The 57,671-nt window shown below is 51.2% G+C and carries 52 protein-coding genes and 1 pseudogene (2 of these 53 running past the window's edge); 13 read left to right on the top strand and 40 right to left on the bottom strand.

Annotated elements, in window-relative coordinates; translation table 11 throughout:
- Positions 1-1,169 carry the 3' portion of a di-heme-cytochrome C peroxidase gene (locus IE055_RS02075; protein ID WP_189398342.1) on the top strand. Its footprint begins 1,063 nt before the window's first position, so the window shows 1,169 of its 2,232 coding nt (coding positions 1,064-2,232); its start codon lies beyond the left edge, outside the window; its stop codon occupies positions 1,167-1,169.
- Positions 1,166-2,413 carry a catalase family protein gene (locus IE055_RS02070; protein ID WP_189398341.1) on the top strand — a complete coding sequence of 416 codons (1,248 nt, stop codon included), beginning with the start codon at positions 1,166-1,168 and terminating at the stop codon, positions 2,411-2,413. Before IE055_RS02075 ends, IE055_RS02070 begins: the two co-directional genes overlap by 4 nt.
- Before the next feature lie 8 nt (positions 2,414-2,421).
- Here the strand turns inward: IE055_RS02070 and IE055_RS02065 are convergent, their stop codons facing one another.
- From IE055_RS02065 to IE055_RS02045, 4 genes and pseudogenes are all read right to left on the bottom strand, one after another.
- Complete coding sequence (locus IE055_RS02065) at positions 2,422-2,748, bottom strand: DUF1330 domain-containing protein (protein WP_189398340.1); 327 nt, start codon at positions 2,746-2,748, stop codon at positions 2,422-2,424.
- A gap of 109 nt (positions 2,749-2,857) precedes the next feature.
- Positions 2,858-3,235, bottom strand: a pseudogene (locus tag IE055_RS02055) (VOC family protein).
- A gap of 60 nt (positions 3,236-3,295) precedes the next feature.
- A complete protein-coding gene (locus IE055_RS02050) occupies positions 3,296-3,505 on the bottom strand; it encodes an RNA-binding S4 domain-containing protein (protein WP_189398337.1) in 210 nt (69 codons plus the stop codon).
- 27 nt (positions 3,506-3,532) lie between these two features.
- A complete protein-coding gene (locus IE055_RS02045; RefSeq protein WP_189398911.1) occupies positions 3,533-4,294 on the bottom strand; it encodes an NYN domain-containing protein in 762 nt (253 codons plus the stop codon).
- A gap of 119 nt (positions 4,295-4,413) precedes the next feature.
- On the opposite strand from IE055_RS02045, the gene IE055_RS02040 reads away from it, so the two are divergent.
- Positions 4,414-6,693, top strand: coding sequence for a TIGR03032 family protein (locus IE055_RS02040; RefSeq protein ID WP_189398336.1), 2,280 nt, complete (start codon positions 4,414-4,416; stop codon positions 6,691-6,693).
- 80 nt (positions 6,694-6,773) lie between these two features.
- Here IE055_RS02040 and fadA read toward each other — a convergent pair whose 3' ends face one another.
- From fadA to IE055_RS02000, 8 genes are all read right to left on the bottom strand, one after another.
- The gene (fadA, locus tag IE055_RS02035) at positions 6,774-7,964 is read right to left on the bottom strand and encodes an acetyl-CoA C-acyltransferase FadA (protein ID WP_189398335.1); all 1,191 of its coding nucleotides are present in this window, start codon (positions 7,962-7,964) and stop codon (positions 6,774-6,776) included.
- Positions 7,965-7,991: 27 nt separating this feature from the next.
- Entirely contained in the window at positions 7,992-10,145 is a 2,154-nt protein-coding gene (gene fadB, locus IE055_RS02030) for a fatty acid oxidation complex subunit alpha FadB (protein ID WP_189398334.1), read from the bottom strand.
- A 270-nt stretch (positions 10,146-10,415) separates the two neighbouring features.
- On the bottom strand, positions 10,416-10,907 hold the full coding sequence (locus tag IE055_RS02025) for an RDD family protein (RefSeq protein WP_189398333.1): 492 nt from the start codon (positions 10,905-10,907) through the stop codon (positions 10,416-10,418).
- Between the two features lie 63 nt (positions 10,908-10,970).
- Entirely contained in the window at positions 10,971-11,423 is a 453-nt protein-coding gene (locus tag IE055_RS02020; protein WP_229794075.1) for a methylated-DNA--[protein]-cysteine S-methyltransferase, read from the bottom strand.
- Between the two features lie 28 nt (positions 11,424-11,451).
- Positions 11,452-12,855, bottom strand: coding sequence for a DNA-3-methyladenine glycosylase 2 family protein (locus IE055_RS02015; protein WP_189398332.1), 1,404 nt, complete (start codon positions 12,853-12,855; stop codon positions 11,452-11,454).
- 66 nt (positions 12,856-12,921) lie between these two features.
- Positions 12,922-13,668, bottom strand: coding sequence for a class II aldolase/adducin family protein (locus tag IE055_RS02010; RefSeq protein WP_189398331.1), 747 nt, complete (start codon positions 13,666-13,668; stop codon positions 12,922-12,924).
- Positions 13,669-13,768: 100 nt separating this feature from the next.
- The gene (locus IE055_RS02005; protein ID WP_189398330.1) at positions 13,769-14,071 is read right to left on the bottom strand and encodes a hypothetical protein; all 303 of its coding nucleotides are present in this window, start codon (positions 14,069-14,071) and stop codon (positions 13,769-13,771) included.
- Between the two features lie 58 nt (positions 14,072-14,129).
- On the bottom strand, positions 14,130-14,438 hold the full coding sequence (locus IE055_RS02000; protein ID WP_229794074.1) for a DUF2834 domain-containing protein: 309 nt from the start codon (positions 14,436-14,438) through the stop codon (positions 14,130-14,132).
- Between the two features lie 141 nt (positions 14,439-14,579).
- On the opposite strand from IE055_RS02000, the gene IE055_RS01995 reads away from it, so the two are divergent.
- A complete protein-coding gene (locus tag IE055_RS01995) occupies positions 14,580-15,380 on the top strand; it encodes a helix-turn-helix domain-containing protein (RefSeq protein WP_189398329.1) in 801 nt (266 codons plus the stop codon).
- Here IE055_RS01995 and IE055_RS01990 read toward each other — a convergent pair.
- The 14 genes from IE055_RS01990 to IE055_RS01925 form a co-directional block, all read right to left on the bottom strand.
- Positions 15,377-16,486 carry a glutathione S-transferase family protein gene (locus IE055_RS01990; protein WP_189398328.1) on the bottom strand — a complete coding sequence of 370 codons (1,110 nt, stop codon included), beginning with the start codon at positions 16,484-16,486 and terminating at the stop codon, positions 15,377-15,379. The two genes, IE055_RS01995 and IE055_RS01990, sit on opposite strands and share 4 nt — an antisense overlap.
- Before the next feature lie 2 nt (positions 16,487-16,488).
- Positions 16,489-17,667 carry an acetyl-CoA C-acyltransferase gene (locus IE055_RS01985; protein WP_189398327.1) on the bottom strand — a complete coding sequence of 393 codons (1,179 nt, stop codon included), beginning with the start codon at positions 17,665-17,667 and terminating at the stop codon, positions 16,489-16,491.
- A 19-nt stretch (positions 17,668-17,686) separates the two neighbouring features.
- Positions 17,687-18,592 carry a 3-hydroxyacyl-CoA dehydrogenase NAD-binding domain-containing protein gene (locus IE055_RS01980; protein ID WP_189398326.1) on the bottom strand — a complete coding sequence of 302 codons (906 nt, stop codon included), beginning with the start codon at positions 18,590-18,592 and terminating at the stop codon, positions 17,687-17,689.
- On the bottom strand, positions 18,589-19,725 hold the full coding sequence (locus IE055_RS01975; protein ID WP_189398325.1) for an acyl-CoA dehydrogenase family protein: 1,137 nt from the start codon (positions 19,723-19,725) through the stop codon (positions 18,589-18,591). The genes IE055_RS01980 and IE055_RS01975 overlap by 4 nt, the downstream gene beginning before the upstream one ends.
- Before the next feature lie 9 nt (positions 19,726-19,734).
- Positions 19,735-20,910, bottom strand: coding sequence for an acyl-CoA dehydrogenase family protein (locus IE055_RS01970; RefSeq protein WP_189398324.1), 1,176 nt, complete (start codon positions 20,908-20,910; stop codon positions 19,735-19,737).
- Positions 20,911-21,002: 92 nt separating this feature from the next.
- On the bottom strand, positions 21,003-21,833 hold the full coding sequence (argB, locus tag IE055_RS01965) for an acetylglutamate kinase (RefSeq protein WP_189398323.1): 831 nt from the start codon (positions 21,831-21,833) through the stop codon (positions 21,003-21,005).
- 14 nt (positions 21,834-21,847) lie between these two features.
- Positions 21,848-22,927: an N-acetyl-gamma-glutamyl-phosphate reductase gene (gene argC / locus IE055_RS01960; RefSeq protein WP_189398322.1), complete on the bottom strand. Its 1,080-nt coding sequence runs from the start codon at positions 22,925-22,927 to the stop codon at positions 21,848-21,850.
- Positions 22,928-22,931: 4 nt separating this feature from the next.
- Positions 22,932-23,948: a succinylglutamate desuccinylase gene (gene astE, locus IE055_RS01955; RefSeq protein WP_189398321.1), complete on the bottom strand. Its 1,017-nt coding sequence runs from the start codon at positions 23,946-23,948 to the stop codon at positions 22,932-22,934.
- A complete protein-coding gene (astB, locus tag IE055_RS01950) occupies positions 23,932-25,272 on the bottom strand; it encodes an N-succinylarginine dihydrolase (protein WP_189398320.1) in 1,341 nt (446 codons plus the stop codon). The genes astE and astB overlap by 17 nt, the downstream gene beginning before the upstream one ends.
- A gap of 31 nt (positions 25,273-25,303) precedes the next feature.
- The gene (gene astA / locus IE055_RS01945; RefSeq protein WP_189398319.1) at positions 25,304-26,335 is read right to left on the bottom strand and encodes an arginine N-succinyltransferase; all 1,032 of its coding nucleotides are present in this window, start codon (positions 26,333-26,335) and stop codon (positions 25,304-25,306) included.
- Positions 26,336-26,546: 211 nt separating this feature from the next.
- Entirely contained in the window at positions 26,547-27,257 is a 711-nt protein-coding gene (locus tag IE055_RS01940; RefSeq protein ID WP_189398318.1) for a LytR/AlgR family response regulator transcription factor, read from the bottom strand.
- Entirely contained in the window at positions 27,254-28,387 is a 1,134-nt protein-coding gene (locus IE055_RS01935; protein WP_189398317.1) for a sensor histidine kinase, read from the bottom strand. The genes IE055_RS01940 and IE055_RS01935 overlap by 4 nt, the downstream gene beginning before the upstream one ends.
- Positions 28,387-28,722 (bottom strand): hypothetical protein, encoded by a 336-nt coding sequence (locus IE055_RS01930; RefSeq protein ID WP_189398316.1) that lies wholly within the window; start codon positions 28,720-28,722, stop codon positions 28,387-28,389. Before IE055_RS01930 ends, IE055_RS01935 begins: the two co-directional genes overlap by 1 nt.
- Before the next feature lie 123 nt (positions 28,723-28,845).
- Positions 28,846-29,334: an Lrp/AsnC family transcriptional regulator gene (locus IE055_RS01925; protein ID WP_189398315.1), complete on the bottom strand. Its 489-nt coding sequence runs from the start codon at positions 29,332-29,334 to the stop codon at positions 28,846-28,848.
- A gap of 223 nt (positions 29,335-29,557) precedes the next feature.
- On the opposite strand from IE055_RS01925, the gene IE055_RS01920 reads away from it, so the two are divergent.
- Positions 29,558-30,937 (top strand): aminotransferase, encoded by a 1,380-nt coding sequence (locus IE055_RS01920; RefSeq protein ID WP_189398314.1) that lies wholly within the window; start codon positions 29,558-29,560, stop codon positions 30,935-30,937.
- 55 nt (positions 30,938-30,992) lie between these two features.
- On the opposite strand, the gene IE055_RS01915 is transcribed toward IE055_RS01920, so the two are convergent.
- From IE055_RS01915 to IE055_RS01900, 4 genes are all read right to left on the bottom strand, one after another.
- Positions 30,993-31,571, bottom strand: coding sequence for a nitroreductase family protein (locus tag IE055_RS01915; RefSeq protein WP_189398313.1), 579 nt, complete (start codon positions 31,569-31,571; stop codon positions 30,993-30,995).
- Between the two features lie 153 nt (positions 31,572-31,724).
- Positions 31,725-34,850, bottom strand: coding sequence for an efflux RND transporter permease subunit (locus tag IE055_RS01910; protein WP_189398312.1), 3,126 nt, complete (start codon positions 34,848-34,850; stop codon positions 31,725-31,727).
- A 27-nt stretch (positions 34,851-34,877) separates the two neighbouring features.
- Positions 34,878-36,176, bottom strand: coding sequence for an efflux RND transporter periplasmic adaptor subunit (locus tag IE055_RS01905; protein ID WP_189398311.1), 1,299 nt, complete (start codon positions 36,174-36,176; stop codon positions 34,878-34,880).
- A gap of 233 nt (positions 36,177-36,409) precedes the next feature.
- Complete coding sequence (locus tag IE055_RS01900; protein WP_189398310.1) at positions 36,410-36,943, bottom strand: YaeQ family protein; 534 nt, start codon at positions 36,941-36,943, stop codon at positions 36,410-36,412.
- A gap of 154 nt (positions 36,944-37,097) precedes the next feature.
- Here IE055_RS01900 and IE055_RS01895 point away from each other — a divergent pair, with 154 nt between their 5' ends.
- Positions 37,098-38,318 carry a M24 family metallopeptidase gene (locus tag IE055_RS01895; protein WP_189398309.1) on the top strand — a complete coding sequence of 407 codons (1,221 nt, stop codon included), beginning with the start codon at positions 37,098-37,100 and terminating at the stop codon, positions 38,316-38,318.
- Positions 38,311-38,775 carry a GNAT family N-acetyltransferase gene (locus tag IE055_RS01890; protein WP_189398308.1) on the top strand — a complete coding sequence of 155 codons (465 nt, stop codon included), beginning with the start codon at positions 38,311-38,313 and terminating at the stop codon, positions 38,773-38,775. The genes IE055_RS01895 and IE055_RS01890 overlap by 8 nt, the downstream gene beginning before the upstream one ends.
- Before the next feature lie 9 nt (positions 38,776-38,784).
- Here IE055_RS01890 and IE055_RS01885 read toward each other — a convergent pair whose 3' ends face one another.
- A complete protein-coding gene (locus IE055_RS01885; RefSeq protein WP_189398307.1) occupies positions 38,785-39,132 on the bottom strand; it encodes a helix-turn-helix domain-containing protein in 348 nt (115 codons plus the stop codon).
- 81 nt (positions 39,133-39,213) lie between these two features.
- On the opposite strand from IE055_RS01885, the gene IE055_RS18030 reads away from it, so the two are divergent.
- Positions 39,214-39,486, top strand: coding sequence for a YdaS family helix-turn-helix protein (locus IE055_RS18030; protein ID WP_189398306.1), 273 nt, complete (start codon positions 39,214-39,216; stop codon positions 39,484-39,486).
- A gap of 1,117 nt (positions 39,487-40,603) precedes the next feature.
- Here the strand turns inward: IE055_RS18030 and IE055_RS01875 are convergent.
- Both IE055_RS01875 and IE055_RS01870 read right to left on the bottom strand, forming a co-directional pair.
- On the bottom strand, positions 40,604-42,406 hold the full coding sequence (locus IE055_RS01875; protein WP_189398908.1) for an acyl-CoA dehydrogenase C-terminal domain-containing protein: 1,803 nt from the start codon (positions 42,404-42,406) through the stop codon (positions 40,604-40,606).
- Between the two features lie 49 nt (positions 42,407-42,455).
- Positions 42,456-43,229: a TetR/AcrR family transcriptional regulator gene (locus IE055_RS01870; RefSeq protein WP_189398305.1), complete on the bottom strand. Its 774-nt coding sequence runs from the start codon at positions 43,227-43,229 to the stop codon at positions 42,456-42,458.
- Between the two features lie 102 nt (positions 43,230-43,331).
- On the opposite strand from IE055_RS01870, the gene IE055_RS01865 reads away from it, so the two are divergent.
- Positions 43,332-44,636 (top strand): NTP/NDP exchange transporter, encoded by a 1,305-nt coding sequence (locus IE055_RS01865; RefSeq protein ID WP_189398304.1) that lies wholly within the window; start codon positions 43,332-43,334, stop codon positions 44,634-44,636.
- 12 nt (positions 44,637-44,648) lie between these two features.
- On the opposite strand, the gene IE055_RS01860 is transcribed toward IE055_RS01865, so the two are convergent.
- Positions 44,649-46,127, bottom strand: coding sequence for an NAD(P)H-hydrate dehydratase (locus IE055_RS01860; RefSeq protein WP_189398303.1), 1,479 nt, complete (start codon positions 46,125-46,127; stop codon positions 44,649-44,651).
- Between the two features lie 57 nt (positions 46,128-46,184).
- Here IE055_RS01860 and IE055_RS01855 point away from each other — a divergent pair, with 57 nt between their 5' ends.
- On the top strand, positions 46,185-47,066 hold the full coding sequence (locus IE055_RS01855; protein WP_189398302.1) for an alpha/beta hydrolase: 882 nt from the start codon (positions 46,185-46,187) through the stop codon (positions 47,064-47,066).
- Here IE055_RS01855 and IE055_RS01850 read toward each other — a convergent pair.
- The 4 genes from IE055_RS01850 to acnB all read right to left on the bottom strand — a co-directional run bounded on the left by IE055_RS01850 (position 47,063) and on the right by acnB (position 53,467).
- Positions 47,063-48,058 (bottom strand): cytochrome d ubiquinol oxidase subunit II, encoded by a 996-nt coding sequence (locus IE055_RS01850; RefSeq protein ID WP_189398301.1) that lies wholly within the window; start codon positions 48,056-48,058, stop codon positions 47,063-47,065. The two genes, IE055_RS01855 and IE055_RS01850, sit on opposite strands and share 4 nt — an antisense overlap.
- Positions 48,059-48,060: 2 nt before the next feature.
- On the bottom strand, positions 48,061-49,446 hold the full coding sequence (locus tag IE055_RS01845) for a cytochrome ubiquinol oxidase subunit I (protein ID WP_189398300.1): 1,386 nt from the start codon (positions 49,444-49,446) through the stop codon (positions 48,061-48,063).
- A gap of 140 nt (positions 49,447-49,586) precedes the next feature.
- A complete protein-coding gene (locus IE055_RS01840; protein WP_189398299.1) occupies positions 49,587-50,675 on the bottom strand; it encodes a hypothetical protein in 1,089 nt (362 codons plus the stop codon).
- Between the two features lie 203 nt (positions 50,676-50,878).
- Positions 50,879-53,467, bottom strand: a complete 2,589-nt coding sequence (gene acnB / locus IE055_RS01835; RefSeq protein ID WP_189398298.1) for a bifunctional aconitate hydratase 2/2-methylisocitrate dehydratase — start codon at positions 53,465-53,467, stop codon at positions 50,879-50,881.
- Positions 53,468-53,718: 251 nt separating this feature from the next.
- Between acnB and IE055_RS01830 the strand changes: the two genes are divergently transcribed.
- The 3 genes from IE055_RS01830 to IE055_RS01820 all read left to right on the top strand — a co-directional run bounded on the left by IE055_RS01830 (position 53,719) and on the right by IE055_RS01820 (position 56,237).
- Positions 53,719-54,957 carry an HlyC/CorC family transporter gene (locus IE055_RS01830; protein ID WP_268244520.1) on the top strand — a complete coding sequence of 413 codons (1,239 nt, stop codon included), beginning with the start codon at positions 53,719-53,721 and terminating at the stop codon, positions 54,955-54,957.
- Positions 54,958-55,116: 159 nt separating this feature from the next.
- On the top strand, positions 55,117-55,716 hold the full coding sequence (locus tag IE055_RS01825) for a hypothetical protein (protein WP_189398297.1): 600 nt from the start codon (positions 55,117-55,119) through the stop codon (positions 55,714-55,716).
- 29 nt (positions 55,717-55,745) lie between these two features.
- On the top strand, positions 55,746-56,237 hold the full coding sequence (locus IE055_RS01820) for a hypothetical protein (protein WP_229794072.1): 492 nt from the start codon (positions 55,746-55,748) through the stop codon (positions 56,235-56,237).
- Positions 56,238-56,261: 24 nt separating this feature from the next.
- Here the strand turns inward: IE055_RS01820 and tsaB are convergent, their stop codons facing one another.
- Positions 56,262-56,942, bottom strand: a complete 681-nt coding sequence (tsaB, locus tag IE055_RS01815; RefSeq protein ID WP_189398295.1) for a tRNA (adenosine(37)-N6)-threonylcarbamoyltransferase complex dimerization subunit type 1 TsaB — start codon at positions 56,940-56,942, stop codon at positions 56,262-56,264.
- Positions 56,935-57,671, bottom strand: the 3' end of a protein-coding gene (gene yoaA, locus IE055_RS01810; RefSeq protein WP_189398294.1) for a DNA repair helicase YoaA. It continues 1,216 nt past the right edge of the window; only the last 737 of its 1,953 coding nucleotides appear in the window; its start codon lies off the right edge, out of view; its stop codon occupies positions 56,935-56,937. Before yoaA ends, tsaB begins: the two co-directional genes overlap by 8 nt.

Raw genomic sequence — 57,671 nt, 5'->3', positions numbered from 1 at the left:
GCTTGTATGACAACTCGGTGATGATGTCCGAAATGCACTGCATCGAAACCACTTTACAACACCTTGAACCACCGCGCTGGCCAGAAGATGTGTTCGGTCCCATCAACCATGGTCTGGCCGGCGAAGGGCAAAAAATATTTGGCGAAGTCTGTGCCAAATGCCATGGCCCGTTTAACCGCGAAGCCGTCGACGGCAAGATTGATTACCAACAGACCGCGGCCAACCACCAATGCCAAACATGTCATGGTCCGCTAATGACGACGGCGGATGGTGATCTGCTTGATTTGATCAACCGTAGGACGCATCCCCCGGTACAACTTGGCGAAGGAAGCTGGCTAGGTAAGGCGAAACCCAGCTATGAATTGCAATCTGCACGTGGTGGCTATTGGGAGATGATACACATTCCATTGGATTACATCGGCACTGACCCTACCTCCGCAGAGAACATGATCAATAACACCTACGACCTGACACCAGTGGTCTCTGCAATCGCCCAGGCACGCGCCAATGGCGCCAATCTGCGCTTACCGGACCCAGACAAGATTCCGGACCCTAGTCAAACCGCCTTCGGGCCTGGTTTACAGTTTCTAGGCGGCGAAATCCGCTATAAACAGTATCGAGACTGGCAACTGATGGACGCCTCGGGTTATATCGCCGAACCCGAAACAGCTAAGCTAGTAGCAGATTTAGACGGATTTGGTGAGCACGATAACCCGGTTGCTTGGCGCGCCTATCGACCGCGACCGCTGGAAGGCGTCTGGGCCACGGCGCCGTTTCTACATAATGGCTCGGTGCCGAGCATCTATCAGCTGCTGCTGCCAGCAGACCAGCGAGACAGTCAGTTTTATCTAGGTCGCAAAGAGTTCAACCCGCAGACACTGGGACTGGATGTGCGTCCATTCAAAGGCGCCTTTAAATATGACACGCAGTTGGTTGGTAACAGCAACTTCGGACACGAATTCAATGATGGCTTGTGCGGTGACGGTGTTATCGGCTATGAGTTAAAGGACCGGCCAGGATACTGCCGCCAGTTCACCGAACACGAACGCCAAGCCCTGATCGAATACCTGAAAATTCACTCCGACGGCGAGCGGCCTGATCCGTCTTCGACCCCGCATTGTGCCAACGTAAGCTGGCCGCAATCCAATTTCAATGAGGTCCCGGAATGAAATTATTGACGCGACTCAAACCTTGGCTGATAGGCCTGTCGGCGATGGGCCGCAGAGCTGTAAAATGGCTTTTTTATGTGGCTGGAGTTTACGCATTGATGTTCCTTGGTGTATTCGCATGGCAAATGGCGGCTGGCGCGTTACGAGACCCCGACGCCGATTTGGTTGACAATAGCCCATCCGCAAAAGCCCAGCGTCAAACGAATAATGCTGCCATTATTGAGTCTGTTCGCCAGATGGTGGATCGCTACCGAACCCCGGAGTATCAACGGGACGCGCATTCAAAACCGCACGGTTGCGTGCGAGCCCGATTCGAAGTCTTCGAATCGCAAGCCACCTACAACCACGGATTGTTCAACCAACCCGGTCACTATGAAGCCTGGATCCGGTTCAGCAATGGCACAGTACCCGCGCTCCCTGACACCGAGTCTGACGCGCGCGGAATGGCCATCAAAGTAATGGGTGTGGAGGGCGAGCAGCTTCTGCCGCCCATGTTGGCTGGTAGTACGCAAGATTTTTTGATGATCAATTCACCAACGTTTTTTATTCGTTCGATCGAAGACTACCGTGAGCTTGAACGCCTGAGCGCACAAGGTCGGCCGTTCACTTACTTCTTTGGTGAATACTACTTGAATCCTTTCGACTGGCGGCTGCGTGAGTTGTATCTTGGTTTGAGTACCCGTCAGCCAGCCCCGAATACGCCTTTATCCACTCAGTATTACAGTATGTCGGCCTACAAACTGGGCCCACATGAGATCAAGTACAGCGCCAAAGCCTGCGAAGACTACACCGTTCCAATGGTAAATCGCGACGACCCTAATCTGCTCCGCAACAGTATGGCGTATCTGCTGCGGGAACGAGACACCTGTTTCCAGTTCATGGTACAGTTGCGCGACCCAGATGCGCGCATGCCAATCCAAGACACCACGGTGCGCTGGTCTGAAGCCACGTCTCCCTTTGTACCGATTGCACGAATCCATATCCCGAAACAAACTTTTGACACACCACAACAAAATGCTATGTGTGAAGCCATGTCCTTTAATCCATGGCATGGTATTAAACAGCATGAGCCATTAGGCCACATCAACCAACTGCGCCGTGACCTGTATCTTCACACCGCCGCGTATCGCCAAGTACGCAACGGCGTCAACATAGGTGAGCCGAACAGCTGGTGTGAGAGTCTGGCAGAATATTGCGATGCCGAATCAGCGCCAAATGAGCCGACCGGTGCACCAAACGAGTAGCTGGGGTTTTAACGGAACGGTACCGCCGGGCGCATACAGCGAATTAACAGTGACTTGTCTACGGACTCTTCACGTAAATACGCAATCTTGTGGTACTCCGGTGAATTGGCGAATTGTTTGAATGCCTCCCAATCTGGGTACTCCACGAAGTAAACCAAGTCGGCATCGAACTCGCCAATGACTGCGCGATCTGGCACAAAGCTTTTGAGCTTTCGGCCACCAACCTGCTTAATTAACGGGGCTACTTTGCGCATGTACTGACGATAGCGATCCGCGCCGCCCTGTGGTTTAAACCAGAGCGCATTTAACATATAAACCGTTTTTTGTTTCGTCATTTCCTGCGTTTATCGAGCGAAGCCCACATCCGTCGTTGGCAAGGGATACTTTTTGAAGTTAGCACAAAACACTGAATTATACAGTGTGACAAGGTTTGGCAAGTGTGGTTCAAGCTAGATTCAATTGCCAGGACACACCAAATTTGTCGGCAACCCATGCGAATTGTTGACTAAACCCGTAATCGCCCAAAGGCATCATAACCTAGCCACCGCCAGCAAAGTGTTGAAACAGATTTGATTGATGCGCACGATCTTCGCAATCCACCAACAACGAGCGCGCCGGCGTTAACTCGAACCCGTGCTCACCGGATACGTCAGCGGCCATCAACGACTTTGCGTTCAGACCGACACGCGCAATTCTCACTTTCCCAGCCTGCGCTTGGTCATCAAGATAGCACTGTATCTCGTCGGTTTGACTGTCGGTGAACGTCGCTCGATAAAATTGGATAGCCTGGTGCGCACGACCATACTGCTCGCCAACAAACATAAGAAACGATGTCGCCATTCAATCCTCCGGGTATAGTGCTATGTCGAACTCAATACCGTGTCAGAGTGACAGCGTTAGTTGATGCCCGCCAAATTCGATTTGATCACCACTCACAAGTTTTCGACGCTTACGCATTTCCAGCTCGCCATTGACCTGGACCATACCTTGCTCGATCACCAGCTTGGCTTCACCGCCGCTGGCCACCAACCCTTCAAACTTAAGGACTTTGTACAGCTCAACCGGCTGCTTGTTTAAAATTACAGTTCGCATTTCCACCACCAGATCAAGACATCGACATTATGACTTAGCTGCCGATGCGCGTCGACTGCGGGTTTTCTTAGTGCGTATATATACCGCCTTAGAGCGTCCATTCCCAATCGGTCGTTCTTCAATTTCAAACAGGTCAACGGCCTTAACCAGCTCACCGAGTTTGGCGTACCCATAGTTGCGCGGATCAAAGTTGGAAGCCTGATTATTGATGTGGCTACCTACCGGACCCAGCTGCGCCCAACCGCTCTCGTCAGACGCAGCCTCAACGGCTTTACGTAATGATGAAACCAGCTTAGTATCCTGTTTCAGCTCTTTGGTTGACATGCGGTTGCTCGAATCATCATCATCCGGCAGTGTGCGCAATACCTCGGTGTAGATAAACTTGTCACAGGCAGCAACAAACGGCGCCGGGGTTTTTTTCTCCCCAAAACCAAACACCGACAAGCCAGATTCGCGAATACGTGAGGCCAACTTGGTGAAATCACTGTCACTCGACACGATACAAAATCCCTCCAAAGCGTCGCTGTACAACAGATCCATCGCATCGATGATCATCGCGCTGTCGGTCGCGTTTTTACCTTTGGTATACGCAAATTGCTGCATTGGTTGGATGGAATGCTCCAGCAACACCTCTTTCCAGCCTTTAAGCCCCGGCGATGTCCAATCGCCATAAATTCGTTTAACACTTGCGATGCCGTAGTTCGCAATCTCAGAGAGCAATGCATCAACAATGCTCGGTTGCGCGTTGTCGGCATCAATAAGAACAGCAAGTTTTTTATTATTTTCCATACGCGCATTAGACAACAGGCGTGGTGAACACGCAATGCAGTCCTTCCATATTCCGGTATTGACTATCGTCAGTCGGTCGCCTTGGTTACAATCAGACAAACACACTACCTTTTGATCTCATGACAGACGCGCTCCACAGCCAACACACCAATACATTTCCGGAACTGTTACAGAAAGCGGGTTGCAGCGTGGTGGTGTCAACATACCAAGCTGGCAAACTTATTTTGCTGCGACCCGACGCGGCGTCGCTGAACACACACTTTGTATCGCTCCCCAAACCTATGGGCGTGGCTTACACACAGGGGCGACTCAGCGTCGGCTCCGGCGCGCAGGTGATTGATTATTTCAACATGAATAATGTTGGACCCAAGATACCACCAGCGAATACGCATGACAGTGCCTTTTTACCCCGCCGAACCCATACCACTGGCGACATCGACATCCATGAAATGGGGTTTGATGCGGACGGTGAGCTGTGGCTAGTGAATACCAAAATGTCGTGCCTTTGCACCTTAGACCTCCATCACAGCGTTGTGCCCCGCTGGCGTCCACCGTTTATCTCCGGCTACGATTTAACGGATCGATGCCACTTAAATGGTCTGGCGATGCGCGACGGCCAGCCACGTTATGTCACCGCACTAGGCACCTCCGATGACCCCGCTGGCTGGCGGCATGACAAAGCGTTCGGTGGCATGCTGATGGACATGCAGCGTGAGGAATTTATTTGTCGGGGATTATCGATGCCCCACTCTCCGCGTTGGTATCGAGATCAACTCTGGGTACTGGAATCCGGTGCCGGACAACTCATCACGATCAACCCGGACAATGGCACGAAGACCGTCATCGCCGAGGTGCCCGGGTTTTGTCGCGGCATCGATTTCATTGACCGCTATGCCTTAATCGGCCTTTCTCAAGTACGCGAAACGGCTGTATTTGCGGGTCTGCCATTGACCCAGCGCGAACAGGATCGCAAATGTGGCGTGTGGATCGTGGATATCGAGACCGGGCAGACGGTGGGCTTTTTGGTGTTCTCGGATGGCGTCCAGGAAATCTTCTCGGTTCAGGTTTTACCTTGGCGATACCCTGCTCTGCTCGACGCTACCGACCCGTTAGTGAGTTCGTCATTCTCGATACCCGATTCAGCGCTGGCAGAGTTCGTCGCCCCGGATCCTCGACTCCTGCGATTTGAAACGGCGCTTAGCCATCATCGACGTCACGAATTTACCCAAGCGATCACCGCTTACCAGGCGATTTTGCAAGACGAGCCAGAGGACGTCACTACGCGCTATCACCTCGGCGTGGCACTTTCAGACACAGAGCAGTGGGATGAAGCCATTCGCCACTTAGACCAAGTGACCGCACGCCAAGCAAACCACGCAGAAGCGCACAATAGTTTGGGGCACGCTTGGGCCGGAAAATTAAACTTCGAGCAAGCCCTGACACACTATGACGCCGCCATCCAAGCTGATCAAAGTTATGCCACCGCGCATTTTAATCGTGGCTGCGTGAAACTCCTACAAGGTGATTTCCGCAACGGCTGGAAGGACTACGAATGGCGCTGGAAAATGCCGAGTTTTAAGGCGTTCAACTGCCCACAACCGCAATGGCAAGGCGAAGACATTTGCGATCTCACCTTATTGGTCCACACCGAGCAAGGCAACGGCGACGCTTTGCAGTTCGCGCGTTTTTTGCCGCTGGCGCGTCAGCGCTGCAAAAAGCTAATTGTGGTGTGCACAGAGCCGCTGCGGTTGATGTTTTCAGCCATGTCTTGCGTCGATGAAGTCCGATTACCAGGGAATTTACCGCAAGACTTGTTTGACGTGTTCTGTCCAATCATGTCTCTTCCGGGCGCACTGGGCGTAGAGCTGGACAATCTTCCAACCGATTTACCCTATCTGCGTGTACCCGATCAGGTCGTCGTACCATCGCTGCCGGCCAGTCAACGCGCCAAAATCGGTCTAGTCTGGGCTGGTAGTCCCACTCAGCAAATCAATCACCATCGCTCATGCCCGCTGGAATCGATGCTGGCTTTAACGCGAAAAACGAATTTCAACTTTTACAGCTTACAATTGCCTGTGTCAGCAAACGACCGTGAGCAATTGGCCGCGGCAAACGTAACCAATCTAGAAATCGACCTGGTGAGTTATGCGCACACCGGCAAACTTGCCCTACAACTCGATATGGTCGTCAGCGTCTGTACATCCGTCCTACATCTTGCGGCGGGACTGGGTGTGCCCTGCGTGGCGTTATTGTCACCCTATGCTGACTGGCGTTGGATGGACGATAATGATCACAGCACATGGTACCCCAATACTAAAGTACTACGACAATCGAGCAGCGGAGATTGGGATGAATTGATGACACGCTGTGCGCAATATCTGGGTACCCAGTTCGACTGAGTCAGCTGCAATATCCCTTAAAACAATAAAGCCCCAGTCATGTGGATGACTAGGGCTTTGTGGTTCGTGCGCGGATGTGACTAGTTCAAACGCTCGACAACCGTGGTGATACCTTGTCCGAGACCAATACACATGGTGGATACACCCAGCGTCAAGTCGCGCTGTTCCATCACAGTCAATAATGATCCGGAGATACGCGTACCGGAACAACCAAATGGGTGACCCAATGCGATCGCGCCCCCATGGACGTTTACTTTTTCCTCCATCTCATCCAGCAGATCAAGGTCTTTCAAGACCGGCAAAGATTGCGCAGCGAACGCCTCGTTGAGTTCCACATAATCAATGTCATCCATTGTCAGACCCAACTGATCCAGGGCCTTTTCAGTTGAGGGAACTGGCCCATAACCCATAATGGATGGATCCACACCAGCCAGCGTCATTGCGGTGATGCGTGCTTTTGGCGCAATGCCCAGCGCATCAGCGCGTTCTGCAGACATAATGATCATGCCAGAAGCACCATCCGTAATTTGCGATGACGAACCGGCCGTCACAGTCCCACTTTTGGGGTTGAACACCGGGCGTAATGCCGCAAGGCCTTCTACCGTCGTGTCTTCACGAATTGTTTCATCCTGCGACACCATGAAAGGACGACCGATCGCGTCATGGCCCATAACTGGAATAATTTCTTTGTCGAACTTACCTTCAGCACGCGCCTTAGCTGCCAAATGATGAGAACGCGCAGAAAACTTATCCATATCTTCACGTTTAATACCGTGCATCATCGCGAGAAGTTCAGCAGTCATCCCCATGCTACCCGCCGCTTTCGCTGCGTACAGACCCAGTTCCGGGTTTGGATCAGCACCCTTGTTCATATCCAGGTGGCCCATATGCTCGACACCACCAACGATGTAGATGTCACCGAGACCAGCCATGATGTTGGCTGCCGCCGTGTGCATAGCTGACATCGAGGAGCCGCACAAACGGTTCACAGTTTGCGCTGGCACTGTGTGCGGTAAGCCAGCCATCAATCCGACGAAACGCGCCAGGTTGAAACCTTGCTCATCACGCTGCATCACGCAGCCCCAAATCAAATCATCAATTTCTTCTGGATCGATGGCTTCGTTACGAGCCAATAACCCTTTAATTACTTCCGCACTCAACTCGTCGGCACGCGTGTTACGGAAACAGCCGCCTTTTGAACGTCCCATCGCGGTGCGCGCAAAATCCACAATAACAGCATCTCTTGGCTGCGGTTTTGTATTAGTACTCATAATGGTTCTACCTAAAATTTGTTCCGGTTATAGCGTGTAGTATTTGCCGCCGTTAGCAGCCATCTCGCGTTGTGCATCGGTGGCTTCGTAAAGCTTGCCAAGATGCTTGTACTGGTCGCACATGGCTACGAATTTCTCAATACCCATGTCGTCGATCCAGCGGAAAAGGCCGCCGCGGAAAGGTGGGAAGCCAACGCCGTATACCAGCGCCATGTCGGCTTCTGGTGCCGAGCCAACGATGTCTTCCTCCAGGCATCGCGCTAACTCGGTTGCCATTGGAATCATCATGCGGGCAATAATTTCGTCTTTGTCGAATTCTTTTGAATCCGCCACCACGGGCTTGAGCAACTCATAGACTTGCGGATCCACCACTTTCTTCGGCTTACCACGCTTGTCATTCTCGTAAAGGTAGAAACCCTTACCGTTCTTCTGACCGTAACGATCGTTTTCGAACATCACATCACCGGCAGTTTTGAATTCCTTGGTCATGCGATCGGGGAAACCTTCCGCCATCACCTGTTCTGCATGATTACCGGTATCGATACCAACCACATCCATCAGGTAGGCTGGCCCCATTGGCCACCCAAAACGCTCCATGACTTTATCGACTTGTTGGAAATCAGCACCGTCTCGCAATAAACCCATAAAACCAGCGAAGTATGGGAACAAGACGCGATTAACCAGAAAACCTGGGCAGTCGTTTACTACGATGGCTTTCTTACCCATCGCGTTGGCGTATGCCACGGTGCGTGCAATCGCCGTATCGGATGTTTTCTCGCCGCGAATCACTTCCACCAACGGCATGGCGTGCACGGGGTTGAAAAAGTGCATACCGCAGAAGTTTTCTGGGCGCTCCAACGCTTCCGCCAAATAGCTAATTGAAATCGTCGAGGTGTTCGACGCAATCACCGTGTCGTCTGACACTTGCTTTTCAACGTCCGCCAACACAGCGTGTTTGACTTTCGGGTTTTCGACCACGGCTTCAACCACGACATCCACATCTTCAAAACCGTCGTAAGTCAGCATTGGGTCGATTGAGGCCAAAATTGAACCCATTTTCTCAACCGTCATGCGGCCACGGTTCACTTGTTTCGCCAGCAGCTTATTGGCTTCGGACAAGCCCAGGTCTAAACCAGCCTGGTTGATGTCTTTCATTTTGATTGGCGTGCCTTTGTATGCAGACTGATAGGCGATACCACCACCCATAATGCCGGCACCGAGAACCGCAGCACGTTCGACTTTTTTGTCTGCCTGTTTTTCCCAGCCTTTGGCTTTCTTACCAATTAGCTGATCACTCAGGAACAAGCCGACCAAGGCTTCGGCGACGCTGGTGCTGGCTACCTTCTCAAAGCCGGCACGCTCAATTGCGATCGCGTCATCACGGTACTTACGCGCAGCTTGCTGCATGCATTCGATCGCCACAACCGGGGCAGGATAATTTGGCCCAGCCATGCCGGCAACGAAGGCCTTTGATGTCTCGAATACCATCATGGCTTCTGTCTCGTTCAACTTCAACGGTTCAGTCTTCTGGTCGCGACGCGATTCGTAATCCAGTTTGCCATCTATGGCGTCTTGCAGAACGGCCAATGCCGCATCACGCAGGTGCTCTGGCTCAACCACGCCATCGACCACACCGGCTTTCAATGCCACGTCTGGGCGCTGCTCTTTCCCTGAGCAAATCCAATCAATCGCTGTGTCCGCGCCAGCAACACGTGGCAAACGCACTGTGCCGCCCCAGCCTGGAATAATGCCGAGCTTGGTTTCTGGCAAACCAATTTTGGCGACTGTGCTCATAATGCGAAAATCACATGCCAGCGCCAATTCCAAACCGCCACCCATGGCATAACCATTGATCGCGATACAGGTTGGGAAATCCAGGTCTTCCAACAAGTTGAAATTGTCGTGGTTTTTCGCCAAATGCGAGCCGACTTTACCTTCTCCCTTGCCAAACAGCGGCACAAACTCAGTGATATCAGCGCCGACCAAGAAAACGCCTTTGCTACTGGTCAACAACAGACCTTTCACATCGTCAGCGTCATCAAGAATACCGAGCGCTTCTTCGAGCTCGAGTACTGTTTGAGTATTAAATTTGTTGACTGATTCGCCCTGCAAATCAAAATTTAGTTCAGCGATGCCGCCATCGAGCATCGTGACCGTTATTGCGCTACCTTTAAACATCAAGTTGGCCTCTGGTTGGTATTTTTCTGTAATGGGGAGGATAGTCCCAAAATTCGCCCCGTATTATGCGACATATTGTCTCATTAAAGCTACCGTATCGGGTATTCATGTCTTGAATAGGTAGGCTTCATTCTCCCTATGTTTTTAAGGGTTAGACATTGTAAACCACCCTGATCATATAGGCATGAAACACGTTGTTGAGCAGCTGTAAAGCAAAAAAGGACAGCCACCTTCATGACTGCCCTTACTAATAAAACCGCGATATGTTTAAGCTCAGTCGTAAATCACGATGCTGCCGGCAAGATGATCATGCCAACCCTTCTTCTTGCGGTCGAATGCCACCCAGAAAAACCCTAAGAATAACACCAGCATACTCAGGTAATACCCCAGATAACGAACCAAAGCTACCGGCCAACTGAGATGCTGTAAGGTCTTTTCGTTCACAATGCGTAATCCAAGCAGACGCTTACCTGGAGTGCCACCGAATACCACCCAAAGTGTAATCGACAAGACGGCTGGCAGTACGTAGCTGATGATGACATCCCAAAAGCCATTGGACATATTGCCTTGTGCCAACAAGTCCCCGCCGTAAATCATAAACAACAACGGAAACACGATGATCATCATGGCAATCGTATCGATAATGGACGCCGCCACGCGAATCCAGAATCCAGCGTACCGCAGGTTGACACCTGCACCGCCGTCAGGTTGAAGGTCGGCCTTAGGCGTGATGGCATAGGGGTTTGAATCATTAGGTACAGTCATAGTCATTCCATGTTGATGATAGTCACAACAGTATAAGTGAACCACTCGACAGAGAGAAGCGCATCACTGCGCCTGCTCATGCTTGAGTAACCACGCTTTGCGGTCCACACCGGACGCGTAACCCGTTAGACTACCGTCAGCACCAATCACACGGTGACACGGCACAATAATTGCCACTGGGTTCTTACCATTAGCCAACCCAACTGCGCGTACCGCCTTCGGGTTCCCAATCTGCTCGGCGATGTCGCGATACGCGCAAGTGCGCCCATACTCTATCGTGGCCAGTGCGCGCCAAACCTGCTTTTGGAATGCGGTGCCAGCCACATCCAGAGGCACGCTAAAGTCACGAACGTCGCCGTCAAAATAGGCCCGAAGTTGTCTTTTTGCTCGGTCGGTTATGGTGTTCGGTCGCCCGTCCGGTACGCGTTCAGTGAACACCACTGAACTCAAGCCCTGTGCCGTTGCAGCGAGCAAAATTTGTCCAAGCGGTGTTTCAAGCGTGTCATGAAAATGCATTATTTGGTTCTCAGTTGGGTTAGATCAGTCAGTTGGTGAGGTGGTGCCATAATTGAAAGGTCAGGTAACTGCGCCAGGGCCGCGCGGCATCCAAATCAACACTCGAGTCAATAGATGCCAGCGCATTACGCAAACCCGCATCGCCCGCCAACCAAATATCGGGATTACGACAGGCACGCAGTTTGACATAGTTAATGGTCCACGGACCGATGCCCTTGATTGACTGCCAGGCATCAACGTCATCCGGATTGTCGGCATCGATGCAATACCGGGCCAGCGCATGCAATGTCGTTTTACGCGAACCGGGCATCCTCAAAAAAGCCAAATCGCTCTTGAGCACGGACTCCGGCGTGGGGAAGTAAAACTGACCAGAAAATCCATCAAACTCAGCCGGTGCACCCAAGTTATGCACCAGTGTAGTAACCAACTTATGCGCTGCTGACACGCACACTTGCTGCCCCAGTACCGCTCGAACACCAGCTTCGAAAACGCTCCAAATTCCAGGAATCCGCAAACCCGGTTGATAGCTCAGCGCATCGCTGAGTTGTGTTATCAAGTGTTGGTCGATGACACTAATCGGCGCATCGGCGTCCAGCATTGCTCGTACCTGCTGCACCACTTTATTCAATTGACGAGTGTCGTTGACGTGAATATCCACATCGAAACAATGCTTTTCAATCTGCGGACGCACCTTGAAATAACCTCGAGCTTCTCCGAGCTCAAAGCTCCGCCCATACTCCGATGCACTCACGACCTCCAATCCGTCAATCGCCCGCAAGCTCAGAAAATGCTGCAGAGCGGACCAATCATAAGGCGGTCGGTAATGCACCTTCAAGGTCACCGCAGCATGGCGCGGTGAATTTGGCTGACGAATTTTACTTGGCGGCAGGCCCAATTCTGCTTGCATGGCTTCATTGAAACGGCGCACGCTGTGAAAACCCGCCGCAAAGGCAATGTCGATGATGGGTAACGATGTTTCATGCAGCAGCTTTTTAGCAAAAAGGCATTGCTGATAGATCGCGTAACGTTTCGGTGACGTGCCCAATTTTTCGTTGAACAGTTGACGCAGGTAACGGTCGGACACGCCAAGTCGAGCAGCCAGATCGGCGACAGAACCGTCTTGCAGTGCACCGTCGTTGATTAAACCCAAAGCGCGATGAAAACTGGTATCGGTACCCAACCAGGCGAACGAATGCGGAGCACTGTCTGGTCTACAGCGCAGGCATGGACGAAATCCAGCTTCGGCCGCGGAGATGGCCGTCGCGTAGTAGTGAACATTGCGCTCCAGCGGTGGTGTCGCTGGGCAGATTGGTCGACAGTAAATTCCAGTAGTTTTTACTGCAATAAAAAATTCGCCGTCAAAGCGCGCATCACGCGCTCGGCGTGCAATGGCATAACGTGCCTGGGTAGCGGTGTCTTGGATTTGGCTCATGATCTCATTCTAGACCATGAACCAAACATTACTGGCGGTTTTCGGAACTAAACACTGTCACGCCGATTACAGGTCGCGATACGAATCGTCTTCACGGTCAACCAGTCGCTGCAACGCAGCAAACTCCAAGCCACCATCTGGCTCACCACCACTGGCTTGCATCTGCATTTTTAGTAACTGACCGGTCATCTCGCCAATCGATTCAGCCACTGGCACGATGCGACGTCCAGTCTGATCGACTGAGACCTGGATCTCACAAGAGCGCTGTAATAGAGTCATATTCAAGAACATTTCTTGAATCGTGCGACCACAGGTCAACAAGCCGTGGCTACGTAAAATCAAGAAGTTCTTATCCCCCAGACTGGCGATCAATTCTTCTTTTTCGCCATCCATCACGGTAATGCCATGAAAATCATGATACGCCACGCGTTTGTGCAACAGCACTGAGTAAAAATTGTCGATGCGCAAACCGTCTTGCTGGCAAGCAACCGTCATCCCTGCGGTGGAATGAATATGACCAATACAGTGTGCATCGTCACGGGCACCGTGAATCGCGCTGTGAATCAACATACCGGCTGGATTCACCGCGTAGTCCGTGTCTTCCACCACATTGCCATTAATATCCACTTTCACCAGATTCGATGCCGTGACCTCCTTGTAGTGTAGGCCATAGGGATTGATCAAAAAATGTCCCTCTTCGCCCGGTACCTTGACGGTGATGTGGTTATAGATCAACTCACTCCAGCCCATGTAATCAAATATTCGATAACACGCGGCGAGTTGGGTTCGGATGTCTTTCTCAGCTTGGTGCATGTCGTGTGTCTCCTCTCATTATTATAGAACTCAAGTATACTTAGAATTCGAACACAAACTAGTTACGCCTTAGTGCTGAAAAAACCACTCACAGTGACCATCAGCAAAACACTGGCCGACGGCCCATCAAGACCACATCAACCCAGAACACGCGTTGAAGCGCGTGACGCATCTCATCACCGCCGCTCAGAGCGAGCACGACAAACGAAGCCGTACAGAGCAGTGCAACCAGCAAGCCTGGAACGCGCAGGCCGGGTGTCAATGCGCAATAGAACATCACCGCTGCCAACACAGCAAACAATGTCGCACGCTGCTGTAGCAACAACAATATCGCCGAATCATCCGCTTGCACCGCATAGAGCTTGCGTCGCTGGCTCGCACCGAGCGCACCCAATACCCGCAAAGCGTGTACCAGGACGACAACAACAAGACGACTACCGCAAACTCGTTACTCCGCGACATCAAAATGCGCGCTCCTGACCACCATGAATCAACAAGTAAAATAATGGACCAAACGAACCCAGCGTGGCCGTTAGAATGAGGAATGGCCAAACCGTAACACCTTTGCGCTTGGCATCCGGAATCAGCCAAACCAATATCAAAACGCATGCAACCACCAGATCAGCGATAACCTGCCAACCAGCTGCGGACTGAAACTGATACCGCCAAATACCCGCATAACCGGCCTGCATCAGCGCATACAGACTCAGTGCAGAGAACGGGATGAGTAATAGCACTGCCAGTGCTCGACGCGACAACATACCAGACATAGTAAAACCCTCATTAACGTTGAAAGGTCATCAGCATGCCGCGACGGCAGAATGGTGACAATTACCTGGCAGGTTATTGCGATCAGCAGTCCCCAGTTGTTACCTTTACCGCTACACGGTCAATACCAATGAGGTATCACGATGGAGCCGGAAACCAGTAAATTTACCCAGTCGCTCAAAGCATGGCGTAAGAACCGGAAATTGTCGCAGCTGGAACTTGCCTTGGCAGCGGACGTGTCGCAACGCCATGTAAGCTGGTTGGAAACCGGTCGCAGCAAACCCAGTCGCGAGATGGTTCTGCGTCTTTCGGCGGCCATGGAAGTCCCCCTTCGTGAGCGTAATACCTTGCTCAATGCCGCCGGATTCGCGGATGTGTATCGCGAACAACAGTTGGACGACCCGGCCATGGCATCAATCAAAACGGTGTTAGCCGAAATTCTAAAACACCACGAGCCCTACCCTGCGTTCGTTCTCGACCGGTATTGGAATATCCAACAGCAGAATTACGCTGCCGACAGAATGTTTGACATGGTTGGTGGCGCCGAAGCACTTTGGCAAGCGGTTGGCGATACTGGGGAGCGCAACATCGCTTTGTTGACGGTGCATCCGCACGGGTTTAAACAATTTGTCCAAAACTGGGACGATGTGGCGATTCAATTCGCACAACGGTTACAGAAAGAAGCGTTAGACAGCTGCGACGAAAGAATTATGCGCCGGCTCGAGCAACTCAGTGCCTATCTGCCGCAAAGTGACGTGCCAACCTTGGAACCACTGCTGCCGATCATTCCCATTGAGCTGAATGTAAACGGATTACACCTGAGCCTGTGTTCCGTTATTTCCACCTTTGGTACCGCACAGGACATCACCGCAGATGAGCTTCGGGTCGAAACGTTTTACCCTGCCAATGAACACACGGCAGACTTTCTGGCCGGGAAGGTTTAAGATTCAGCGGCAAACTGCAGTCGGTTATTTACGCGCGTTACTCGATGCGTCAACCCGCGTTGCAGTGCATCGCCAAAACCAGCTTCCTGCAATAGAGCATCCACCTCGGTGGTATCACTCAAACCGTCATAGTAATCAACAGCGCGCTGAAACATCCATAATACATACGGCAGCACCACACGCTCCGCAGTCACGCCTTCCACATTGAATTCGTGTGAGCCAATCATCCGTTCGATGGCGCTTTTCTCCGGGTTCTGAGTGCGCCACTCGGCTAATAGACGGTCGGTATCAGCAATCACCGGAAGTTGTTCACGGCTCATCCGCTTTAGCACCGGCAGCAAGGTCTCGGGGACCTGGTCATCTGCTAGCCACTCGCCTGCTTCCATACTGGCCTCATCACTGATCATGCGTCGTACCCAATCACACAGTGCCGGCGCTTTTTTGCGCATCAGCTTGCCCGGTGCTGGGTCTCGATATAGATGCGCGTACAGCGGCCCAATCAACCCAAAGTCCGCCAAACTCGGCTTACTCCCGAATACAAAGTCATGCTGTTCAAAATGCGCTTGCAGATCACCTAACAGGCTTACGTAAGATTTTTCAATGGCATTGATATTGTGTTCATTGATTCCAAGTTTAGGTACTGCGCCTTTAAAGCGCGCTCCCGCTTTCTTACCTAAGTAGCGGCGGACAAAGCCGGGCGCATTCGGCATCACAATGCTGCCGAACTCGCCGTAAATAAATCGACTGTTGGTGGCGGGGTAATTCCACCGATAATGCATGGCTGGAATCACTAGCCACTCGTCAGCGTAAGTTTCCAGTAGCAACGCCACTAAGTGCTGCTTGGGACTTGACGGGTAAACGGAGTGCTCCGGGAATCGTGCTTCCAGTTGGTCAATAATCTCCGTGGTGTCCTGCCAGACATCATCTTCTGGGGATTGCACCACCGGCACGAACTGCACACCCGTGCGTGGTATGATAAATTTCTTGTACACACTGATGGTGGCAAGCACCTCATCAAATGGAATGCCTTTTTTACGTAAGTAAGAACGCGCCTTGCCCGAGTACAGAGAACATTCCACACCGTAAAGTTGATACCTGTCACGCATGGCTAAACAACCTCAAATAATCCAGCCGCGCCCATGCCACCACCAATACACATGGTTACGACCACGTATTTTACACCTCGACGCTTACCTTCGATCAAGGCATGACCGACCATACGAGAACCGCTCATGCCGTATGGGTGACCGATCGAGATCGCGCCACCGTTGACATTCAGTTTGTCATTATCAATGCCCAAGTGATCACGACAGTACAGCACCTGCACCGCGAACGCTTCATTCAATTCCCACAGACCAATATCGTCAATCGACAAACCATGTTGTTTTAGTAATTTAGGGATCGCATATACAGGCCCGATGCCCATTTCATCCGGTTCACAACCAGCCACCGCCATGCCGCGATAAACACCCAACGGTTCCAGACCACGTTGTTCTGCCAACTTCTCGTCCATCACCACCTGCGCCGCTGCGCCGTCCGACAACTGCGATGCGTTGCCAGCGGTAATCGTGCCACCATCGACTACGGTTTTTAAATTGGCCAGACCTTCCGCGGTGGTGGCGCGTAGGCCTTCATCGCGTGACACCGTCACTGCTTCTGGACTAGCCTCTTTGGTTTCTTTGTCGTAAACCAGTTTCGTGCAATCCACCGACACCAGCTCCGCGTCATAATGTCCGGCCTCGTAGGCAGCCGCGGTACGTTGCTGTGATTGCAAACCGTACTCGTCCATGGCATCGCGACTAATGCCGTACCGCTTAGCCACCACTTCGGCAGTTTGCAACATCGGCATGTAAATATGCGGATGCATGGCGAGCAGTTCTTTATCGGCGGCACGGTACATATTCATCTTGTCGTTCTGGGTCAAACTAATGCTTTCCACACCACCGCCCACAACCACCGACATGCCGTCTACCATGATCTGTTTGGCCGCGGTGGCTACCGCCATCAAGCCCGAAGAACACTGACGGTCAATCGTCATGCCTGCCACGCTGACCGGCAAACCGGCACGCAAAGCAATTTGGCGCGCAATATTTTGCCCAGACGCACCCTGCTGGAGTGCCGCACCCATGATGACGTCTTCCACTTCGGCGCCTTCAACGCCTGCACGCTTAACGGCTTCGCTGACCGCTGCCGCACCCAGTGTTGCAGTATTCAAATCATTAAAACCACCTCGATACGCCTTACCAATAGGTGTTCTGGCGGTGGAAACAATAACAGCACTTTTCATAATATTTCTCTCTATTCGGTTAATCGCCAGAGTGGGCAGCGAGGAAACCAGGCTGCGCGAATTCCGGCTTAGGATAACGGTAAAACCCCTGTCCAGATTTAAACCCCAAATGTCCTTTGTCGACATACGATTGCAACAGGGTCACAAAGTGGTCGCCGGTGAGTTCTGGCCGGTTGTGCGCAATATGCAGTGCCGTGTCCAAACCAATCTGGTCCAGCATACCAAATGGCCCGGCTGGGGTTTTAAAATTGCCCATGAATGAGCGGTCAATATCTTGAATCGAACCCGCACCGCTAGTCAGCAACTGTGTGGCTTGCTGCATAATAGTAAACAGCATGGCATTGAACAAATAGCCCGGCGTCTCTTGTTGCACATGAACCGGGATTTGATGGATACGTCGGCCAAACTCCATCAGTAACGCAACATAATCCGGATCCGTCTCGCTGTGCGGCATGACATCGACCACGGTTTGATTAAACACATCGTGAAAATGAAATGCGCAGAACTGAGCGGGTCGATCAACCGCGCTTAAAAATTGTGATGGCAGTAAAAACGAGGTGTTGGTGGCAAGCAGAACATCTGGTGATAGTAAAGGACACACATCCGTAAAGAACGCGTTTTTGATCGGCACATCTTCGGTAATCGATTCAATTACCAAATCAGTCTCCTTCACCGCCTCGGATAAGTCAGTTGTCATCTGCAAATGGGTGGCAACTCGCCCAGCCTGAGCATTGGATACCTGCTCGTCTCGCAGCAAGCCATGAACTAGTCTGGCATGCTGCTGCTTAGCGGTTTCGAGTTGAGACTCCTGTAGATCAAACAACGTCACATGGTAACCGTCCAGTGCACAGCGCAAGGCAATCCGCAGCCCCAGCGTACCACCGCCAGCCACCATGATCTGTCGTATGTCGTCAATCTGCTTCATACAGCGTAAGCCAGCTTGTTAAACTGGTTTTGGAAGAAAGCGCGGTCTCCGAACATTAAATTGATCATCATCAGACGTTTCACGTAGTGGCCCACGTCAAGCTCGTCGGTCAGTCCCATCCCACCATGCAATTGGATCGCCTCGTCGCCGATCAACTTACCGTTCTTAGCAATCATGGTTCTAAGTCCGGCCACCATCTTGGCTTTATCGTGCTCGGAAGACGCCTCATCGGTGAGTTCACACAGCGTGCCAACCAACAGCGATTTGGCCTGTTCAAAGGCCATAAACGTGTCCACCATACGGTGCTGCAAAGCCTGAAACGACGAAATTGGCACACCGAACTGTTTACGCGTTTTGGTGTAAGCCACCGTGGTTTGGTTCAATTTTTCCATGATGCCGACGGCTTCTGCCGACAAGGCCACGTGCGTACGCGTCAGCATGTCTTCGACTAAGCTCAAACCCTGACCCAATTCAGATACCAACTCTGCTCGCGCATCCGTAAACGTAATATCCGCCGCTTGCTGACCATCCATCAATGGGTAGCCTTGTCGCGTCACACCATCCGCTTGCGTATCAAGTAAAAACACACTCAAGCCATCACGCTCGGTTTGTTCACCACTGGTTCGCGCAAGGACCAACAGCTTGGATGACGACGGCGCAGCCAAGACACACACCTTGGTGCCATTCAACCGATATGCATCACCGTCAGCGGTGGCCGTGGTTGCCACGTTCACCACATCAAAGCGTGATTGTTGCTCATACAACGCCACGGCGCCCATCAAACTGCCACCGATCAGTTCACCAAGTATCTCGGCTTTATCCGTTGCGCTACTAGCCTCTAACAGGCCACCAAACATGACGACGTTTGGCACGACTGGCTCAACCACTAGGGCTCGCCCGAGTTCTTGCATGATGGCAGCCACATCAATAATGCTGCCCCCATAACCACCGAAGTCTTCGGCGAATGGGATCGACAACCAACCCAAGTCGGCAAAAGTCTGCCAATGTTTTGGTTCAAAACCTTCGGTTTTCTCGGTCGACGCTCGACGCTGATCAAAGCTGTAATTATCCTGTGCCCAACGGACGATACTGTCACGCAATAAAACCTGCTCTTCACTGTATTCAAGATTCATAACGCCTCCCTATAGACCCAGGACCGCTTTCGCGATCACATTACGTTGCACTTCATTCGAACCGCCATAAATGGTGGCAGCACGACCGTACATATATGAACGTCGTGCGTTCGAGCCTAATCGGTGTAACTCATTTTGAAAACTGTCTTGTTTCAAAGCACCAGCGTACGCGCCAATGGTTTGCATCCGCAGCTCCTGAATCGCTTGTTGAATTTCAGTGCCTTTAATTTTGAGCAGTGATGCTTCCGGCCCCGGTGTGTCACCGGCTGATAAAGACGCCAGCACACGCAGGTCCATATACTCCAGCGCCATTAATTCGATCTCGATATCCGACACCTGGGTCTGAAACACAGGGTCATCAATCAAACGCCCATTGGCATTAGTTTGTTTCTCCGCCAGCTCCACAATCTGGCTTAGCCCACGACGACTTTCTGCTACCGCTGCAATGGACGTGCGTTCATGCGCCAGCAACGCCTTGGCGTAGGTCCAACCTTGATGCTCGTTGCCCACGCGATTCGCGACCGGCACGCGAACGTTGTCGAATACCACTTCATTCAAACTGTGATAATTATCGATACTGTGAATCGGATTCACGGTGATCCCTTCGGACTTCATATCGATGAGCAGAAAGCTGATGCCCTGCTGACGTTTGTCGAAGGTACCAGTACGCACCAGACAAAAAATCCAGTCGGCGTGCTGTGCGTACGTCGTCCATATCTTGGCGCCATTGACAACGTAATGGTCGCCATCCAAGGTGGCACGTGTTTGTAGTGCAGCCAGATCGGAACCAGCACCAGGCTCGGAGTAGCCTTGGCACCACCAGTCATCACTGCGCAGAATGCGCGGCAGAAATGTTTCTTTTTGCTCATCAGAGCCAAATGTGAAAATAACCGGGGCCACCATTCTAAGACCGAACGGCACGACTTCCGGTGCCCCGGCGCGACTGCGTTCGGTCTCAAAGATAAACTTCTGTACTGGCGTCCAGCCAGTACCACCATATTCGACGGGCCAATCCGGTGCTACCCAGCCTTTTTCATAGAGCTTTTTTTGCCAGGCTTCCATGGTACCTTTAATGTCGGTACCGTCATCCAGTGCGGTTCGCAGATCATCGGTAAATGCCTGCTTAAAAAACGCGCGAACCTCTTGCTGAAACTCGAGGTCCGCTGCAGAAAACTGATTATCCATCCTTCTCCACCGTGCTTATAGTTGTAGTATGGGAGCATGAATTCTACACAGCTACGATGACAAATTGTGTAAACGGCGCGAATAAGGTGTATTCAGCCGGTGATTAAACGAGTCCCGGCGCGGTCTGAGCCGGTCGCCAACGCCAGAAATGCCCCTTGTGATGCGGCGTTGCCAATCGCGATTGTGCCCACACCATGATCCAGCAATGCAAACGATTCACGCAGTTTAGGAATCATTCCATCAGTGATAACACCCTGTTGTATCAGGGCTTCTGACTCCGCCGCGGTCATCGATTTAATGCGACTCGCGGGATCAGTGATATCAGCGAACACGCCGCCGACCCGCGTGCTAAGCAGCAACAAGTCGGCCTGCATTGCGCGCGCAATGGCCGCCACCGTGGTATCTGCATTGATATTAAAAACGCGACCGTCAACATCAACCCCAAGCGACGCGATCACCGGCACAAAACCACCGTTCAGCAAGCACTCGATGGCATGTACATTCACATCCGTAACGTCACCGACTTCACCCAGATCAATGATGCCACGGGCACCAAAATCCATTGGCGGGCGTTTTTGGGCCTGAATTAACTGCCCGGATGCCCCATGACAACCAAAGGCGGGCACGCCGCCTGCCAATAGACTGGCGACCAGGTCAACGTTCACCTCACCACATAAGGCCTGCTTCACCACCTGCAAGTCTTCAGCACTGGTAATCCGCCGCCCTTCAACTTTGTTCGGCGTCAGGCCGTATACCGTTTGCAGACGGTTTAATTGCGGACCGCCGCCATGCAGGATGACACACCGCCAGCCGGCCCGAATCAGATCGCCGACGTTTTGCGCAAGTGCCCGACGATCTTCAGGCGTGGCCAGCATGTCGCCGCCAACTTTAATTACTGCGGTTTGTTCTTGCTTCGCTGTCATACCTTGCGTCTCGCTTACGGCCACATACCTGGATTTTGCAATTGATAAGCGTTGTGATGGCCGGTCATCAAGTTAAAGTTTTGCATGGCCTGGCCCGCCCCGCCTTTGATGAGATTGTCCAACACCGCAATTGCACACACGGTGCGCTTGCCTGAAACCTCATCCGTTTTAATATCCAAACCAATTTCAATGCGCAGTGTGTTTTTCACAGAGACGACTTCCGGCGTCATTCCTTTTGGTAGCACGGAAATTAGCGGAAAGTCCTTAAAGTATTCCTGGTACTGGGCACGCAGTTCGTCTTCAGATACGTCATCCGGCGCATCCAGTTGGGCAATCGACATCATCCCGCGTGACAAGGGTGCCGATACCGGCACGAAATCCAGCGATACCTGATCACCGCCGGCCGCGCGCAAGGTTTGTAGAATCTCAGGTGTGTGTTGATGATTAAAAACCTTATACGCCTTGAGATTATTACTGCGAATGGTGTGGTGATTACCGACCTGCGGATGCACACCCGAGCCACTGGACCCAGTAAGTGCAACTAGGCGCACAGTGTGCCCGGAAAGCTGCCCTGCCGCCGCCATGGGTAACAAGGAGGCCGCAATACAGGTGGCAAAACAGCCAGGGTTGGCCACGTGCTTCGCGGTTCGAATCTGCTCGGCATACAGCTCAGGCATACCGTATACAAAGGTGCCCAAACGTTCCGGACACGGATGCTCCGGCGCATAAACGCGTGTGTAGTCGTCGAGTTGTTGCAAACGAAAATCACCGGACAAGTCGATGATTCGTACATCGGTGTCAAACAGTTCCATTGCCACCTTGGCGGTAATGATGTGCGGCATGGCCAGAAACACAATGTCCGCGCCGTCGACCGCTTCAATCGGTGGAATGTCCTCCAGCACCAAGTCACTAAGCCCATAAAAGCTTCGGTGTACTTGGCCGATATTCTGCCCGATATGGTCTTTACTCGACACGCGGAGCATCTCCACATCATCGCGAGACAGCAGGTTACGAAGCAGTTCGGCCGATAAAAAGCCGCTTCCGCCAATGATCGACACCTTGGTTTTGGTTTGCGTCTGGTTGGATTGGTTCATGCGTTTACGCCTCGGTTAATTCAGTTAAATCGGTCACCGGCGCCACGACAAGCATCGCGCGTTGGCCTGGTGGTACGTTGGTAATGGGGAAGACAAAACGCTCGCCATCACGTTGAGTGCGGTACTCATAATCGTCGTCCGAGGCCAGCAAAGCGCCAGCGTCATACTCAGTGAAGTTCTTGGCCTCATCCGGAATGTGGAGCTTGAAATTTTCACTGCGTTTAATCACTTCTTCGACTACTGCAAAGATCTTTATTGCTTGCCGTCGAGCAACGAAACGTTCTGTGCCATCAACCACACGACGTAACGACTCCGTCATCTGTGCAAAACGACGCATATCGTTATCACCAAACTTTCGAACCTTACCGAGCTCGATGGTGAACGCGTCGGCACCAAACTCATGACTACTAAAGTAAGAGTACGTGCCTGACGGCTGATTGGAGAGCAGGACCGCCTCGATACCCGCTTGCTCCAAAAAACCAAACTGTGATTCTGACCATGTCCGACTGTGCAGATACGGGTAGACGGCAAATTTCTCGATATAAGAACCGCGAATCGCCGTGTGCAAATCATAATGCAGTCGTGGCTCGTCACCGTCGAGAAAGAACGCCTCGGTCAGTGCTTCCAGCCGCGCCGCACGCGCAGCCTCTTTAGCCGTCGAGTGCCGGTGCTTGCCTGAAAACAAGCGGTTCAAATTTTCTTCGACAAACCGCTGCTCTGCGATGGCGGCTGGGGGATTACCGATGACAAACATCAACTCATTGTTGACCTTCAGCTGCCCGTTGAAAATGTCAGACACAAGCTGATCAACGATCTCCATCGGCGCAGTCTCATTACCGTGAACCCCGCAAGAGATAAGCGCTCGATGTGAGCCGGGTTGCGTTGGGCTGATGCGCAACACACCGGCGTCAAGCAACGTCAGTCGCGTGCCATCGGCAAGCGTTTCGGTCAGCGATGTCGGTGATTCCGGCGCCGCCAGCGTTCTAGCTAAGAAGCGCTGCGTACTAACGCTGGAATTCATAAAATGCTCCCAGGTCGAATATCTGCGTCAATTCATCCAAGGCGCTAAAGCTCTCTTGCGCCAACGATGGGTCTCGCAAATCATCAGGACGTAGCTCGTCTCGATAGTGGCGATTAACCCAATCACTCAAGGTGTCGAATAAGGCGTCGTTCAGTAAGAAACGCGGATTGACTGCGGCGAGCTCGGCTTCATTTAACGCCACTCGCAATCGCAGACAAGCCGGGCCGCCGCCGTTCTGCATACTCTGACGCACATCCACAAAGATCAGTTTCTGAATCGGTGTGTGCGATTCTTGCAGAGTCTGTAAATATGCATACACTGCGTCGTTTTCACGACTCTCTTGAGGCAGGATGAGTACCATGCCTTGCTGGTCCGGCAATTTGACCAACTGAGAATTAAACAAATACGATTTAACCGCTGACTCGAGCGAGACGGCATCGGTTGGCACTTCAATGAAGTGCAGCGGCGACTCACCGAACTGTCGTTGTAACGATTCCTGCATCACCTGCTTATCAACAAAGGCTTCCTCGTGCATAAAGAACGTATCCAGATTCGACACACTGACTACGTCGTTATGAAACGCTCCCGCATCAATGATCTGCGGATTCTGCTGGGCGTACACCACGCGGCCAGGGTCGAGATGATGTAGCTGGCTGATTGCCCGTGATGCCTCAAAGGTCTGACGACTTGGGAAGCGCGCTGGCGCCAGTGTATTCTCACGAAACGCGTAACGACCATAGACAAACAGTTGCACACCCGGTGCGCCATAATCAACCGCAAATCGATTGTGGTTGGCCGCACCTTCATCACCAAAATGACTACCGGCTGGCAACGCAGGATGGTGCACAAAGTGCTGCTCGTTATTGAAGATCGCCTGCAACAATTTACCGGTGCACTCGTGCTCGATCGAGCGATGAAACATGCTGCTCAGATTCGCTGGCGTAAAATGGACCCGCTGATCGGCAGAGTCCGCGCTGGGCGAAACGGTACACGCATTAGCGGTCCACATACTGGAGGCCGAATAACAACTGGCTAACAGTTCCGGAGCCAGATTCGAGGCCTGCTCTATGACCTTGGTGTCCGAACCTGTGAAACCAAGTCGACGCAAGGTGGGCAAATGCGGACGTTGCTGTGGCAACAATACGCCCTGTTGCAAGCCCAGGCTGCGCAGTTGTTGCATTTTTTGCAAGCCCTGCAGCGCCGCTTGTTTCGGGTACGCGATCTTTAAAGCGTTGCTCTTGGAGGCCACATTGCCGTGCGACAAACCGCCGTAATTATGCGTCGGGCCGATCAGGCCATCAAAGTTGACTTCGTAGCTATTCATGATATCTCGTGGTGATCGAAGCGTGCGCGCTTCAGGATGTGGATTCTGGGTTGCTCAACAAGTATCGGACCGAATCACCCAACTCCAGCTCGAGTGCTTTAATGGTGGCCCGTGGCAAGCGCACACCGCCTTTTTCCACTGAAATACGGGTGGCACACGCTTTGAAAGAGTGGATGTCGCTACTTGCGATCAGCGCTTGATCATCGCCGTCGAATTCAGAAATACCAATCAGCTCAGCGAGGTGACTGTTGCGAACCGATCGAATATCGTCGATTTTGGTGTCCACGCTGGGCGCCGCATCAAAAATATCCACATGCCCATTCCAGCGGAAGCCTTCTTTCTCCAGCATTCGCATAGCCGGCTTGCCAACGTCGTTCGGACGACCAATTACCGCTTGCGCCGAGCGTGGCAACATATTCACATAAATCGGCTGTTTAGGCATTAAGTCAGCAATGAACTGATTGCCATGTACCGCACCATAAAGATCCGCATCAGCGAAACTCATCTCAAAAAAGTGGCTGCCAACGGCATCCCAAAACGGCGAGTTACCGTGCTCATCAAAATAGCCACGCAAATCCGCCATGACACTCTCTGGAAATCGATCACGGAACTGCGCCATAAACAAATAACGCGTTTTGGCCAACAAGCGACCGTTACCATTCTTGCGGTAACCTTGATCTAAGTAGAGCGTCGCAACCTCAGAAAAACCCTCAAAATGATTGGACAGGTTCAACATTTCAAACGTCACTTTTTTATCCAGCTCCTTGCAGGAGTGTGTCACTTTATTGAGCTTATACGAATAAAACTCATCCTTACTGCCCAAGCAGGCAATAATGGCTGCGGTGCCGACGATCAAATCCTTCTCAGTATCATGCATTACCAGAAAATAGGTCTCATCGTCTGGTTGCGTGATATTTTTTTCAATACTAGCAGCCGAGTTAACCAGCTTACTGCGCAACACTGCGCGCTCAGGCGGCAAGGTAGTCATACCGGGAAACGCCTGTTCAGCCAGCGACATGACGCCGTCGAGATCAGATTCTTTTGCCGTGCGAACTATAATCATGAGGTACCCTCCAATGCCGTTCATTCTGGCATGTTGACCCCGAAATTAGGCATTGAAAGCGAAACCAAGAGAGTTAGATTCTGCGGTTCACGCCCCTCATGGCCGTACAAAATTCAGCTCGCCTTCTGGTCCAAACACAGGCGAGCACCTGCAACCACGATATTGCTAACCAACTGAACTATGCGCCGCGACCTGTGATTCTCACCTCAGTCTAAAAGCTCAGTCGACGTTTGAGATCTACCGCGTTGCGCCGCGACACCGCGACCACCATGCCATCACTCATGGTGAGTTCATAGCCATCACCAACACCTTCATGGATAGCTGAAATCTCGTTCAAGTTCACGATGTATTGGCGGTTTACCCGAAAAAAATAGCGTTGTGGTAATCGCGTTTCTATCGAGTTCAGCGCTTTTTTCACAAACGGTTTTTGATTCGCAAAAAATACCCGCGCGTAATTCTTGCAGCTTTCAAAGTAGCGAATTTCGGCAAGCGACACCAAATGACAATCATCGCCATCCTTGATGAACATTTTACTATTCATATCGAGTGTCTCAGCGACCGATTCATGCTCGCGCGTCCCAAATTTGAGTTTATCAATGGCTTCAGCCAACCGCTCTTCGGAAATCGGCTTTAGCAAGTAGTCAACCGGATTAAAATCGAAGGACCGATAGGCATACTCTGAATACGCCGTGGTAAAAATTACTTTTGGCTCATAAGGGATTTTTTCAAGTAGATCAAACCCACTTTCACCCGGCATATGAATATCCAGGAACAACACATCAGGATGATGCTGCTCAATCAGAGACAACGCGGTGGCCGGATGATCAGCCGCGCCGACGACACTTAGGTTCTCGTGGTTTGCCAGCATTTTGAGCAGCCCCTCGCGCGCTAACCGCGAATCTTCGACGACCAATGCTTTCATTGCGCCTGCTCCAATGGCACGACCACACGCGTGTGAAACTTATGATCATTGACGTCCGTATACAACCCTGCGGCTGGACCGTAGAGTAATTGTAGTCGCTGATCAATGTTGCGCAAGCCAATCCCACTTTCACCATTGGTATCGTTTGCTGCGCTTACCGAAGGCGAATCGGGCATACTGTTGCTCACGGAGACTTTCATCATGTCCGACTCCTTCACAATACTGACGTCAACATCTCCGCCAAACTGCATTCGCTCAATGCCATGTTTTACCGCATTTTCAAGCAACATTTGCAGCATCATGGGCGGCACCATCACCGACTGCAAACCATCGTCCACACGCATGGAGAGGCGGAGTCGGTCTTCAAACTGAATTTTCACTAAATCTAAATAACGTTGAGTGATATCAAGCTCCTGACTCAACATCACGGTTTCCTGTTTACTGCTCTCCAATGAGTACCGCAATACTGCAGACAAAGACATCAGCATGTTCTCAGCCTGTTTAGCATCTTCGGTAATCATAAAGCGAATATTGTTCAATGCATTAAACAAAAAATGGGGGTTTAACTGATTCGCTAAACTGCTGAGACGCGCTTCTTTAAGGCTGTTTTGTAGTTGTAAGTTGTCGATCCTCGTCTGATGCGCACGGCGCGAATTCGTAATCCCCAAATACACGGCAACCCAACATACGAAATACAAAGTTGATTGCACAAAGTTGCCAAACAGGAAGGCCCAAATAATATGCTCAGGTGACTGTGAGGGAGCCTGCAGCCGCTGAAGGCGAATAATTTCGTCGTAGTGAATCGGCAACATAATGACACACATAAAGGCAACCGCCATGACACTTACCGCAAGCACCAGCCCTACATTTTTTACAATAATAGTGCTGTTAGGAAGGTCTAAGCGTCGATACACAATGTTGCGTTGGCGCACATAAAGGCCACCGATGAAAAAAGCGCAAAGCCAGAGCGTATTGCCCAGCATGGACACCGAGAACCCTTCCTTAAAACCAAACACAAACCAGAGGACGAGTGCGAAACTAAATTGCAGTAAAACACCGCCGATATGACACACCCAAAAAGAACGACTCGCGGTAAAAAGGGGTACAGAGTGGGAGGCTTGGGTTTGCATTAGTCGTTCACCACTCGCGCCACAAGGTGACCACAAAAATCGAGTATCAGCTGCGGTGACTGCGTTACGGCGGTGGTGGCAGCAGCCATCCACAACTGTGTTTGCACATGCAATACATTCGCCAAACCGGAAACCATATTCGATGGAGAGTCGGTTTGATCCAAAGTCAGCTTAAACGTCGTGCTTAGAGTTGAATCGTCGTGCTGGATCGAGATAGTTAGGGGCATAGACACGACTGCGTCAGTCGCGTGTTGATTCTTGAATAAAATGTCACTCACCACCACACTCAGCAAACACGCAGTGATAAACACACTGATAATTTGGTTTTTCTGCATACTGTTGCACTCCTACTGTCGAGTCAGGTTTAAGACAATGTATCTACGCTAAACAGTATGCGCGAAAGACCCTCACCGCGGTGAATATGGTGCCGAACGGAGGAATCACAGGTTAATCGGCGGTTAAAGATCAACCAACGTATCTAACGGGTAGCCGGAGAAGTCTTTGGTCCGCTCAAGAATGATCAGTGTGTTCATTTTCCCAATACCAATATTACTCTTAAGTATTTCTTCACTGATACGGTTGTAGCTTTTGACATCGGTACACACGAACTTCAGTAAGTAGTCGTAAGCGCCACTGATTTTATAGCTGTCGGTGACTTCCCGAATATCCCGCACCGCGGCATCGAAACGCTCGAAGTCCTCAGGAAAATGGTTTTCCAAGGTCACTTCGGCAAAGGCCTCTACGTGCGCCGCCAGTTTTTCGAGGTCTATTTCCGTCACATAGCGTTTTAACAAGCCTTCCGATTCCAAGCGTTTCACTCGACTTAGGCAGGCGCTGGCCGAGAGGTGGACCTGCTCGGCTAACTGTTGATTGGTAATTCGCGCATTGGTTTGCAGAATCGTCAGAATCTTAAGATCAATTTTATTTATTTTGCTGAGTGCCGCCATAGTTCCCTCAATCTAGTCCCCTCAATCGTAGAGAGTTTGGTCAGTGCTGCTAACTAACGCCTGTAAGTGTAAATTTATCTCGGAGAAAACCGAGTTGTTCCGCAGTTTTTTTTGTTGCCAAGTGCTGGAAAGAATCATATATCGAATTTAATCACGTTACTCATGCTGCGTGAAGCATATGCTAACTTAGCATCACCACGAATAAAAATATCACGGTAAGACTATGCCCTCAGAGCACAAGAACCTAAAACAATTAGACGCGCAAAGCATCCTGCATCCGTCCACTAATGCCCATGACTTTGCCGAGACTGGCTCAAAAATCATTCAGAGCGGAAAGGGTATCCACCTGCACGACACCGACGGGAATACCCTGATCGACGCCGTGGCAGGACTATGGTGTGTCAACGTGGGCTACGGCCGAAGTGAACTCGCCGACGCCATGCAACAAGCAGCCACCAACCTTAGTTATTACCATACGTTTACGGGCATGTCGAATGTCCCGCAGATCGAACTGGCTGAACGGTTACTGTCATTGGCACCCAAACAAATGTCCAAAGTGTTCTTTGCCAGCGGCGGCTCAGACGGTAATGACTCGTTGATGAAGATTGTTTGGTACTACCACAACCTGATTGGAAAGCCAGCCAAACGCAAGATCATCTCGCGCTGGCAGGCGTATCATGGCACGTCGGTTGCCACGGCCAGCTTGACCGGCCTACCCTCGTTTCATAAAGATTTTAATTTGCCAATCGACGGTGTACTGCATACCGAATCGCCTGACTATTTTCGCCACGCGAACCCAGGGGAAAGCGAGTTAGCATTCTCGCAGCGCCGCGCAGACGAACTGGAGCAGATGATACTGCGCGAAGGACCTGACACAGTCGGCGCATTTATCGCCGAACCCGTGATGGGTGCCGGCGGCGTCATTACGCCACCCGAAGGCTATTTTGCCGCAATACAAGCAGTCACCCGAAAGTATGACATCCTGTTTATTGCGGATGAAGTGGTCTGCGGGTTTGGTCGACTGGGAACATGGTTTGGTAGCGAAGTTTACGATATCGAACCGGATATGATGACCACTGCAAAAGCGCTTACTAGTGGTTACTTTCCGTTCTCCGCGTCCTTCATCACCGAAAAAATCTGGGACGTAATCAAGCAAGGGTCAGCCAAATATGGCAGTTTTGCACACGGTTACACCTATGCTGGACACCCGATCGGGGCTGCCGTGGCAATGGCTAACTTGGACATCATTGAGTCTGAAAAACTGGTAGACCAATCGGCCGATGTCGGTGCCTATTTTCATCAACAATTACAGCAGCGTTTTGCAAATGACCCGTTCGTGGCGCAGATCCGCGGTCAAGGCATGCTCGCTGCAGTGCAGTTGATGCAAGACAAAGACAGCAAGACATTCTTTGCGCCAAGCACCAAAATCGCACCTCAAGTGACCGCAGAATGTTACAAAAATGGATTGATCGCGCGACCATTGCCTTCAGTGGATTCAGTGGCTTTCTCACCACCGCTAGTCACAACCAAGTCGGACGTGGACAGTATCGTGGCAATCTTTGAGCAGTCCTTACGCACCGTGATGCAACAGCACGGGTTGTAACGGATTCGTATCAGGGCGGGATAATCGCATCGCGTTATCCCGCTTTCATGGTTCGCTACCTAAACCATATTTCATCCAGTGATTTACGGCTATTCGGCACTTCCTCATTGCGTTTCTCGTCACTGAGGTTCGACAGATCGGCGAGCTTACCGATCGTAAACCCCATCACCACCTCGTGTCGGGCCGGATCGAGCTTCAAATAGTCGGTGATTTCCGGTTTTAAGATGCCCCCCATTCCATGCGTGTAGAGGCCTTCTTTTCTAGCTTGTAAGGTTAACGCCATCCACGCCGCCCCGCAATCGAACTCAGCATACGCATTGGGCTTGCCGTTGTGTTCAAAATGGCGTTCAGCCACCATAAACCCGATCACACTGGTGTCTTTGGCCCAAGCTTGATTGCCCTCGACTAGTAAGTTTAAATACTCGTCAAAAGTCGCACCCGTTGAGGTGTAGAGACGCCAGGGCTGCGCGTTAAAACACGACGGTGACCACCGCGCAGCCTCCATAATTCTCGTAAGGACAGGTTCTTCAATCTGGTGCTGTTGAAATGCGCGTGGCGACCAGCGCTGTACAAAAATTGGGGCAACATCGACGCTGGTTTGGCGTTCGGAAAAATCAATTTGATTATCTGACATAGTGTTTTACAGGGAATTCGGAGTTTGATAAAGCGCACATCGTAACTGTTTGCGGTGAACAAGTCATGCAGGCTTACCACGCTACCAGACACAAAAAAGCCAGACCCGAAATCGGTGCCTGGCCTTTCTGGTCTCGCCATTCAGCTTTCTTAGTTACGCATCTAGTTTCGCTTTTACATAGTTAGCACTCAGTTTTGCCGAACCAAATACACGACGAAACCAACCAGCAATTTTATCGCCGATGACCAACAGCGCGGGCACAAAGAACAGGGTGTAAAAGAAAGCGACCAAGAGCGCGAATGCCAGTGAGATCACGATCGGCTTGAGAAAGGCCGCTTGGCTAGATTTTTCCAGCATCAACGGCACCAAACCAATAAACGTGGTGACCGACGTGATCAGAATAGCGCGGAACCGTGATTTACCAGCACGAACTATGCCGTCTAACACGCTCATACCCTGTTTGCGGTACTCATTGAACGCGTCAACCAATACAAGGTTGTCGTTGATAACCACGCCGAACGCGGCCACGACCCCGAAGATACTAAAGAGCGAGAAAGACTCACCAAGGAACAGATGACCAATCACTGCGCCCATCCACGCAAAGGGGAGCGCAGCCATGATAACCAATGGCTGAAAATAGCTCTTGAACGCAATAGCCAATAAAAACAACACGGCCATCAATGCGATTAAGCTTAATCGCCCAATCTCAGCATTGAACTCAGCTTCTGCGACTTGCTGGCCAATTGCGGCGCGGGTCAGCCCTGGGTATTTCTTCTCTAGCTGGGGAAAGAACTCATCGTTCATTTCCTGCATGATTTCCTTCAACACGGGCTCGCGCAAATAGCCTTGAATGCGCGCTGCACGTAAGCCATCCCAGTGCTGAATTCGCTTGAGGCCTGGGCCATAAGAAATATCAACTACCGAGGTCAAAGGCACCTCTCGACCATCGCTCATGCGAATACGGAAGTGTTTCAGACTCTCCAATGAGTTGCGGCTGGCTTTCGGGTAGCGCACCATCACTTTGACGTCTTGCGATGCGCGAGGCAAACGCTGGACTTCATCGCCGTAGTAGGCTTGACGGACCTGCTGCATCACCTGTCCCAAGGTCAGCCCAAGCTGCTCAGCGCCAGGCTTAAGTTGAAAACGCAGTTCTTCACTGGCACTGTCCAGATTATTGGAAATGTCATACAGCGACGCGAATCCACGCAACTTATCCGTAATGTCATCCACCGCCAGTTGCAGCTGATCCAGATCTGGGTGGCGTACCGAAATGTCCAAATCTGGACCGTCGCTATCCATGGAGTATCCGACCCGCACAGACTTGGCTTCGGGAACCGGCCCGATCAGGTCACGTAGGCGTAATGCCACTTCTTTCGCACCCATCGCGCGAACTTCGGCAGGTGCCAGACGCATGATTGCTATCACGCTGTCGCGGCGAGAGCGGGTATACCAGTTTTCGATAACCTTCTGGCTCTCGCCTTCTTCTGCGGCAGTCTCGACCTCGTTGATCAAGGTTTCTTGTGCTCGCTGAATTTGGCCAAGAATCTCAAGGGCGCGATCGTACGTCGTCCCTTCTCGCAAATCGATATTTACGTCTACTTGCTCGGCTTCAATCTCTGGATTAAAGGAGGACTTCACGTAGCCGCCGCCCATAATCCCGCCAGCCACCACCAACAGTGCGGCGATAAAAATCACTATGGTAATCAACGGGTTACGCAGCGCACGCTGCAAGTACGCGCCGTATTTCACATCCCCGAACCAAACAATGCTCTCTGCAATTCGATTCTGGGCTTTGGTTAGTCGATTGTGCGCATGCACTGGTTTTACGTTAGACAGATGCGCTGGCAGAATAAACAAGGATTCGATCAAGGAGAAACTCAGAGCCAGAATCACCACCCATGAGATTTGGCGCGTGAACTCCGAGGTGGCACCACTGATAAATAACCACGGCATAAAGGCGATAATGGTCGTCAGTACACCAAAAATTACGGGCTTAGCAACGCGGGATGCACCATCGATCGCGCCTTGTAATCCCCCATTACCAGACTCTACTTCGGTGTGAATACGTTCACCGACAATGATTGCATCGTCAACTACGATACCGAGCACCAGCAAAAATGCGAAAGTCGATAGCATGTTCAAAGACACACCCAGACTTGGCATTAACACAAAGGCACCTGCGTACGCTGTACCAACACCAGCGGCAACCCAAAATGCGACCTTGGGGCGTAAAGTCAGAAACAGCACCAAGAACACCAAAATCAAACCAGAGAATGCGGCACTGCCGATGGTGGATAGCCGACTATTAAAGTCAATCGCTGAATCTTGCCATAACGTTAGACTCACGCCTTCAGGCAGCGTTTCTTTGCGCTTCTCCATCCACTCTCTAACTGACTTGGACATCGTGACTACGTCCATCACTTCGCTCGACATAACTTGCACTAAGACGGCAGGTTCACCATTCAACGTGGCGAGAATCTCATTCTCCTCAAAACCATCGATCACGGTGGCAACATCGCCTACCGTAATCACACCACCTTCCGGCAGTTGACGTACTACGATACTGGCAAAATCCACTTCCGTGTCCGCTAAATTGTTAGTCCGAAGGGTGTACTCGCCGCCACCGGTGCGTACATTACCGGCAGATAAGTTGATCGACGATCCCCGAATCGCGTTAGCGATCTCATCGAAACTGATACGGTATCGACGCAGCGCGCTTTCGCTGACCTCAATGGATATTTCCTCGTTACGTGTGCCGAAAATTTCGACCACAGACACGCCCTTCAATTGTGCGACTTCGCGCCGCATGTCTTCCGCCAAACGCTTTAACTGACGTTCACCGACGTTGCCGTGCACCGCAACTCGCATCATCTCCTCACGCGTCACCCATTGGGTAATCCGCGGCTGTTCTATGTCAGGTGGTAGACTGGAAATACTGTTAACCCGTGTGGTGACATCGTCCATGACAGACGAAAAATTAGCCGCGTTCTCGGCCATGATGTAAACGCCACCATAGCCTTCCGCTGACTCCGATCGAATCCAATCCAGACTCTCAAGGTCCTTCAGCGACTCTTCAATTCGCGATACGATTTGCTCCTCCACATCGCGTGGACTGGCGCCGGGCCACCCAACGATCACCTGCATGCCTGGAAATGCGATGGTCGGGAAAATTTCGCGTTCTAACTTATTAAAACCCATGATGCCGGCAATAATGATGGCAATCATCAGTAGATTTGCCGCGACGTGGTTATCAGCCCACCAGGCTATTAAGCTTTTCATTTGCTTTCTCCTCGTAGTATGCGGTAATTAGCTTTGGGCGTCGGCAGCAGCGGATGTCGCGGCATCAGAGGCATCCGGAGACACTACTTTTTCCTCGTCATCATCCGCAGATTCCAGGGCTGGCTCGGCAATTGGTGCGACGTCGGATTCCGGTAATTTCACCGCCATACCGGTGTGTGCACCTGGCACTGACGATGTGATTACCCGATCGCCAGGGCTTAGGTCAGATAAACCGTGATTGGCTACGATCACAAACTCTTCCGAGGTGTACACCACCTTGACAGTACGCGTCGCGAGTTCGTCATTTTGGTAAACATAGACCTGATTGCCATTGCGCAGCGCGGTGCGTGGAATCTGTAATCCAGCTAACTTAGTCGGTGATGCCAATTCAACATCAACAAATAGTCCTGGAACTAATGGGACATCTTGCTCTTGATTCAACGCAAATGGATTCTCTACCACGATGGTCGCGAACAACAGACGCGTGTCGTTATCAACACTTGCGTCAATGCTCTTTAAGTAACCTGGCCACTCATGCCGCTCGGTACCGAACACTGCCGAAACTTTAGCTGGATGACCGGCATCCCCTGATTTATCTGAAGAGTAGCCTACCTTCAAACCCAGTTCTTCGATCTGCACGTCGGTCATCGGGATTCGAATTTCCATCGCATCGGTGGCAAATACGCGACCAATACTGGCACCGCGACTTAGGAACTGTCCCAATTCGGCCGACTTTGTCATAATGCGCCCCGAGAACGGCGCGGATATCTTGGTGCGCTCATAGTTCAGGCGCGCCGCCGCAAGTTCCGCCTTCGCCGCATCCAATCGAGCCTTGGCGCGATCGATCTGAGGCTTATTCAAACGCAAGGGATTTGCCTGATCGAGCGGTTTACCCTGCAGGTCCTCCCACTCACGAGCATTAGTCGCCGCAGTTGCCAGCTCGATGTCCACATCGACCTGTGCGGAAGCTACCGCTGCTTCGGCAGACTTCAATGCGACTTGATAATCGGCATCGTCGATCTCTAACAGCACTTCTCCCGGTTCAAACTGACCACCCTCAATAAATTTATTCGACACAGATTTGACCTTGCCATTCACTTCGGTCACTAATTCAATGTCGGTCTTCGCCCGCACTTCGCCTTGAAAGCTCGAATAGACCACTTGCTCAATGTCGGTCACATCAACAGTCCGCACCACCAATGGCGGCTTTGTGCTCTCTTCCTCTTCGGGCTTAGGCTTGATGGATTGCAAAACAACAATGATCGCCACTGCACTGAACAGAATTCCGACGCCGATCAAAAACGGTTTAAATTTGGCTAATTTCATTTTCAATATCCTATGACCCTGATATCAACAAGGCTCTATCTCTTATAGCGGGCTGGTAACCACCGACTCCAATCCCATCATTTGGTGTAGAGCGTAAACGCGCTTTACTGCGCAACTCATGGTGTTTAGTCGTTGCTGCGAGACAATAACGTCACACCTTTTTTCACTCGTGTTTTAGTACTTCTGATGTTTAGATGCGAACCGCGAGGGAATGGATTCAAAAAAACTAAAATTTATTCACAAAGGACTTCCCAAGTAATTTCACATTCGCCGTCAGCCACCGCTACGTAAGCCGACTGCCCCGTAATCGTGACCGAACAGTCCATGGTTCGGTTTGCTAATTCGGCCATCCGAATAATACTATTGGGGTCAAAACGCGTTATTTGCGCGCCGCTTTGCGACAGCTTAGCACCGTTCTGAGACCACCATACGTCAGTTTTACTGTTAAATGTATACAGCCTGACTAACTCTGCACTACGAACCGCTTTTTTCACCCGATCTACCACAGGCTCTCCAGTTTCGATCCAGAGTTTAATTTTATCGTCGTACGACTTAATCCAGATATCGGGCTCGTCTTGTTCGCTCAACCCTTTGGTAAACGTCAGATCCGGCGTTGCATTTAGACAAAATGCCATGACCCGCGCCATCATGCGAGTCAGTGTTTCTGACGGATGTAACGCTACCGTTAACGACAAGCTGTCATAATAGTTGCGTTCCAGATCAGAGAGTGCAATCCTCAACTTATATATTGTTGGCTTGATGGCCATAGTAAATTCCACGCGCGTTATCGTATGTCACTCTGTGCAAAGCACACGCGCACCTCAGGGCGTGTTGTCGTGTGCGATCTGCACAATGTCAGAGGCATTCAGGTTGTTTTCGGCCTCCTTATAACGCGTATCACTTAAAAGAGCGAGACAAATTATGACAATTGGAGTCGGCGGTAGCGACGCCAACACAGAACTGAGCAAACTGGTCAATATGGCGACTAAAGCCCAGGCGATAAGCCTCAGTGAGTTTGAACAACGTAAACAAAACGCCTGTGACACGATGCGCACAGCTGGACTTGACGCCATTTACCTCAATGCTGGCACCAATCTATACTATTTCACCGGTACGCGCTGGGGCGCCAGTGAACGGATGGTCGGGGCATTACTGACCGCATCTGGCAACTTGCACTACATTGCGCCACACTTTGAGATCAGCACTTTACGCGGCTATCTCCAGGTTCAAGGCGAGGTTCATGGCTGGCATGAACACGAGTCGCCCTATGCATTGTTTTCACAGCTACTGGAACAACTTGGCTTAGGAAATGACGCGGTGATTGGATTGGATGAGTCATGCCCATTCTTCATCAGCAACGGACTGGTTCAAGCCAGCCCACAAACACAATTTACTGATGCTAAACCCGTCACTGCCGGATGTCGCATGCGCAAATCCACCGCCGAACTGGCCCTAATGCAATGCGCTAAAGACATGACAATGGAGGTTCATAAAGCGGCCGCTAAAATTCTGCGACCGGGTATCACGACGGACGAAGTCACGGAGTTTATTGATGCGGCTCACCGTCAGGTTGGGGCACCAAAAGGCTCGTATTTTTGTATTGTCTTATTCGGAGAAGACACCGCATACCCGCACGGCGTCAGCAATCCGAAAACACTCGACCTGAACGACATGGTCCTAATCGATACTGGCTGTCAGGTGCACGGCTATAATTCAGACATCACTCGGACCTACGTGTTCGGTACGCCGACCGACCGTGATCGTGAAGTATGGGAGCACGAGAAATGCGCCCAAGCGGCAGGCTTCGAGGCGGCAAAAATCGGGGCACCCTGCGGCAGGATTGACACAGTCGCACGTGAATACCTGGAGTCACAGGGCTACGGTCCTGCCTATACCACACCCGGATTACCACATCGAACGGGCCATGGAATCGGGTTGGATATCCACGAATGGCCGTATCTTGTGTCGAGTGACACCACGCCCTTGGATATCGGCATGTGTTTCAGCAACGAACCCATGATCTGCATACCCGGTGAGTTTGGTATCCGTTTGGAAGACCATTTCTATATGACCAGCGAAGGCCCAAAATGGTTTACCGAACCGTCACACTCAATTGATGACCCGTTTGGCTACCATGTCTGATGCCACAACGCGCTGGCAACACGCCAGATTCGGAGAATTAATTGGACGCGAAGTGTTCGAGATGCTGCGCCTGCGGCAGGCTGTCTTCATCGTCGAACAAAACTGCCCCTACCCCGACATCGATGACGCGGACCTCAAAGGCAGTCATTTACTTGCCTGGCAAGATGATGAGTTAATCGCCTGCTCACGGTTGTTGGGGCCAGGAATCACCTATCCGAATCCATCCATTGGACGGGTTGCCACCGCGGCTACGCACCGTGGTGGCGGTCTTGGGCGGCGCTTGATGGCGCGCTCGATCGACATTGTTTCACGGCGGCATCCTGGCCAGCCAATAAAGATCGGGGCACAACAGTACCTAGAAAAATTTTACACCAGCCTCGGCTTTCAAACGCAATCTGAGGTTTACCTAGAAGATGGGATTCCGCATATCGATATGCTACGCCCCGCAGCTGGCTAAAAACGCCACTTACTTATCGAGAAGAGATTGCATAATGTGTAACGCAATCTCTTTTTGATCCTGCTCTGGCAATCGAGACAACATCCGCTCTACCTCCTCTCGTCGCGCACCATCCCTGTTGGTTTGGTAATCTGCACTTGCTTCGCCAACGCCCTGTCCAAAGTGCTCGCCTGTGGCCAGCCAGCCCAGTTCACATTCTAAGGCACGCGCCAACTCAACGATATGCGACGTACGCTTTGCGCGACCAGACGTCAGCTTGTAAACCATGCCTTGAGATATCCCGGCACGCAATGCCACCTCGTCCTGCGTTAAGCTCAGGGCGTGTATTCGTGCATTAATTCGGTCAGCTAAGCTCATAGACTGATAATATTACTTAAGTAATATTATTCCAACTACTAAAGTATTGACAAGTGACTACCAAAGTAATAACCTTAATCCATGGATGATCAAGGCGTGATTGCTTTAGTAAGAAAGTCAATGGCGATACACGGCGGGACTCAGGCGGAGTTTGCTGTCGCGTGTGGTGTCTCACAAAGCCTGATCAGTCAATTCTTGAGCGGGAATAAGCGACCCGGGTGGCGTACATGCAAAAATATTGAACGTCTCACCCAAGGTCAGGTGTCTCGTTATCAGCTCAGACCAGACATCTTTGGCGAGCCCAGCAATGCAATCAGTATCACAGGAGAACCATCACGAAGAAGCGCAGAATAAAATTTAATCAATATGAAACAATAATCACAGTACATACGGGTCTAGGTCATAACGTCAATCAGCATTCGCAGTAACACCGACGATAAAGGTGGATATTTCTTGCTTGGCTTACTCTTCCCGAAGATCAAAGAGCGTGAGCGAACAAATTCGAGCGAACAGAGCCTTACTGGACCATAGAAACATGCGCTCCGAGGGCAGCTTTGTTTACTTAAGCGGCCGCTTATCGTACCAGGTGCTGGCCGAGAAGCGATTCAGCATGTCGTTTATGTGACCTGAAATCAAGACCGGGACTGTGATTCAAGATGCTATAGCAGGAAGCCTCTGGCGTATCCAAAGGCAAGCACATCGTAATCGATCATTGCAAACTAGGCTGTTCAATGAAAACGGTCATTAGTAAGCCATTCGATGTTTGCCATTTGAAGTCCGCCACCCAAAGTGAGGAAGGTTTACGAGATCACGCAACCAACAGAGATTAGGCAGTTTATTCGCTATAAATTAAGTGAGTCACCTGATACAAGGTAGTCCCCCCCGTAAAGACTCGCTGTCGTGACTAGCGGACGTAGCCAGTTCCCTTAAGACTGGATTAATGCCCTAAGTTGTTGAAGGACAGGGTTTCAAAACTCGTTGTTTTTATTCCTCGTACGCGCGAAAGCAGGTCGGTAGGAGACCCGCTCACACTGGAGACTCGCGCACGAACCTGTCTCGTCACGAAATGCTTCTAGCTTAGCTAGGTTGGGGCCCCGGCGATAATATCAAAGGGGTTTTTCTTCACCCCTCCGCAACGGATGCTTACGCACCGTACTCATGATCAACGGCACTGGCATCGTTTGTTTGGCACGTTATGGGCTTTCGCTCGTCCCTGAATCGTCGCCAAACAATATCTGTATCGCAGACGTAGCGCCGATGTATTGGCCTTGTTTATAGGAATAATGATAAAGCCGATCTAGCTGAACAGGGGACCCGAACTGATCACTTTTATCGGTATCACGTCGACTTTTCATGAATATGTTGCGCACCAATTCACCTTACCCATAGTTGGGCTGCACGAAAACCCCAACGCAAACACAAAAAAGCCCGCGTTAAAGCGGGCTTTTTCGAACTGGCCTAATAGGTCAATTTATAGGAACGCAAAGTGTTCTTCATCAATGGCCATCATAGTATCGACGCCATTTTTGATTGCCGCTTCATGCGCCAAAATACGCGGCATGATGCGTTGATAATAAAAGTCTGCCGTTGCAATTTTGGTCTTGTAGAACTCTGGCTCTGAGGCACCATCTTTAATGGCTTTCTCAGCCGCGACGGCGGCTTCCGCCCAGAAGTACGCCACTGTGACGTAGCCAGCAAACATCAAGTAATCAACCGCTGCTGCGTTTACTTCGTCGGTGTTGCTCATGGCAGAGAAACCGACAGAGCGTGTCAGACTTTCCCAAGAGCTAACGTATGACTTCAGCTCTTTGGCAAACTTGTTGCGCTTGTTTTCTTTGATAAACGCTTGTACACGCGCCATTAAAGGCTTCAGTACTTTGCCGCGCGATTGCAGAATCTTACGGCCCAAGAGGTCAAGACCCTGGATACCAGTAGTACCCTCATACAATTGTGAGATACGTGCATCACGGACTTCCTGCTCCATGCCCCACTCTTTAATGAATCCGTGGCCACCTAGAACCTGGATACCATAGTTGGTGGTTTCCAGCGAGGTTTCGGACAAAAAGCCCTTCGCGATCGGTGTCAATACGGCGAGCATGGTTTCTGCTTCTTCGCGCTCTTCGTCTGAGAAATCTGGTGACAAGGTGACATCCACCAGCTGCCCGCAGGCCATATTCAACATGCGACCGCCTTCGGCGAAGGCTTTTTGCGTTAACAGCATACGACGAACGTCTGGGTGACAGATAATCGGGTCAGCTGGCTTGCTCTCATCGACTCGAGGATGCGCACGGAATTGCAAACGGTCGCGGGCATAGGTCAATGCTTTCTGGAACGAGACTTCCGAGTGCGCTTGGCCGTGCATAGCAACGCCCAGACGTGACTCATTGATGAAGGTAAACATTGCGCGCATACCTTTGTGTGGCTCGCTGATCAAATAACCTTTGGCTTCATCAAAGTTCATCACGCACGTTGAGTTGCCGTGGATACCCATTTTCTCTTCGATCGAACCACAGCTAACCGTATTGCGCTCACCCAGTGAGCCATCTTCGTTAACCAAAAACTTAGGAACCAAGAACAAAGAAATACCTTTGATGCCTGCTGGCGCATCTGGCAGGCGTGCCAGTACGATGTGAACGATGTTATCTGCCATATCGTGCTCACCGGACGAGATAAAAATCTTGCTACCGGTAAGCTTATAGGAACCGTCTTCCGTTGCTTCGGCGTCTGGGACGGCGAAGGTTTTAAGAAGACCTAAGTCAGAACCACAATGGGGCTCGGTCAAACACATGGTGCCGGTCCAGTTACCTGCCACCATTGGCGGCATAAAACGCTCTTTCAAATGCTGCGGTGCGTGTGTGTGGACTGTTTTGATGGCACCTGAACTCAAACCGGGATACATACTCCAACTGTGGTTCGAGGCAATCATCATCTCCATCATTACCAGACCAACCGATTCCGGCATATCCTGACCGCCAAACTCAGCCGGACCGCACAATGATGGCCAACCGTTGTCAACAAAGCTCTTGTACGCTTCCTTAAAACCAGTTGGCGTGGTGACTTCGCCGTCCTTGAACGTGCAGCCTTCTTCATCACCAATTTTGTTTAATGGCTCAAGTTCGTTTTCGCAGAATTTGGCCGCTTCTTCGTAAATCGCATCCAGCGTTTCGGGATCCACCGCTTGACCCTTGGTGAATTTGGCATAGTGCTCGGACATACCCAACACTTCATTGGCCACAAACTTAATGTCTTTTAATGGGACTTTGTAATTCATGATAAATGCTCGCTAGAATTTTCAAATTTGATTTCGTTGAATGAACGGCGATTTAACGTCTCGCCAACAGCTTCTTCACCATGTCAGTTACAGCACGGTGATAGTTATTAATTTGCTTCTCTTGCCAAACAGCATCGCCATGCCGCTCGCCCGACAAGCGGTTTTTCCAAGGTTTAAGATACCAATCTTCCATCAATACCACGATGGTGTTGGCCACCATGCGCGCATCGTCTGTAAAGAACTCCCCCTGCAATACTCCGTTTTTGATGTGCTCTTCAAAACTGCGAATACCATCAAGCTCGATTTGCGTCGATGCCTGTTGCTGCTCTTCCGGCAAACTGCGCGTTTCGAAAAACAGAAAGAAATACCAGGGCTGCAATAAGGTGCTGGCATACAAATGAAACCGAATACTCTCTTCAATTTGGGCCCAGTTTGAGCTCACACGTAACGCATGTTGGCGCGTCAACTCGCTCGACAGCCGAACGATATCAGCCACCATTAGGGCGATGTCTTCTTTCTTGCTGATGCAGGAATAGATTGCCCCCATACTCATACCTGTTTGTCGAGACAGGTCTCGCAACGACATGCGGTCGAATCCAGAAACCGACGACACCTCAAAGGTCGCCTTCATGATTTTCTCGAGATTCGCCACAGCAAACCGTGCTTTTTGGGTTTGAACGATGTCACTATTACGTTCAAACAGCTCGGTATACAGCCGCTCCCCTTGGAGTGGAAACGTTTCTCTAAATGCCGCAAAAGAGGATAGCGCGACCGGTGTATCCAGCGTGTCGCGGCTCTCAATGACTTTGGTGGCATTAGTTGACATGGCGGCAGTCTAGCACAAAAAATAGAGCGAACGTTCGTTTTATGTGAAATTCAGCATTTTTTATATGATGTCAGACATTCGTTCATTACCCCTGGTAACACGATGTCGAACATCACCCAACTCCTCAACCGTCTAGTCTCGGTAAAATCGAAAGAAATCAGCGCCTTACTGATTTCCTGCGGGTATTTCTACCTCATTTTGTGCGCCTACTACATCATTCGGCCAATCCGCTCTGAGATGGCAATTGCGAACGGAGTGGTCAATATTCAATGGCTGATGGTAATGACATTTCTGGTCTTAATCGCCATTACGCCGGTATTTGGTTGGGTTACCACGCGTTTTCGTACCCAGCAATTCTTGGCCTACTGCACCCTGTTCTTCGCCAGCCATCTGGTGATCTTTTACTTTCTGTTTAACGTTGATGCGCGCTCTATTTGGGTAACACGCGCATTTTTTGTTTGGGTTAATGTATTCAATATGTTCATTGTCTCGCTGTTCTGGAGCTTTATGAACGATGTTTACAGCCGGGAACAAGCGAGCCGTTTATTCGCGTTTATTGCCGCCGGTGGTACCGCTGGGGCAATTAGCGGCCCCATTATTACCACCTTCCTGGTGACACGCCTTGGGTTGGCACCACTGCTCCTCATTTCCGGCAGCTTACTCTGCGTGTCGGTACTCACGATTAACTGGCTGACAAACTGGCAAAACGACGAGTTCAGCAAAGAACCAACCACGCACACCGTCAAGAATCGCGCGCTTAAAGGCAGCGTTTGGGGCGGCATCACGCTCATACTCCGGAATCAATACTTGCTCGGGATCTGTTTGCTCATTGCACTCTACGCCATCAGCATTACATTTATCGAGATTCAGCAGGCAACCTTAATCGAACGAAACTATGCGGATCCAGAACTGCGTACCCGCCTGTTCTCAAGTGTGGATTTAGCTGCCAATGTATTGGCACTGTTACTGCAGCTGTTCGTCACCGCACACATGATCAAAAAATGGGGATTCCGAGCCACGCTTTTATTTGTGCCACTCGGCATTACCATCGGCTTTGGCGTGATGACAGCCCTTCCAATACTCGGCGTGATGGTCGCAGTGGAAGTCTTTCGTCGCTCCGGCGACTACGCCATCATGAAGCCGACGCGCGAAATGCTGTTCTCGGTGGTCAGCCGCGAGGAAAAATACAAAGCCAAAAACTTTATTGACACCACCATTTTACGCGGCGGAAATATGGCCAGTGCATTCGCATTCTCCGGTGTACGCGCGCTGGGAGTTGGTGCCGTTGGCATCGCCGGAATCAGTTTATTCTTGGGGCTCGCCTGGTGCGCGGTGGCGTTTCTTCTTGGTTCAGAGTATCAACGTCGCACAAGTGAATCATCGACTAAAAAGTCGCAAAATACTTGAGTACTTCCAACATTAGCTCTGCTGGCAACGTACCAGTGTGAGCGGCAGCTGTTGGATAACGTCAGTGGCTATCAACCCGGCTTCGCCGATATCAGATTTTGCAATATCAGCCGCCTTTGCGTGTAGCCACACACCGGCACAGGCCGCATCAAACGGGCGATGTCCCTGCGCAAGCAAGGCGGCAATCACACCGGTCAGCACATCCCCCATCCCAGCGCTGGCCATGCCGGGATTGCCGAGGTTGCAAAGGGCGACTCGGCCGGTTGGATCTGCTATTAAGGTCCCTGCGCCTTTAAGCACGCAGATTGCGCGGTACTTTCGTGCTATTTGAGAGACCGTGCTGAGCCGATTGAGCTGTACTTGCGCGGTGGTTGAATGCAACAGTCGTGCAGCTTCGCCCGGATGCGGGGTTAATACCACCCGTCGATCGGACGGAAACTGCTCATCATGCTCAGCCAGTAAGTTTAAGGCGTCTGCGTCTATCACTAGGTCGTTGATTTGCTGAAGGCTCCACTCAAAAGCATGCCGCCCCCACTCATCTGTACCCAAACCTGGCCCCACGGCTAGAATTTCGCTGGAGGCGATTGCCGGGGACGCGTCGACCTCAATGACGGTACTCATTAGCTCTGGCATCCAATAAGCCGCTTTATCTAGATGTCCTGTGGTACTGGCTAGTGTGACTTTGCCAGCGCCACTTCGCAGCGCTGCACCACCGGCTAAGAGCGTTGCGCCGAACATACCATTGTCTCCACCAACGACCACGACGTGACCGTAAGTCCCTTTATGCGAGTCAGGGCGGCGGGATGGTAGTTTTGGTGGCTGAAGCAGATTAGCGACAGGCGCCACATGACCACGCTCGGCCGGTGTCACATCCAATGTCTCCAGCACTAAGTCGCCTACGTGGTTCACGCCAGCGCCGGTCAACAAGCCCAGTTTATGCGCCAGAAATGTAATGGTCAGATCCGCCGAAAAAATCGGTTCCCGCACCGACCCGGTATCGGCGTCCAGACCGGTTGGCACATCGAGCGCTAACCGAAACGCGTTTTGTTCATTGCTCCATTGCACTAACTCAGCGATCAAACCGCGCGGTGCACCGTTTTGGCCCAGTCCAAGCAAGGCGTCAACGACCACCTCGTAGCACGTTTCGCCACCCATTACCTGATCGACCGGACTCAGTTGACCGCCGGCTTCGCGGTAGCGATTGAACGCTTGCTTAGCCGCTTCAGATTTTGGTGCACTCGCAGCAACACACTGTACTGGCCAGTCGGCGCGCAATGCTTCCAGCGCAACAACGAATCCATCGCCGCCATTATTACCTGGACCACACAAGACAAGCATTGACCGTGCAGTCTCGTCAAATCTCTGTTGCAATAGCGCAAAGGCAGACTCACCGGCCAGCTGCATTAATTCGGCCGATTGCTTTCCGAGGTCGTTAATCAGGTAACGATCTATTGCCTGTACAGCGGTACCAGTGAAAATGTGTGAATCCATACAGTGATACTATCAGTAAGCAAAATACGTACGCTACTCAAAGACGGTCCATACACCATGAAAATATTGACGATTCTTCTTGTCATCATTGCCCTTCTTGCTGCCGGAATAACCTGGGCAGCTCTTGACCGTGATCGTGGCCTAAAGCTGATCAACACTGCCATCGGAGCCGTTAGTAAAGCGCAACCCGTTGCGAACCTTGCATACGGCGATCAGCCTTGGCAACGGTTAGACGTATACCCACAAAACAAACCCGCACCGGTATTGGTATTTATTCACGGTGGTGGCTGGTGGCATGGTAACAAAGACCAGTATTTTTTCGCTGCTGACACCTTCCACCGTTTAGGCTACACGGTCGTAATGCCTGACTACATCAAGCACCCAGACCAGCGCGCTAAATTTCCAAGTTTTATCGAGGATGCCGCGCTGGCGATCGCCTGGGTGAAAGCCAATATCGCGCAATACCAAGGCGATGCCAGCAATATTTTTGTCGCCGGGCACTCCGCCGGCGCACACACAGCCTTAATGTTGGCGACAGACAAGCAGTATCTACAGCGCGCGGGACTCAGCCCCAAAGATCTGCGTGGTGTCGCTGGCATTGCTGGACCCTACAGTTTTACGCCCGACTCAGAAGCAGCCATGGCGGTGTTCGGCCCGGCTGAACGTTATCCCTTAATGGACATTTTTAACTATGTCGATGGCGATGAACCCAGCACCTTACTACTGCACAGCAAGGGGGACGAGCGAGTCGGCCAATACAACCAGGATGGACTGGCTGAGCGCTTAGAGAATGCCGGCGTAGACGTGGAAACGGTGCTGTATGACAACTACTCACATGTCGACATTGTGCTCAAACTCCACCCGTGGTTTACCCGCAACCAAACAGTGGCCGCTGACATTCATCGCTTTTTCACGGCCCGATTAAAAACCGGACGTTAATCGTAACGCAGCTCACTGGCTTTGCCAGAAAATACCTTATAGATAAAGATCGTGTACAGTACGATACATGGCAACGCAATAAGCACGCCGACCAAGGTAAACTTGAGTGCGGAAGGATGAGACGCTGCCTCCCAGATTGTCATTTGGCCGATGATAATGTCGGGAAAAATACTGTATGCCAGACCCAGAGCCGCCATGAGGCACACCACCACCGGACAGGCAAACAAATACATCGGGTTAAGCTCTCTGAGCGCTGTCAGATCGCGTTTCAGGAGCACCACCAGTACAACCATCGCGATCAGGCTGGTGACCGGAATCGGCAATAAGCCAATGAAGTTGGGCAACTGAAACCAGCGTTCGGCAATCACGCTGCTCACCAAGGGTGTCGCGATGGAAACCAAAAACAAGCCCAATGCCATGGGCAACACAGAGGTTCGTGCCCACCCGACGGCTTTCTCAAACAAGGCGCCTTCGGTTTTGATCAACAACCAAGTTGCACCGAGCACGCAGTAAAGCGCGGGCAAGCACACGGCAATTAACACCGCGAACAAGGTATTAATAAATGAACCAGTCAGACCGGTAATGTAAGACCCGAGCATCCAGCCTTGCGCCATGGAAGCAACCAGGGAACCAAGAAAGAAGAAACGGTTCCACATGACCTTTTTATCGTCCCCAGCCTTGACCCGAAAATCAAAGGCAACGCCGCGCAAAATCAATCCGAACAGCATGATAGTCGCAGGCAAGTACAACTTGGTTAGTATAATTCCGTGGGCAGAAGGAAAGGCAATTAGCAGCACGCCAACCCCCATGACAATCCACGTTTCGTTGGCGTCCCAGAATGGCCCGATCGAGGCAATCATCACGTCTTTTTCGGCATCCGAGGCGAACGGCAGCAACAGGCCAACGCCGAGGTCATAGCCGTCAAGAATTACATACAGCAATAAAGACAAACCCATGACAGCGACGAAAATTAAAGGCAAAAATTGGTCCATGTTCACTGCCCTCCGATCGGTTGTTTACTAAATGCCTGGTCTTCAGGATGCCTTCCAGGCAAGCCGTAATTGTGCATGTGCAACAGCGACTGAGCTGGCTTGCTCGACATATAAAACAAAGCACCGATGTAACTGATCAGCAGGAATGTATAGATCACCGAGTAGGCCACTAACGTTGTCAACACCGTACCAGCAGGATGATCCGCAACCACATCGGCAGTTTTGATCAGGCCAGAAACGATCCACGGCTGTCTTCCGATCTCCGTTACATACCAACCCGCCAGCACAGCAACCCAGCCAGAAAACGTCATAGCGAACAAGGCGCGCAAGGTATTCAACCCTAAAGCACCGCGCCGCCAATATTGCCAAACTGCAAGCCAAGAAATCAGCAGCATCAACATGCCCACGCCGACCATAATACGGAATGACCAGAATACCGGCGCCACAGGAGGATGTTCTCCAATAAACTCATTGAGTCCTTTCAGCTCACCATCCCACTCGTGCGTCAGAATCAAACTACCGAGCTTCGGTACTTTAATCGCTGCATGCGTGGTCCTGGCCGTTTCATCGGGAAAACCAAACAGTGTGAGCGCTGCGCCGCGTTCGGTTTCCCATACCGCTTCAATCGCGGCAACTTTAGCCGGTTGGTGCTTCAGCGTATTCAGTCCATGCAAGTCGCCAAGAAAGATCTGTACTGGGATCAATAGAGCGGCAGCAATAACGGCGGTTCGCATTACTCTGGCGGTAGCGGGGCCGTCAACTTTACGCAACGTGCGCCAGGCGCTAACTCCCGCCACCAGGAACGAAGCGGTGAGTAAGCACGCCACCATCATGTGCGCGAAACGATACGGAAACGACGGGTTGAAAATGACTGCCAGCCAACTCTCTACGATCATCGCGTCGCCATCATAAGTATACCCGGTCGGGGTCTGCATCCACGAATTCAAACTGAGAATCCAGAACGCAGACAACGTCGTGCCTAACGCCACGACAATGGTAGAAATCAGGTGCAAGCGATTCGAAACCCGGCTCTTGCCGAACAACATAATGCCTAAAAAAGATGCTTCCAAGAAGAAGGCAGTGAGGACTTCATAACCAAGGAGTGGACCAGCAATATTGCCGGCCTGTTCCATAAATCCTGGCCAGTTCGTCCCGAACTGAAAGCTCATGACAATCCCGGTCACGACACCCAATGCGAACGTCAGTGCGAAGACTTTGACCCAGAAGGTATAAATAAAATCCCAATGTGGATCTCGCGTCAGAGTATAGCGAACACGAAAGTATATTATGAAGTAAGCGAGCCCGATGGTGATGGTCGGGAACAGAATGTGGAAGCTGATGTTCAGCGCAAACTGAATGCGCGACAGCAGGACAGGATCAAGCTCCATAGCAAACTCCGGTGTTTAACTCAGAATCAGTATAGAGCACGATGAGCAGGCTTACGATGAAGAAAAGCCATGCTCATCATAGACAACGGTTATCTACCGCGCAAAGTGGATACACTCAGCGACCCGTGTAACGTATCCCCCTATTCGTTGTCACCAAATAGCAATAAATTGATCGCAGGTGACACATTAGGCGGATTACACACGCTGCGTGGGGTAGGTAATGGCGGCCGTAAATCTAAATAGCTAGGCGCAGTCGTCGAAGATGCACTAAAAGTCGCTGTGAAACTTGCCGTGTTGCCAGCACAGGAGTCGTTACCGCTTGCGCTGCCAGACGCTGTTTTACCACTAACATTCCCGATTACGTCGATGTCGACAATACAGATACCAGCGTTTCCGATATCAAATGTAAATCTGCCGCTAAAGTTACCGTTTTGACCAACTTGCGAGATAAAAAACTCATCATCGACACGGAATGCCACAGACCGCGTGTCGCTGACTTCAATCGTTACATTTTCTCGAAACTCCGCTGTCTGGTTCGTGCTACCTGTCACAACTAATTGGCCTATCGCTTCTCCACGATAAACATGAGTATTGATCACCTCGGCTGGCGGCTCAGGTTCAACGCACTCTTCTACAGGCTCCACCGGCTCGCCACCCGTGATTGGGTGGCCATTAGGTCGTCGTGGTACCTCTTCGAAATTGGCATTGTCCGTTGGACCGACTCCCCATCGATATAACGCCACGTTACTGCGCTCACGGACATTAACGTTATCCAGGTTGAAACGTGCCATGCCACTGGTCATGAAACCGTAGACTTCGCCCTCAGCCGGGTGCCACTCGACCCCCGGTCCAGAGAACGGCATGCGTTTCATCTGGCGTCCCCTCACAGCTTCAACGTTCTTGTCTATCTGACCAAAACGCATATATTCAAAGGTAGTCGCATACCATCGACCTTTGAATTTAATAAACATCCACAATGAGCGGTTGCAGCAATTATTGTTTAAGGTGGTGTGAAAGCGTGCTGGCCACACCGTTCGCTTTGTGTCATTAACACTCAAACGAGATCCACGCACATCGACAGTAATACGCGACGTCTGGGCCCATCCGGAAATATCCGGGTCGATCCAGGTGACATCTGAGAAATCATTTGGAAATCCAGCATAAGCAGATTTCGGTAGAGTCAGGCACAACAACAGTCCGGTAGCGAGAACGAACAAGAATTTTTTCATAGTATCTCCGTACTTTTAAAGCATCTAATCCAACACGAAAACGGAACGGGTAGCTCGTGAGTGATGATGCAGATTGGTTATATCACAGAGATTTCCTGAACACACACGAGCAATTATCGTCAGCAACGATTTTCTAGACGATTGACAAAAAAAGCCCCGTATTTTGGTACGGGGCTTCTAAATGGTAATGTTTGTGAGTGTGGTTACACGTCCAAAACCACCTCATCTGCTATTTTTTGATACGCGGGCAGTTGATTGAAATTCAAATACTTATAGATATCTTCTGAGACCATATCGAGGTTTTTCGCGATATCCAGATACTCGGTCACGGTTGGCAAGCGGCCCTTGACCGCGGCAACGGCTGCCAACTCGGCTGAGGCCAAGTACACGTTCGCACCATCGCCTAAACGGTTCGGGAAATTACGTGTGGAGGTCGATACCACGGTCGAACCGGCAGCCACGCGTGCCTGGTTACCCATACAGAGTGAACAACCCGGCATTTCTGTTCGCGCACCAGCTTTGCCGAAGGTCGCATAGTGCCCTTCGGCAGTCAGTTGCGCTTCGTCCATTTTGGTGGGGGGCACGATCCAAGTGCGCGTTGGTACAGGCTCACCCATCTCATCAAACAGCTTGGCCGCAGCGCGGAAATGGCCGATGTTCGTCATGCAACTACCAATAAACACTTCGTCGACACCAACTTCACCGGCAGCTAAGACATCAGACAGTGTTTTGGCATCATCCGGATCATTTGGACAACACAGAATTGGCTCCTTAATTTCATCCAGATTAATCTCAATGACTTCGGTGTATTCAGCGTCCGCATCCGCTTCCATCAATTGTGGATCTTCCAGCCACTTTTGCATGTCCATAATACGTCGTGCAATCGTGCGCTTGTCACCATAGCCTTCCGCAATCATCCACTTCAGCATGGTGATATTGGAGTTGATGTACTCAATGATCGGCTCTTTGTTCAGCTTGATGGTACAACCACCTGCCGAACGTTCAGCGGACGCGTCCGCAATCTCAAACGCTTGCTCCACCTTCAAGTCAGGTAAGCCTTCGATTTCCAAAATCCGGCCAGAGAAAATGTTCTTCTTGCCTTCTTTCTCAACGGTCAGATGACCTTGTTTGATGGCATACAGGGGAATCGCATGCACCAGATCGCGCAGTGTGATGCCAGGCTGCATCTTGCCCTTGAAACGCACCAGCACAGACTCTGGCATATCCAGTGGCATCACGCCGGTTGCCGCAGCAAACGCCACTAGGCCCGAGCCCGCTGGGAAGGAAATTCCAATCGGAAAACGCGTGTGCGAATCACCACCAGTGCCGACGGTGTCTGGCAACAACATGCGGTTCAACCATGAGTGGATAATACCGTCGCCCGGTTTTAAAGACACGCCGCCACGGTTCATAATGAAATCTGGCAATTGTGCGTGTGTCGTCACATCTACCGGCTTTGGATACGCGGCGGTGTGACAGAAAGACTGCATCACCAGATCCGCGGAGAACCCTAGACAAGCGAGGTCTTTTAACTCGTCACGCGTCATCGGCCCAGTCGTGTCCTGCGATCCGACAGTGGTCATTTTAGGTTCACAGTACTGCCCAGGTCGTACGCCTTCGAGACCACACGCCTTGCCCACCATTTTTTGTGCCAAGGTGTAGCCTTTACCAGAATCGGTCACTGGCTCTGGTTGACGGAACAGGTCAGATGGAGGCAGCCCCAGAGACTCGCGCGCGCGCGCAGTCAAACCACGTCCGATAATCAGTGGAATACGACCGCCCGCTCGAACCTCATCCAACAGCACCTGTGTCTTCAGTTTAAAGGTCGAAATAACCTCGTCGGTACCGTGGCGCTTCACCACACCTTCGTAAGGGTAGACGTCGATTACGTCACCCATCTCCATTTTGGAGACATCCATCTCGATTGGCAAGGCACCCGAATCTTCCATCGTGTTATAGAAGATCGGTGCGATTTTGTTACCAAAGCAATAACCGCCATCACGCTTGTTAGGGATATAAGGAATATCATCGCCCATGGTCCACAACACGGAATTGGTTGCAGACTTACGTGATGAACCAGTCCCCACTACGTCACCGACGTATGCTACTGGGTGACCTTTCGCCTTGAGTTCTTCGATCTTGCCCAGCGGATCACCATTAACCTCAAAACCATCACGAGGCATTTTCAGCATGGCTAAAGCGTGCAACGGAATGTCTGGGCGTGACCATGCGTCTGGGGCCGGTGACAAATCATCGGTATTCGTCTCACCAGGCACCATAAAAACGGTAACGGTAATTTTCTCGGCCACTTCGTCTTTGGCAGTGAACCATTCGGCATCGGCCCAAGATTGCACTACTTTTGTTGCGTACTCATTGCCAGCGTCGGCTTTTTCTTTCACATCGTAGAACGCATCAAACATCAGCAAAGTGTGTGACAACGCGGTCGCGGCTTCGTCGGCCAGTTTCGGGTTATCCAGCGCCTTAATCAGTGGTTCAATATTGTAACCACCCAGCATCGTACCCAAAATCTCCACCGCACGCTCATCTGAGATCAATGGTGAACTTACGTCACCTTGTGCGACAGCGGCAAGAAAACTGGCTTTCACATAGGCAGCTTGGTCCACGCCGGCGGGAATGCGTTGAGTGAACAATTCCATCAAGAACGCTTCTTCGCCGGCTGGCGGGTTCTTAAGCAGCTCGATCAAATCGGCAACTTGATTGGCGTCCAATGGCAAGGGTACGATACCCATCTCTGCACGTTCAGCGACATGCGCACGGTAGGCTTCTAACACAATAAATCCTCGGCTTGTTAGCTTTTGAAAAGGCGGGTCGTTAAACGCTTGCGTGGCAGCGACCCCTAGATACTTTGCGCGTCAGACTTCAAGTTCAGCCTGTGCGCGACGCGGGCTGGATTTTACTATACACACAAGGAAACTTGAAGTGATACAATGGTCGTACCCGGCCGGTTTCGGATAATCTTGACTATCAAAAGTGTGAATACGCATTGAACGACGTACCTATAGGGATATTATTCCTAGCGCTAGTGCTGCTGATACTTCTATCAGCTTTTTTTTCCTCATCCGAAACGGCCATGATGGCGGTCAACCGCTATCGCATAAAAACCCTGGCTGATCAGGGCAATCGAAGTGCCAAACTGGTACTCAACTTGCTTAGCTCACCTGATCGCTTGCTCGGTACAATCCTATTCGGCAACAACGTGGCCAATATTGCGGCCTCAACCCTAGCAACCGTGGTTGGCTTGAGATTGTTTGGCGATGTCGGCCTTGCATACGCACCAATGATTTTGGTGTTTGTGGTTCTTATTTTTGCCGAAGTTGCACCTAAAACTCTGGCCGCGGTAAACCCTGAGCGCATCGCCTACCCTGCCGCTTGGGTACTGGCAGGCTTACAAATCTTACTGTCGCCATTTGTCTGGTCGGTTAAGATTTTCTCTAATGGCTTACTCAATCTGCTTGGGGTACACGTCACGGCTCAAACAAACGCTTTGAATAGCGAAGAATTGCGCGCCGCGGTCTACGAGTCCAGCGAAAAGATCGACGTTTCACACCAAGAAATGCTCCTCCGCATCCTCGAAATGGAGAAAGTCACGGTCGAAGACGTCATGATTCCACGAGCCGATATGGAAGCCATTGACCTAGAAGACGACTGGGACGATATCGTGGAGCAGCTCGCCACATCACACCACACGCGTGTGCCAGTATTCCAGGGTTCAATGGACAATATGATCGGAATTGCACACATCCGTAAAATGTTTTATCTCACGCACATGGCGGAGTTTAACCGCGAAACAATGTTGTCGATGATTCGTGAACCTTACTTTATTCCCGAAAACACTTCGGTCACACACGCGTTAACCAACCTCCAAGAACAACGACGCCGATTTGGTATTGTGGTCGACGAATATGGCGATATTAAGGGTTTGGTGACCCTAGAAATGATCCTAGAAGAGGTCGTCGGCGACTTTACGACCGTCGTACCGGGCATGGACGACGACATTACAGGCGAACCAGATGGCTCATTCCTCGTACGGGGCAGCACCTACTTGCGAGATATAAACCGCCAGCTCGACTGGCAACTACCAACTGACACCGTTAAAACAGTGAACGGGCTTATTACCGAGTATTTAGAAGACATTCCTGTTGCCAGCACCTGTTTTAAACTGGGTGACTACACGGTAGAAATCGTGCAAACTCGCGATACGTCGGTGCATGTAGCACGACTAAAACGACTCAATACAACGATTTTAGCTGGCGAGGAATGATAACCTACGATTGCAACACCCTTGTAATAGACATTTGACGCCGAATCACCAATAATCATAAATCATTGAAAAACCTTTCAGAGCGCTTGCCCATCCCCGCTCTTTTAATATATATTTCTAGAAATAACAAATACATATATACGATACTGAATCCATCTTATGAAAAATTTAGCCCTTACCCTAGCTATGGCTGTGCTTTTGGCCGCATGCAGCAGTGGTTCCACTGTATCGCCCTTACCGTCAACTGTGAACAGCCAGTTCTCGGGCACATTCAAAAATCAAAACAATACACAAAACGGCGAGATCCGTTTTGATATTGCGGAAGATGAAGGTGGCAACATTGTTGGGAACATGATCGTGACCAACAACACCAACATTCGTTGTATTGCCAACGGCACCTTGGCGGGGAGCAGCAACGGATTCAATATCTCATTGATTACGACCCAGACTCGTTCACGCTTTCTAGTGATTACCGAACGTGAGCAAATCGTTGGCACAGATGATAACGGGGAGCCGATTATCGAAACGACTTCATCTGAAGTCTACCGAGATTCTGGCAGTGAAGGTGTACGCGACTCCATCGACAGTCGTGGACTCCGAACCACAATTAGCACCACGCGTGAAGATGTGACCGGAGACATCAACATTCAGCTAGCCATCAGTAACAACGGAAATACTATTTCTGGCACCTACGTGGCCGATGCAAGCTTATGCAGCAACTCAACCGGCACAGGCGACATGACCCTGAACCGAATTTAATGACGACTGCGCGGTAGCCAGCTTACTTTATGGATACCACTCGTCTTAAACTCCAATTGAAGGCCATCATAGCTATGATGGCCTTTTTGGTTTCTGGCGCAGCGATCTCGCAAGACATCGCAACTGAACCTTCCGACGTAAAACCCGATCAGCAGTTGTACTTTACGTTGCCAGACGAACACGCCTTTCCGCAAGCCGACGCGATCGAAAACTTTGATTGCAGCGACAAGATTTACAGTGTGATCACGCTGTCTAATTTTCCGAAAGGCAAATTCCATATTGCGTTCATTTGGACCGACCCAGCCGGGACGGATCGCGAACGCACCGAATACCCATTCTATGTTCGCGAAGACGAAGAGAAACTCTGGGCCTGGTTGCAATTGTCGCGTGCCACCGGTGCCGGCATGCTGCAATGGATCAATCCAGCGGCAGGACTCGAAGAGTTTATCGGCCCGTGGCACGTCACGGTTGAAGTAGACGGCAAAAAAGTGGCCAGCGGCAGTTTCGACGTCAGCTGCTAGTATTTTCAGCTTCGTTGCTGAAGCTTACTTTTCCCCAGCCTTCCTGGCCACATTATCACGGACGTACACCGGCACAAATTGAGCCGCATCAACCAATTCACCAGCGATAAATTTGGTATGCGCCAATTTCAATAGTCTGGCGGCGGTCGGATATAAATGCGATTCACTCATGTCAGCTACAGACACACCCATGGCTTCAAATTGATTGGCGTGCGCTGCCCAGCCATTGCCGACCAGACACCAGGTCGCATCCACGCCCGTCACTTGAGGTTCAGAAACCTGCGCGGGACCAAGATACTCTAAACCGTCTTCTGCGACATTGTAGTCCCGCCAATAAATTTCACCCATTCGCGCATCTATTCCGGCTTTTACTCGACCCAATATTTCAGCTTGTAGTGCCAACGCATCCAAACTCGACACGCCGATCATTGGACATTGCGCACCATAGGCTAGGCCTTGCGCCACACCGATACCAATTCGTAAACCAGTAAACGAACCTGGCCCCTCGCTCACAGCGACGGCGTCGAGTTCAGACACGGATATCCCGGCGTCGCCCAGCACCGCCTCAACCAGAGACAACACGACGCGAGAGTGCACGTTCTGCCCGATCTCTTGACGCTGATAAACGGCACTACCGGAGTTTACCGCAACACTGCAATTGGCCGTAGCGGTTTCAATTGCCAAGATTCTGGTGGACTCAGGCATCGGGGGTTTCCTCGGATTCGACCGCTAGGCGGACTAAAAACTGCGCCACTTTTGCTTCATTGTTGGTGCGCCGCATACGCGGCAAACTGTTTAGGAACAATCGACCGTAGTTGGTGGTTCGCAATCGGGGATCACAGATCACCAGCACGCCCTTGTCGTGACTACTACGAATCAAACGACCTGCACCTTGGCGCAAGGTAATAACAGCCCGCGGCACCTGGTAATTCATAAATGGGTTACCACCATCGTCCTGCATGGCTTTAAGACGCGCTTTAATAACCGGATCAAACGGCGACTCGAAGGGTAATTTATCGATAATAACGCAACGCAGGGCATGACCCGGCACATCCACACCTTCCCAAAAGCTCATGGTACCGAGCAATACGGATCTGGGCTTGGCAACGAACTCTCGCAGTAATTCACGTTTATTTGTATCACCCTGAACTAAGACATTGAAGCCCCGGTCTTCGAGCATTTCAGCGAAACCTTGCATGATTTTAAAACTGGTGAATAACACGAACGCCGCACCTTGGCTGGCCTCAAGAATTGGCAGCGCACGCGTAAAAAGCACTTCGGCAAACGTGTCATCTTTCGGCGCAGGCATACCTTCAGGCACATACAACACGGCTTGATTGAAATAGTCGAACGGGCTGCCCCAAGTTCGATCCTCAGCCTCGCCAGGCAAACCCGTCAATTGCTTAAAGTGTGTGAAATTACCATCCACGGACA

It is taken from the genome of Arenicella chitinivorans (assembly GCF_014651515.1).
Classification (GTDB): Bacteria; Pseudomonadota; Gammaproteobacteria; order Arenicellales; family Arenicellaceae; genus Arenicella; species Arenicella chitinivorans.
Note: the sequence above shows the minus strand (reverse complement) of the source record. Positions and strands in the feature narration are given on the sequence as shown.

Coding starts and splice junctions, on each gene's coding strand:
- IE055_RS02070 (WP_189398341.1), top strand. CDS start 1,166: ATGAAATTATTGACGCGACTCAAACCTTGGCTGATAGGCCTGTCGGCG.
- IE055_RS02065 (WP_189398340.1), bottom strand. CDS start 2,748: ATGACGAAACAAAAAACGGTTTATATGTTAAATGCGCTCTGGTTTAAA.
- IE055_RS02050 (WP_189398337.1), bottom strand. CDS start 3,505: ATGCGAACTGTAATTTTAAACAAGCAGCCGGTTGAGCTGTACAAAGTC.
- IE055_RS02045 (WP_189398911.1), bottom strand. CDS start 4,294: ATGGAAAATAATAAAAAACTTGCTGTTCTTATTGATGCCGACAACGCG.
- IE055_RS02040 (WP_189398336.1), top strand. CDS start 4,414: ATGACAGACGCGCTCCACAGCCAACACACCAATACATTTCCGGAACTG.
- fadA (WP_189398335.1), bottom strand. CDS start 7,964: ATGAGTACTAATACAAAACCGCAGCCAAGAGATGCTGTTATTGTGGAT.
- IE055_RS02025 (WP_189398333.1), bottom strand. CDS start 10,907: ATGACTGTACCTAATGATTCAAACCCCTATGCCATCACGCCTAAGGCC.
- IE055_RS02020 (WP_229794075.1), bottom strand. CDS start 11,423: ATGCATTTTCATGACACGCTTGAAACACCGCTTGGACAAATTTTGCTC.
- IE055_RS02015 (WP_189398332.1), bottom strand. CDS start 12,855: ATGAGCCAAATCCAAGACACCGCTACCCAGGCACGTTATGCCATTGCA.
- IE055_RS02010 (WP_189398331.1), bottom strand. CDS start 13,668: ATGCACCAAGCTGAGAAAGACATCCGAACCCAACTCGCCGCGTGTTAT.
- IE055_RS02000 (WP_229794074.1), bottom strand. CDS start 14,438: ATGTCTGGTATGTTGTCGCGTCGAGCACTGGCAGTGCTATTACTCATC.
- IE055_RS01995 (WP_189398329.1), top strand. CDS start 14,580: ATGGAGCCGGAAACCAGTAAATTTACCCAGTCGCTCAAAGCATGGCGT.
- IE055_RS01990 (WP_189398328.1), bottom strand. CDS start 16,486: ATGCGTGACAGGTATCAACTTTACGGTGTGGAATGTTCTCTGTACTCG.
- IE055_RS01985 (WP_189398327.1), bottom strand. CDS start 17,667: ATGAAAAGTGCTGTTATTGTTTCCACCGCCAGAACACCTATTGGTAAG.
- IE055_RS01980 (WP_189398326.1), bottom strand. CDS start 18,592: ATGAAGCAGATTGACGACATACGACAGATCATGGTGGCTGGCGGTGGT.
- IE055_RS01975 (WP_189398325.1), bottom strand. CDS start 19,725: ATGAATCTTGAATACAGTGAAGAGCAGGTTTTATTGCGTGACAGTATC.
- IE055_RS01970 (WP_189398324.1), bottom strand. CDS start 20,910: ATGGATAATCAGTTTTCTGCAGCGGACCTCGAGTTTCAGCAAGAGGTT.
- argB (WP_189398323.1), bottom strand. CDS start 21,833: ATGACAGCGAAGCAAGAACAAACCGCAGTAATTAAAGTTGGCGGCGAC.
- argC (WP_189398322.1), bottom strand. CDS start 22,927: ATGAACCAATCCAACCAGACGCAAACCAAAACCAAGGTGTCGATCATT.
- astE (WP_189398321.1), bottom strand. CDS start 23,948: ATGAATTCCAGCGTTAGTACGCAGCGCTTCTTAGCTAGAACGCTGGCG.
- astB (WP_189398320.1), bottom strand. CDS start 25,272: ATGAATAGCTACGAAGTCAACTTTGATGGCCTGATCGGCCCGACGCAT.
- astA (WP_189398319.1), bottom strand. CDS start 26,335: ATGATTATAGTTCGCACGGCAAAAGAATCTGATCTCGACGGCGTCATG.
- IE055_RS01940 (WP_189398318.1), bottom strand. CDS start 27,257: ATGAAAGCATTGGTCGTCGAAGATTCGCGGTTAGCGCGCGAGGGGCTG.
- IE055_RS01935 (WP_189398317.1), bottom strand. CDS start 28,387: ATGCAAACCCAAGCCTCCCACTCTGTACCCCTTTTTACCGCGAGTCGT.
- IE055_RS01930 (WP_189398316.1), bottom strand. CDS start 28,722: ATGCAGAAAAACCAAATTATCAGTGTGTTTATCACTGCGTGTTTGCTG.
- IE055_RS01925 (WP_189398315.1), bottom strand. CDS start 29,334: ATGGCGGCACTCAGCAAAATAAATAAAATTGATCTTAAGATTCTGACG.
- IE055_RS01920 (WP_189398314.1), top strand. CDS start 29,558: ATGCCCTCAGAGCACAAGAACCTAAAACAATTAGACGCGCAAAGCATC.
- IE055_RS01915 (WP_189398313.1), bottom strand. CDS start 31,571: ATGTCAGATAATCAAATTGATTTTTCCGAACGCCAAACCAGCGTCGAT.
- IE055_RS01910 (WP_189398312.1), bottom strand. CDS start 34,850: ATGAAAAGCTTAATAGCCTGGTGGGCTGATAACCACGTCGCGGCAAAT.
- IE055_RS01905 (WP_189398311.1), bottom strand. CDS start 36,176: ATGAAATTAGCCAAATTTAAACCGTTTTTGATCGGCGTCGGAATTCTG.
- IE055_RS01900 (WP_189398310.1), bottom strand. CDS start 36,943: ATGGCCATCAAGCCAACAATATATAAGTTGAGGATTGCACTCTCTGAT.
- IE055_RS01895 (WP_189398309.1), top strand. CDS start 37,098: ATGACAATTGGAGTCGGCGGTAGCGACGCCAACACAGAACTGAGCAAA.
- IE055_RS01890 (WP_189398308.1), top strand. CDS start 38,311: ATGTCTGATGCCACAACGCGCTGGCAACACGCCAGATTCGGAGAATTA.
- IE055_RS01885 (WP_189398307.1), bottom strand. CDS start 39,132: ATGAGCTTAGCTGACCGAATTAATGCACGAATACACGCCCTGAGCTTA.
- IE055_RS18030 (WP_189398306.1), top strand. CDS start 39,214: ATGGATGATCAAGGCGTGATTGCTTTAGTAAGAAAGTCAATGGCGATA.
- IE055_RS01870 (WP_189398305.1), bottom strand. CDS start 43,229: ATGTCAACTAATGCCACCAAAGTCATTGAGAGCCGCGACACGCTGGAT.
- IE055_RS01865 (WP_189398304.1), top strand. CDS start 43,332: ATGTCGAACATCACCCAACTCCTCAACCGTCTAGTCTCGGTAAAATCG.
- IE055_RS01860 (WP_189398303.1), bottom strand. CDS start 46,127: ATGGATTCACACATTTTCACTGGTACCGCTGTACAGGCAATAGATCGT.
- IE055_RS01855 (WP_189398302.1), top strand. CDS start 46,185: ATGAAAATATTGACGATTCTTCTTGTCATCATTGCCCTTCTTGCTGCC.
- IE055_RS01850 (WP_189398301.1), bottom strand. CDS start 48,058: ATGGACCAATTTTTGCCTTTAATTTTCGTCGCTGTCATGGGTTTGTCT.
- IE055_RS01845 (WP_189398300.1), bottom strand. CDS start 49,446: ATGGAGCTTGATCCTGTCCTGCTGTCGCGCATTCAGTTTGCGCTGAAC.
- IE055_RS01840 (WP_189398299.1), bottom strand. CDS start 50,675: ATGAAAAAATTCTTGTTCGTTCTCGCTACCGGACTGTTGTTGTGCCTG.
- IE055_RS01825 (WP_189398297.1), top strand. CDS start 55,117: ATGAAAAATTTAGCCCTTACCCTAGCTATGGCTGTGCTTTTGGCCGCA.
- IE055_RS01820 (WP_229794072.1), top strand. CDS start 55,746: ATGGATACCACTCGTCTTAAACTCCAATTGAAGGCCATCATAGCTATG.
- tsaB (WP_189398295.1), bottom strand. CDS start 56,942: ATGCCTGAGTCCACCAGAATCTTGGCAATTGAAACCGCTACGGCCAAT.